The sequence below is a fragment of the Streptosporangium sp. NPDC005286 genome (genome assembly GCF_040607515.1).
In the GTDB taxonomy this organism is placed as follows: domain Bacteria; phylum Actinomycetota; class Actinomycetes; order Streptosporangiales; family Streptosporangiaceae; genus Streptosporangium.
Genome location: NZ_JBEXGU010000023.1, coordinates 1 through 56,155, shown reverse-complemented (window position 1 = coordinate 56,155; position 56,155 = coordinate 1). Strand labels below are relative to the sequence as shown.

At 70.2% G+C, this 56,155-nt stretch carries 51 protein-coding genes, 1 tRNA gene and 3 pseudogenes (1 of these 55 cut by a window edge); 19 read left to right on the top strand and 36 right to left on the bottom strand.

What is annotated here, in order from left to right; all coding sequences use genetic code 11:
* On the top strand, nt 1-1,377 hold the 3' portion of the coding sequence (katG, locus tag ABZU75_RS11815) for a catalase/peroxidase HPI (protein WP_355552390.1). 855 nt of this gene lie to the left of the window's left edge; the window shows 1,377 of its 2,232 coding nt (coding positions 856-2,232); the start codon falls outside the window, past its left edge; the stop codon is at nt 1,375-1,377.
* 213 nt (nt 1,378-1,590) lie between these two features.
* Entirely contained in the window at nt 1,591-2,118 is a 528-nt protein-coding gene (locus tag ABZU75_RS11810) for a GNAT family N-acetyltransferase (RefSeq protein ID WP_355552387.1), read from the top strand.
* Between the two features lie 218 nt (nt 2,119-2,336).
* Here the strand turns inward: ABZU75_RS11810 and ABZU75_RS11805 are convergent, their stop codons facing one another.
* Nucleotides 2,337-3,041, bottom strand: a complete 705-nt coding sequence (locus tag ABZU75_RS11805) for a hypothetical protein (protein ID WP_355552384.1) — start codon at nt 3,039-3,041, stop codon at nt 2,337-2,339.
* 74 nt (nt 3,042-3,115) lie between these two features.
* Nucleotides 3,116-3,691 carry a YceI family protein gene (locus ABZU75_RS11800; protein WP_355552381.1) on the bottom strand — a complete coding sequence of 192 codons (576 nt, stop codon included), beginning with the start codon at nt 3,689-3,691 and terminating at the stop codon, nt 3,116-3,118.
* 138 nt (nt 3,692-3,829) lie between these two features.
* Here ABZU75_RS11800 and ABZU75_RS11795 point away from each other — a divergent pair, with 138 nt between their 5' ends.
* Nucleotides 3,830-4,207 (top strand): helix-turn-helix domain-containing protein, encoded by a 378-nt coding sequence (locus tag ABZU75_RS11795; RefSeq protein ID WP_355552378.1) that lies wholly within the window; start codon nt 3,830-3,832, stop codon nt 4,205-4,207.
* Here ABZU75_RS11795 and ABZU75_RS11790 read toward each other — a convergent pair whose 3' ends face one another.
* The 3 genes and pseudogenes from ABZU75_RS11790 to ABZU75_RS11780 all read right to left on the bottom strand — a co-directional run bounded on the left by ABZU75_RS11790 (nt 4,208) and on the right by ABZU75_RS11780 (nt 5,892).
* The gene (locus ABZU75_RS11790) at nt 4,208-4,666 is read right to left on the bottom strand and encodes a cupin domain-containing protein (protein WP_355552375.1); all 459 of its coding nucleotides are present in this window, start codon (nt 4,664-4,666) and stop codon (nt 4,208-4,210) included.
* 77 nt (nt 4,667-4,743) lie between these two features.
* A pseudogene (locus ABZU75_RS11785) lies at nt 4,744-5,241 on the bottom strand (SDR family oxidoreductase); the annotation flags it as partial.
* Nucleotides 5,242-5,310: 69 nt separating this feature from the next.
* Nucleotides 5,311-5,892, bottom strand: coding sequence for a hypothetical protein (locus ABZU75_RS11780; RefSeq protein ID WP_355552372.1), 582 nt, complete (start codon nt 5,890-5,892; stop codon nt 5,311-5,313).
* Nucleotides 5,893-6,066: 174 nt separating this feature from the next.
* Between ABZU75_RS11780 and ABZU75_RS11775 the strand changes: the two genes are divergently transcribed.
* Nucleotides 6,067-7,353 carry a hydroxyacid-oxoacid transhydrogenase gene (locus ABZU75_RS11775; protein ID WP_355552369.1) on the top strand — a complete coding sequence of 429 codons (1,287 nt, stop codon included), beginning with the start codon at nt 6,067-6,069 and terminating at the stop codon, nt 7,351-7,353.
* Between the two features lie 96 nt (nt 7,354-7,449).
* Here ABZU75_RS11775 and ABZU75_RS11770 read toward each other — a convergent pair whose 3' ends face one another.
* The 3 genes from ABZU75_RS11770 to ABZU75_RS11760 all read right to left on the bottom strand — a co-directional run bounded on the left by ABZU75_RS11770 (nt 7,450) and on the right by ABZU75_RS11760 (nt 9,442).
* A complete protein-coding gene (locus ABZU75_RS11770) occupies nt 7,450-7,782 on the bottom strand; it encodes an STAS domain-containing protein (RefSeq protein WP_355552366.1) in 333 nt (110 codons plus the stop codon).
* Complete coding sequence (locus ABZU75_RS11765) at nt 7,779-8,345, bottom strand: DUF5994 family protein (RefSeq protein ID WP_355552363.1); 567 nt, start codon at nt 8,343-8,345, stop codon at nt 7,779-7,781. Before ABZU75_RS11765 ends, ABZU75_RS11770 begins: the two co-directional genes overlap by 4 nt.
* A gap of 212 nt (nt 8,346-8,557) precedes the next feature.
* Nucleotides 8,558-9,442 carry an NAD(P)-binding domain-containing protein gene (locus tag ABZU75_RS11760; protein WP_355552360.1) on the bottom strand — a complete coding sequence of 295 codons (885 nt, stop codon included), beginning with the start codon at nt 9,440-9,442 and terminating at the stop codon, nt 8,558-8,560.
* Nucleotides 9,443-9,603: 161 nt separating this feature from the next.
* Between ABZU75_RS11760 and ABZU75_RS11755 the strand changes: the two genes are divergently transcribed.
* Both ABZU75_RS11755 and ABZU75_RS11750 read left to right on the top strand, forming a co-directional pair.
* A complete protein-coding gene (locus tag ABZU75_RS11755; protein WP_355552357.1) occupies nt 9,604-9,939 on the top strand; it encodes a helix-turn-helix domain-containing protein in 336 nt (111 codons plus the stop codon).
* Nucleotides 9,940-10,123: 184 nt separating this feature from the next.
* Complete coding sequence (locus ABZU75_RS11750) at nt 10,124-11,098, top strand: M64 family metallopeptidase (RefSeq protein WP_355552354.1); 975 nt, start codon at nt 10,124-10,126, stop codon at nt 11,096-11,098.
* A gap of 124 nt (nt 11,099-11,222) precedes the next feature.
* Here ABZU75_RS11750 and ABZU75_RS11745 read toward each other — a convergent pair whose 3' ends face one another.
* Both ABZU75_RS11745 and ABZU75_RS11740 read right to left on the bottom strand, forming a co-directional pair.
* Nucleotides 11,223-12,533, bottom strand: coding sequence for a M64 family metallopeptidase (locus tag ABZU75_RS11745; protein ID WP_355552351.1), 1,311 nt, complete (start codon nt 12,531-12,533; stop codon nt 11,223-11,225).
* 317 nt (nt 12,534-12,850) lie between these two features.
* On the bottom strand, nt 12,851-14,107 hold the full coding sequence (locus ABZU75_RS11740) for an alpha/beta fold hydrolase (protein ID WP_355552348.1): 1,257 nt from the start codon (nt 14,105-14,107) through the stop codon (nt 12,851-12,853).
* A 110-nt stretch (nt 14,108-14,217) separates the two neighbouring features.
* Between ABZU75_RS11740 and ABZU75_RS11735 the strand changes: the two genes are divergently transcribed.
* A complete protein-coding gene (locus ABZU75_RS11735; protein WP_355552345.1) occupies nt 14,218-15,168 on the top strand; it encodes a LysR family transcriptional regulator in 951 nt (316 codons plus the stop codon).
* Between the two features lie 72 nt (nt 15,169-15,240).
* Here ABZU75_RS11735 and ABZU75_RS11730 read toward each other — a convergent pair whose 3' ends face one another.
* Nucleotides 15,241-16,053 (bottom strand): DUF1684 domain-containing protein, encoded by an 813-nt coding sequence (locus tag ABZU75_RS11730; protein WP_355552342.1) that lies wholly within the window; start codon nt 16,051-16,053, stop codon nt 15,241-15,243.
* 287 nt (nt 16,054-16,340) lie between these two features.
* Here ABZU75_RS11730 and ABZU75_RS11725 point away from each other — a divergent pair, with 287 nt between their 5' ends.
* Nucleotides 16,341-17,903 carry a family 10 glycosylhydrolase gene (locus ABZU75_RS11725; protein WP_355552339.1) on the top strand — a complete coding sequence of 521 codons (1,563 nt, stop codon included), beginning with the start codon at nt 16,341-16,343 and terminating at the stop codon, nt 17,901-17,903.
* Between the two features lie 125 nt (nt 17,904-18,028).
* A pseudogene (locus ABZU75_RS11720) lies at nt 18,029-18,199 on the top strand (IS982 family transposase); the annotation flags it as partial.
* 108 nt (nt 18,200-18,307) lie between these two features.
* Here ABZU75_RS11720 and ABZU75_RS11715 read toward each other — a convergent pair.
* On the bottom strand, nt 18,308-19,210 hold the full coding sequence (locus ABZU75_RS11715) for a nucleoside 2-deoxyribosyltransferase domain-containing protein (protein ID WP_355552336.1): 903 nt from the start codon (nt 19,208-19,210) through the stop codon (nt 18,308-18,310).
* A 126-nt stretch (nt 19,211-19,336) separates the two neighbouring features.
* Between ABZU75_RS11715 and ABZU75_RS11710 the strand changes: the two genes are divergently transcribed.
* Nucleotides 19,337-20,179: an isocitrate lyase/phosphoenolpyruvate mutase family protein gene (locus ABZU75_RS11710; RefSeq protein WP_355552333.1), complete on the top strand. Its 843-nt coding sequence runs from the start codon at nt 19,337-19,339 to the stop codon at nt 20,177-20,179.
* Nucleotides 20,180-20,325: 146 nt separating this feature from the next.
* Here ABZU75_RS11710 and ABZU75_RS11705 read toward each other — a convergent pair.
* Nucleotides 20,326-20,399: transfer RNA gene (locus ABZU75_RS11705), tRNA-Lys, on the bottom strand.
* Nucleotides 20,400-20,500: 101 nt separating this feature from the next.
* Here ABZU75_RS11705 and ABZU75_RS11700 point away from each other — a divergent pair.
* Together ABZU75_RS11700 and ABZU75_RS11695 are read left to right on the top strand one after the other, a co-directional pair.
* Nucleotides 20,501-21,352 carry a MoxR family ATPase gene (locus ABZU75_RS11700; protein ID WP_350912622.1) on the top strand — a complete coding sequence of 284 codons (852 nt, stop codon included), beginning with the start codon at nt 20,501-20,503 and terminating at the stop codon, nt 21,350-21,352.
* 40 nt (nt 21,353-21,392) lie between these two features.
* Complete coding sequence (locus ABZU75_RS11695) at nt 21,393-22,745, top strand: VWA domain-containing protein (RefSeq protein ID WP_355552329.1); 1,353 nt, start codon at nt 21,393-21,395, stop codon at nt 22,743-22,745.
* Nucleotides 22,746-22,825: 80 nt separating this feature from the next.
* Here ABZU75_RS11695 and ABZU75_RS11690 read toward each other — a convergent pair whose 3' ends face one another.
* Nucleotides 22,826-23,584, bottom strand: coding sequence for a nuclease-related domain-containing protein (locus ABZU75_RS11690; RefSeq protein WP_355552325.1), 759 nt, complete (start codon nt 23,582-23,584; stop codon nt 22,826-22,828).
* 205 nt (nt 23,585-23,789) lie between these two features.
* Here ABZU75_RS11690 and ABZU75_RS11685 point away from each other — a divergent pair, with 205 nt between their 5' ends.
* Nucleotides 23,790-24,392: a TetR/AcrR family transcriptional regulator gene (locus ABZU75_RS11685; protein ID WP_355552322.1), complete on the top strand. Its 603-nt coding sequence runs from the start codon at nt 23,790-23,792 to the stop codon at nt 24,390-24,392.
* A gap of 60 nt (nt 24,393-24,452) precedes the next feature.
* Here ABZU75_RS11685 and ABZU75_RS11680 read toward each other — a convergent pair whose 3' ends face one another.
* The 3 genes from ABZU75_RS11680 to ABZU75_RS11670 all read right to left on the bottom strand — a co-directional run bounded on the left by ABZU75_RS11680 (nt 24,453) and on the right by ABZU75_RS11670 (nt 27,001).
* Nucleotides 24,453-25,562, bottom strand: a complete 1,110-nt coding sequence (locus ABZU75_RS11680; protein WP_355552319.1) for an acyl-CoA dehydrogenase family protein — start codon at nt 25,560-25,562, stop codon at nt 24,453-24,455.
* Nucleotides 25,563-25,590: 28 nt separating this feature from the next.
* Nucleotides 25,591-26,760: an acyl-CoA dehydrogenase family protein gene (locus ABZU75_RS11675; protein WP_355552470.1), complete on the bottom strand. Its 1,170-nt coding sequence runs from the start codon at nt 26,758-26,760 to the stop codon at nt 25,591-25,593.
* A 106-nt stretch (nt 26,761-26,866) separates the two neighbouring features.
* Nucleotides 26,867-27,001 carry a hypothetical protein gene (locus ABZU75_RS11670; protein WP_355552316.1) on the bottom strand — a complete coding sequence of 45 codons (135 nt, stop codon included), beginning with the start codon at nt 26,999-27,001 and terminating at the stop codon, nt 26,867-26,869.
* Between the two features lie 196 nt (nt 27,002-27,197).
* On the opposite strand from ABZU75_RS11670, the gene ABZU75_RS11665 reads away from it, so the two are divergent.
* Nucleotides 27,198-27,785, top strand: a complete 588-nt coding sequence (locus ABZU75_RS11665) for a GNAT family protein (RefSeq protein ID WP_355552313.1) — start codon at nt 27,198-27,200, stop codon at nt 27,783-27,785.
* Between the two features lie 101 nt (nt 27,786-27,886).
* Here the strand turns inward: ABZU75_RS11665 and ABZU75_RS11660 are convergent, their stop codons facing one another.
* The gene (locus ABZU75_RS11660; protein WP_355552310.1) at nt 27,887-28,465 is read right to left on the bottom strand and encodes a TetR/AcrR family transcriptional regulator; all 579 of its coding nucleotides are present in this window, start codon (nt 28,463-28,465) and stop codon (nt 27,887-27,889) included.
* A 73-nt stretch (nt 28,466-28,538) separates the two neighbouring features.
* On the opposite strand from ABZU75_RS11660, the gene ABZU75_RS11655 reads away from it, so the two are divergent.
* Nucleotides 28,539-29,702, top strand: coding sequence for an FAD-dependent oxidoreductase (locus tag ABZU75_RS11655; protein WP_355552307.1), 1,164 nt, complete (start codon nt 28,539-28,541; stop codon nt 29,700-29,702).
* Between the two features lie 15 nt (nt 29,703-29,717).
* On the opposite strand, the gene ABZU75_RS11650 is transcribed toward ABZU75_RS11655, so the two are convergent.
* The 3 genes from ABZU75_RS11650 to ABZU75_RS11640 all read right to left on the bottom strand — a co-directional run bounded on the left by ABZU75_RS11650 (nt 29,718) and on the right by ABZU75_RS11640 (nt 33,319).
* Nucleotides 29,718-30,605: a DMT family transporter gene (locus ABZU75_RS11650; RefSeq protein ID WP_355552304.1), complete on the bottom strand. Its 888-nt coding sequence runs from the start codon at nt 30,603-30,605 to the stop codon at nt 29,718-29,720.
* A 157-nt stretch (nt 30,606-30,762) separates the two neighbouring features.
* On the bottom strand, nt 30,763-31,128 hold the full coding sequence (locus ABZU75_RS11645; protein ID WP_355552301.1) for a VOC family protein: 366 nt from the start codon (nt 31,126-31,128) through the stop codon (nt 30,763-30,765).
* A gap of 121 nt (nt 31,129-31,249) precedes the next feature.
* A complete protein-coding gene (locus ABZU75_RS11640; protein WP_355552298.1) occupies nt 31,250-33,319 on the bottom strand; it encodes a prolyl oligopeptidase family serine peptidase in 2,070 nt (689 codons plus the stop codon).
* 331 nt (nt 33,320-33,650) lie between these two features.
* Here ABZU75_RS11640 and ABZU75_RS11635 point away from each other — a divergent pair, with 331 nt between their 5' ends.
* Nucleotides 33,651-34,613 (top strand): EamA family transporter, encoded by a 963-nt coding sequence (locus ABZU75_RS11635; RefSeq protein ID WP_355552295.1) that lies wholly within the window; start codon nt 33,651-33,653, stop codon nt 34,611-34,613.
* Between the two features lie 66 nt (nt 34,614-34,679).
* Here ABZU75_RS11635 and ABZU75_RS11630 read toward each other — a convergent pair whose 3' ends face one another.
* Nucleotides 34,680-35,471, bottom strand: a complete 792-nt coding sequence (locus ABZU75_RS11630; RefSeq protein ID WP_355552292.1) for a class II aldolase/adducin family protein — start codon at nt 35,469-35,471, stop codon at nt 34,680-34,682.
* Nucleotides 35,472-35,837: 366 nt separating this feature from the next.
* Between ABZU75_RS11630 and secA2 the strand changes: the two genes are divergently transcribed.
* Together secA2 and ABZU75_RS11620 are read left to right on the top strand one after the other, a co-directional pair.
* On the top strand, nt 35,838-38,039 hold the full coding sequence (gene secA2 / locus ABZU75_RS11625) for an accessory Sec system translocase SecA2 (RefSeq protein ID WP_355552467.1): 2,202 nt from the start codon (nt 35,838-35,840) through the stop codon (nt 38,037-38,039).
* A 161-nt stretch (nt 38,040-38,200) separates the two neighbouring features.
* Complete coding sequence (locus ABZU75_RS11620; protein WP_350912574.1) at nt 38,201-39,004, top strand: helix-turn-helix transcriptional regulator; 804 nt, start codon at nt 38,201-38,203, stop codon at nt 39,002-39,004.
* Nucleotides 39,005-39,065: 61 nt separating this feature from the next.
* On the opposite strand, the gene ABZU75_RS11615 is transcribed toward ABZU75_RS11620, so the two are convergent.
* The 10 genes from ABZU75_RS11615 to ABZU75_RS11570 all read right to left on the bottom strand — a co-directional run bounded on the left by ABZU75_RS11615 (nt 39,066) and on the right by ABZU75_RS11570 (nt 51,136).
* On the bottom strand, nt 39,066-40,535 hold the full coding sequence (locus ABZU75_RS11615) for a PepSY-associated TM helix domain-containing protein (RefSeq protein WP_355552288.1): 1,470 nt from the start codon (nt 40,533-40,535) through the stop codon (nt 39,066-39,068).
* 354 nt (nt 40,536-40,889) lie between these two features.
* On the bottom strand, nt 40,890-41,432 hold the full coding sequence (locus ABZU75_RS11610; RefSeq protein ID WP_355552285.1) for a hypothetical protein: 543 nt from the start codon (nt 41,430-41,432) through the stop codon (nt 40,890-40,892).
* A gap of 260 nt (nt 41,433-41,692) precedes the next feature.
* A complete protein-coding gene (locus ABZU75_RS11605; protein WP_355552282.1) occupies nt 41,693-42,748 on the bottom strand; it encodes a CU044_5270 family protein in 1,056 nt (351 codons plus the stop codon).
* Entirely contained in the window at nt 42,741-43,379 is a 639-nt protein-coding gene (locus ABZU75_RS11600) for an RNA polymerase sigma factor (protein WP_355552279.1), read from the bottom strand. The genes ABZU75_RS11605 and ABZU75_RS11600 overlap by 8 nt, the downstream gene beginning before the upstream one ends.
* Nucleotides 43,380-43,552: 173 nt before the next feature.
* A complete protein-coding gene (locus tag ABZU75_RS11595; protein ID WP_355552276.1) occupies nt 43,553-45,376 on the bottom strand; it encodes a hypothetical protein in 1,824 nt (607 codons plus the stop codon).
* Between the two features lie 51 nt (nt 45,377-45,427).
* A complete protein-coding gene (locus ABZU75_RS11590) occupies nt 45,428-46,900 on the bottom strand; it encodes a glucoamylase family protein (protein ID WP_355552273.1) in 1,473 nt (490 codons plus the stop codon).
* A gap of 171 nt (nt 46,901-47,071) precedes the next feature.
* Nucleotides 47,072-47,911, bottom strand: coding sequence for a carbohydrate ABC transporter permease (locus ABZU75_RS11585; protein WP_355552270.1), 840 nt, complete (start codon nt 47,909-47,911; stop codon nt 47,072-47,074).
* Entirely contained in the window at nt 47,908-48,855 is a 948-nt protein-coding gene (locus tag ABZU75_RS11580) for a sugar ABC transporter permease (protein WP_355552267.1), read from the bottom strand. The genes ABZU75_RS11585 and ABZU75_RS11580 overlap by 4 nt, the downstream gene beginning before the upstream one ends.
* 2 nt (nt 48,856-48,857) lie before the next feature.
* Entirely contained in the window at nt 48,858-50,108 is a 1,251-nt protein-coding gene (locus ABZU75_RS11575; protein ID WP_355552264.1) for a sugar ABC transporter substrate-binding protein, read from the bottom strand.
* Nucleotides 50,105-51,136, bottom strand: coding sequence for a LacI family DNA-binding transcriptional regulator (locus tag ABZU75_RS11570; RefSeq protein ID WP_350954936.1), 1,032 nt, complete (start codon nt 51,134-51,136; stop codon nt 50,105-50,107). The genes ABZU75_RS11575 and ABZU75_RS11570 overlap by 4 nt, the downstream gene beginning before the upstream one ends.
* 297 nt (nt 51,137-51,433) lie before the next feature.
* On the opposite strand from ABZU75_RS11570, the gene ABZU75_RS11565 reads away from it, so the two are divergent.
* The gene (locus ABZU75_RS11565) at nt 51,434-52,609 is read left to right on the top strand and encodes an ADP-ribosylglycohydrolase family protein (protein ID WP_355552260.1); all 1,176 of its coding nucleotides are present in this window, start codon (nt 51,434-51,436) and stop codon (nt 52,607-52,609) included.
* Nucleotides 52,610-52,744: 135 nt separating this feature from the next.
* On the opposite strand, the gene ABZU75_RS11560 is transcribed toward ABZU75_RS11565, so the two are convergent.
* From ABZU75_RS11560 to fabG, 4 genes and pseudogenes are all read right to left on the bottom strand, one after another.
* Nucleotides 52,745-53,968, bottom strand: coding sequence for an acyl-CoA dehydrogenase family protein (locus ABZU75_RS11560; protein ID WP_355552257.1), 1,224 nt, complete (start codon nt 53,966-53,968; stop codon nt 52,745-52,747).
* A pseudogene (locus tag ABZU75_RS11555) lies at nt 53,968-55,027 on the bottom strand (phosphotransferase family protein). The gene ABZU75_RS11560 and the pseudogene ABZU75_RS11555 overlap by 1 nt, the downstream one beginning before the upstream one ends.
* Before the next feature lies 1 nt (nt 55,028).
* On the bottom strand, nt 55,029-55,178 hold the full coding sequence (locus ABZU75_RS11550) for a hypothetical protein (RefSeq protein ID WP_355552254.1): 150 nt from the start codon (nt 55,176-55,178) through the stop codon (nt 55,029-55,031).
* A 25-nt stretch (nt 55,179-55,203) separates the two neighbouring features.
* The gene (gene fabG, locus ABZU75_RS11545; RefSeq protein ID WP_355552464.1) at nt 55,204-55,938 is read right to left on the bottom strand and encodes a 3-oxoacyl-ACP reductase FabG; all 735 of its coding nucleotides are present in this window, start codon (nt 55,936-55,938) and stop codon (nt 55,204-55,206) included.
* Nucleotides 55,939-56,155: the final 217 nt, after the last annotated feature.

Here is a 56,155-nt window from a genome sequence, read left to right as displayed (position 1 = left end):
GTCGGCGTCGACCCCGAGGCCGCCCCCATCGAGCAGCAGGGTCTCGGCTGGAAGAGCACCTACGGCACCGGCAAGGGCGCGGACACGATCGGTAGCGGTCTGGAGGTCACCTGGACCTCGACACCGACGAAGTGGTCCAACAACTTCTTCTGGAACCTGTTCGGCTACGACTGGGAGCTGACCAAGAGCCCGGCCGGCGCGCACCAGTGGCGGCCGAAGCACGGCGCCGGTCAGGACTCGGTGCCCGACGCCCACGACCCGTCGAAGCGTCACGCGCCGTCCATGCTGACCAGCGACCTCGCGCTCCGGTTCGACCCGATCTACGGCCCGATCTCGCGGCGTTTCTACGAGAACCCCGACGAGTTCGCGGACGCCTTCGCCCGCGCATGGTTCAAGCTGACCCACCGCGACATGGGCCCGGTCGTGCGCTACCTCGGCCCGGAGGTCCCGACCGAGACGCTGCTGTGGCAGGACCCCCTCCCCGAGGTGACGTACGAGCTCGTCGACGCCGCGGACATCGCCTCCCTCAAGGACCGGATCCTCGCCTCGGGCCTGTCGGTGTCCGAGCTGGTGTCCACCGCGTGGGCGTCGGCCTCGACCTTCCGCGGCGGTGACAAGCGCGGCGGCGCCAACGGCGCGCGTATCCGCCTTGAGCCGCAGAACGGGTGGGAGGTCAACGACCCCGACCGGCTCGCGACGGTGCTGAGCACCCTGGAGGGGATCGCCGAGGCGTTCAACGCCGCCCAGACCGGTGGCAAGCAGATCTCGCTCGCCGACCTGATCGTGCTCGCCGGTGGTGTGGGCGTCGAGCGGGCCGCCAAGGAGGCCGGCCTCGACGTCGAGGTCCCGTTCAGGCCGGGCCGGGTGGACGCGTCGCAGGAGCAGACCGACGTGGAGTCGTTCGCCGCGCTTGAGCCGACCGTTGACGGGTTCCGCAACCACCTCGGGAAGGGCAACCGGCTGCCGGCCGAGTTCCTGCTGGTCGACCGGGCGAACCTGCTGACCCTGAGCGCCCCCGAGATGACGGTCCTCGTCGGTGGCCTCCGCGTGCTGGACGCGAACCACCAGCAGTCGCCGCTCGGTGTCCTCACCGCGACCCCCGGGGTGCTGACCAACGACTTCTTCGTCAACCTGCTCGACATGGGCACGGCGTGGAAGGCGACGGCCGAGGACGCGAACACCTTCGAGGGTCGCGACGCCGCCACGGGCGAGGTCAAGTGGACCGGCACCCGCGCCGACCTCGTCTTCGGGTCGAACTCCGAGCTGCGCGCGCTCGCGGAGGTCTACGCGAGTGACGACGCGAAGGAGAAGTTCGTGAACGACTTCGTCGCGGCGTGGGACAAGGTGATGAACCTGGACCGGTTCGACCTCGTCTGATCAGGTGACGTCCAGGCCGGCCCACGCCGGCCGGCCTGGACGTCCCCGGGCGGCTTCGACGGCCTCTCAGGCCGGGACGGCGGTGGCCGATGGCTATCGCGTTCCCGGCCAGGCCGGTCGCCGCGATGACGGTTTCCGGTGACCCGCCGGGCGGCGACGGTCCCCCGGCAAAATCGGTCGCCCCGCCGACCTTGATCACATTAGCTTGGCGGCATGTCCGAACTACGTACCGATCGCCTCCTGCTCCGCCACTGGCGGGACTCCGACCTGGACCCCTGGGCGGCGATGAACGCCGATCCCGAGGTCCGGGAACACTTCCCGGACCTGCTGACCCGTGAGCAGAGTGCCGCTTCGATCGCGCGCTTCCAGGCCGGACTCGACCGCCGGGGTTATGGGTGGTGGGCGGTGGAGGTCCTGGCGACCGGTGAGTTCATCGGCTTCACCGGCCTGGATCCCGCGGACGAGGGCATGCCGTTCACCGGGGTGGAGATCGGCTGGCGGCTGACCCGCTCGGCGTGGGGCCACGGCTACGCCACCGAGGCCGCCCTGGCCTGCCTGGACTTCGGTTTCAAGACCCTGGAGCTGCCGGAGGTCGTCGCCATCACGGCCACCACCAACCTGCGTTCCCAGGCGGTGATGCGCCGGATCGGCATGACCCGTGACCCGGCCGCCGACTTCGACCACCCGAACGTGCCCGACGGGCCGCTACGCCGGCACGTGCTGTACCGGATTCGCCGGTGAACAGTTCGTACGGCACCTCGTAGACACCGTTCCACTTCTCATCTTCCACACCCAGGCGATGGCATCAACGCAGACTTCACCTAACCTGCCGCCGCACGTTACCCAGACACGCCCAGCCCATCCCCGCCTAACCAAGCCCCACTAGTCGTGCTTCGTGTTGTCGTCGCTCCTTCGAACGGCGGGATTCCCTCGTGCGGAGGCTGAGGTTTTCGGGTGGGTCAGAACGGCGACGAGCTGGGGGTCAGCGTCATGTCGACCTGGTAGTCAGAGGTGTCGGTCCTGCCGGCGTTCGGCCGCAGGGTGTAGCGGCTCTCCTGGGTCAGCGGATTGAGGCGGAAGGATTGGATGAAGACGTCATCATCGGAGGCGTATTCGTTGTCGCGGCGGATGTTGATGGTGGCCACGCCGCCTTTGGCGGTGAACACCGGATTGTACGGGGTGGAGGTCAACGTGCCCGACTCGTCGCGGGTACCCGGTGGGCACGGGGTCCCGTCGAAACTGTCGCACCTACCCGAAGCCGTGAACCGGCTACCACCTGCCGCCGGCCAGACACGGTAGGTCACGCCGAGGGGCGGTATTATCCCGGGGCCGGAGATCTTGACGAAGATCACGTCGCCGTTGTTCGACAGCGTTCGCCATGCAATGATCTTGTTTATGGTGATCCGGGTGTAGGGGGCGGCCTCCGCGGAGGCGGCAGAGGCGGGAGTGGAGGCGACGAGCGGTAGCGTGAGAGCCATCCCCGCGGCGATCCGCAACAGGCTTTTCCCAAGGTTCATACGTATGATCATCGCCTCGACCGTTTGAATCTCTCTTGGATTCGTCTTGGTTTCGAGTTCAGGGCACCCATGAGTGGCGGCACCCGCTCCCGCACCAAAGGGATACGGGTCGACGGCAAGCCATCCTCGCCGGCGCGGTGACCACATCCGTTCACCAGGTCATCACCGAACTGCAATTACTCCTGGCCGGCGGGCAGCGGCATGCCCCGCCGGCCTGATCCTTATGCCCCCGTGCGAGCAGCTTCGATCTCCAGGACGATGTCCACCTTCTCCCCCAAGGCCATGCCGCCGCCGGGGATGAGCCCGTTGTAGCTGACGCCGAAGTCCATGCGGTTGATCTCGCCGGTCGCGGTGAACCCGGCGCGGCCGCCCCGGAAGGGCTCGGCGGCGAAGGGGTCCGGGCCGAAGCCGTTGACCTCCAGCCTCAGTGACACCGGCCGGGTCACGTCCTTGAGTGTGAGCTCGCCGTCCATGACGTGGCCGCGGCCGTCCAACCGGATGGCCGTGGAACGGTACGACATGGTGGGGAACTTCTCGACTTCGAGAAAGTCGGCGGAGCGCAGATGCGCGTCGCGCTGGGCGTTGCCGGTGCTCACCGAGGCAAGGTCGATGGCCGCGGTCACGCTGGACCCCAGGGGCTCCGCCGCAGTGGTGATCGTGCCTTCGACACCGGTGAAGTGGCCACGCACCTTGGCGATCATCAGGTGACGTACGACGAATCCCACGTAGGAGTGGGCCGGATCGATGGCCCACGTCGCGGCCAGGTAGCCCGGGATCTCGACAACTTCGGCTTCCATGATGTCTCCTTGGTCTTGATGAGTAACTCGGTTCTTAAAAGTGACCCAATCTCTGTTCGGAACTGGCTCTATGCTCAGTCGCCGCGTCTCATCGCACAAGAAGGCACTTTTTCCTTGCTCGGTTCACCGGAGGTAACCATGGGCGCACCGCTCTCCCGCACACCGGCCGCCTGCCGCGCCCGCGAGATCCTCGACCGGGTGGGAGACAAGTGGTCGCTGTACGTGATCTCGAAGCTAGGTGCGGGGACCAAGCGGTTCACCGAGCTCAAGCGCGAGATCGACGGCATCAGCCAGCGCATGCTGACCGTCACCCTGCGCGAGCTGGAGCGGGACGGCATCGTCTCGCGCACCATGTACCCGGTGATGCCGCCCCGCGTCGATTACGCGCTCACCCCGTTGGGCCACACCCTGGTCGAGGCCGTCCACGGTCTCGTCAGCTGGGCGGAAGAGCATCTCGACGAGATCGACGCCGCGCGCACCACCTACGACACACGCGCCGAGCAGGTATTCGGCTGATCACTCCCCGCCCGCGAGCTCGCGGAAGTCGACGAGGGACGGCGGCGGCAGCGGCAGGTTCTCCGTGCCCGGCGCGGGGCTGCGTTCCAGCAGCCGGGTGCCGACCACCCTCCCGGCGAACACCGCGTGCAGCCTGAGCCCGCTCCCCGAACGGTTGCGGAACCCGTGGGCGATGCCCGGCGGCACCAGGATCACCGCTCCGGGGCCCACCGGCCGCCATTCCTCGTCGTAGAACGCCTCGCCCTCGCCTTCGTCGATGATGAGGACCTCCTCGTTCGTGTGCGTGTGCACCGGGATGACCTCATCCGGCGCGAGCAGCTCGAAGTTGAGCACCAGGTCCTTGACGTAGTCGCCGTCCGGACGGACCGGATCGAGCACGAGGCAGTGGCGGGAGTTCGGTTTGTAGTTGTGCGGGTCCTCGGGAAACGGCCGGTAGTCCAGCCGATTGATTATCGTCACACGACCGAGCCTGCCCGCGAAACGTTATTACTGGTAGATCGCACTTTTTCGGAACCAGGTGAGGTCCGGGTAACCGGTCAGGCCGTTTTGATCGCGCCACCGTCGATCAGGTAGTCGGCTCCCGCGATACTGGCCGCGAGCGGTGAGGCCAGGTAGGCGACCAATGTGGCCACCTCGGCGGGCTCGGCGAACCGGCCGGTCGTCATGCCCATCTGCGCGGGCAGCAGCCGGAGCAGGTCCTCGTGCGGCACCCCTATCGCTTTGGCGAGCTCCGCGCCGTAACTCGCCGGGCCCTCCCACAGCGAGGTCCGCACCGGTCCGGGCGAGACCGTGTTGACCCGCACGCCCCGCGATCCGAACTCGTCGTTCAGCGCCTTTCCGAACGCCGTCAGCGCGGATTTGGCGATCGTGTAGAGGACCGGTCCCGCGCTTGGCTGCCGGGCACTGTTGGAGGAGACGTTGACGATCACGCCGCCCCGCTCGATCAGGCTGGGCAGCGCGGCCCGGGTGGCGCGTACCGCGCTGAGGAAGTTCAGCTGGTATGCCCCCAGCCACCGCTCGTCGTCGAAGTCGAGGAACCCTCCAGCCTGCCCGCGATCGAGGGGCGGGCAGGCCGGTCCGGTTCCAGGTGGCGGGTCTGACGGTCAGTTGTCCCAGACCGCGTTCTTCAGGATGGTGGCCAGGCCCGGGGTGGCCCACTGGTCGACGATGAGGATCTTCGACTGGGGCAGGTACCACTCACGCTGGTTGAACGTCGACTTCTGCTCACCGCCGGTGTACGTCACGCACCGGCCGGGCCACACCCGGTAGTGCGCCTTGTGGGCCACCCCGATGTTGCGGTAGCCGACCGCGATCGCCTTGCCGAGGACCTGGCCGTACTTGGGGTTGGTCGCGCAGGGCACCACGTCGGACGCCGGGTAGAACGGCCCCTGGTCGGGGTTGTAGCGCCCGAAGCCCTCGGCACCGGTCTTGAGGGCCTTCGGCCCGATGACCCAGAAGCTGTCGCACCTGGGCTGGAAGTAACCGCCGTTGGGCCGCGCGCAGGCACCGGTCACCACCCGGACCTGGTCCGCGGTCCCGTACACCCGCCAGGAGTTCGGGATCTCCAGCGTCAAACCGCCGCGCAGCCGGAGCAGCGCGGTGGAGGAGCTCGCGGACGCGGGAAGCTGGGCCGCCAGCACGGCGACTCCGGCGACAGCGGTCACCGCGATCATTCTTTTCATCATGGCGGCGATGGTATTCAGCCCGGTTTGCGGTTGGTTTGCAGGTTTCTTGCCCACGGAAGGCTGCAGACCCAAGATCGGCAGGCGGGTGGACGAACGCGACATACCGCCGGGTATGCTCACGCGGAGGGCTCCCGTCCTATGGCACCGGTAAGAACAGCGAGAGAGGAGCCGGGCGTGTTCGGTACTCCGGGCAATCCCGAGTCCGTCTTCACCTACGGCGCCCCCGCCCTGAAGTTCGGCTCCGGCGCCTCGGCCGAGATCGGCTTCGACCTCGGGCAGTACGGCGTCCGGCGCGTCCTCGTCGTCACCGACCCCGGGGTGGCCGCGACCGGCGCGCCGCGGCGGATCGCCGAGCAGCTCTCCGGGTTCGGCATGGAGGCGAGCGTGTACGAGGGCGTGCGCGTCGAGCCGACGGACGAGAGCCTGCTGGCGGCCATCGAACACGCCCGCGCCTCCGGGCCGTGGGACGCATTCGTCGCCGTCGGGGGCGGCTCCAGCATCGACACCGCCAAGGCGGTCAACCTGCTCACCACCAACCCGGGCGAGCTGATGGACTACGTCAACGCGCCGGTGGGCGGCGGCCTGGCCCCGTCCCGGCCGCTCAAGCCGCTGGTCGCGGTGCCCACGACCACCGGAACGGGGTCCGAGAGCACCACGATCTGCGTGCTCGACGTGCTCGACCTGAAGGTGAAGACCGGGATCAGCCACGCCCGGCTCCGCCCGGTGCTGGCCGTCGTCGACCCCGACCTGACGATGACCCAGCCCGCCGGGGTCACCGCGGCCGCCGGGATGGACATCCTCTGCCACGCCCTGGAGAGCTACACCGCCCGGCCGTACACCTCATACGAGCGCAAACGCCCCGAGGAGCGGGTGCCCTACTGCGGTTCGAACCCGGTGGCCGACATGTGGTCCGAGCGCGCCATCGCGCTGCTCGCGCAGTCCTTCCGCACCGCCGTACGCGACGGGGACGACGTCGAAGCCAGGGGGCGGATGGCGCTGGCGGCGACGTTCGCCGGACTGGGGTTCGGCAACGCGGGCGTGCACATCCCGCACGCCAACGCCTACCCGATCGCCGGGCGGGTCAGGGACTTCCACCCCGAGGGCTACCCGGCGGGCGAGCCGATGGTGCCACACGGCATGGCCGTCGCGCTGACCGCTCCCGAGGCGTTCAGGTTCACCTTCGAGGCGCAGCCGGAGCGGCACCTGCGCGCGGCCGAGCTGCTCGACCCGTCCGCCGCCAGGCCCGACGACCTTTCCGAATATCTGCCCGGCGTGCTGACCAGGCTGATGCGCGACATCGGCCTCCCCGGCGGGATCGGCGGCGTCGGTTACACCGAGGCGGACGTCCCCGCGCTGGCGGAGGGCGCGATGAAGCAGCAGCGCCTGCTCAGCACCGCCCCCCGGCCGGTCACCGAGGGCGACCTCACCAAGATCCTGACCCGCTCCATCGCCCTCTGGTGAAGGGGCGCCGTAGGTCCGGACCCTCGTACGTCACACGCGCGAACGTCCCCCGGTTCCTCATCTCTCCGGGGGACGGGGAATCCACTCCACTGACGCTCAGCGAATGGTGAAAGTGCGGTCCAGGCCGGTGACCCGTAGCAGGGCCGCCGTCTGGTGACGAGGCGCGGACAGCTCGAAGGTGACTCCGAGCGATCTGGCGCGGCGCTGGATGCCGACCAGTACGGCCAGCCCTGAGGTGTCGAAGAACGACACCCCGGACAGGTCGAGGATGAGCGGATTCGCTCCGCGCCGCAACGCGCGGAGCAGCCGTTCGCGCAGCGCCGCGCTGCTGAAGACGTCGATCTCGCCGTGCAGATGGATGACTGTGGCGGCGGGACCGACGGCCTGGGGCCCCACTCCGTGAAAAGTCTGAGATTGCAGAACGGTCATGAGGTCTCCTCTCGGAGAGGATCCGGGCCCTGGTGACCGGCGGCCGGTGCGCAGCCGGCGACCTGTCCGCCCTCGTCCTCCCAGACGGCCCGGCTGTCATCCTGGGCGATCGAGCTGACGTCCGAGGAGGCCGCGGCGGTGAGGATGTCGGTCGGGCGGGTGGCGCCCGCGCACCTGGTGGCCAGGGTGAGCGCGTGCGCGGCCGTGCCGCTCTCGGTGCCGGGTGGAATGACCAGCAGGTTGACGGGTTCCATGGCCTCGCAGATCAGGGTGACCACGTGTGGGTCCATGTTGCGGAACCAGCCCACCTTGACCTGGCGGCCGGGGGCCGCGACACGGTGCGGGATGTCGTCCCAGGATCCCAGGGGCAGACCCACCCGCCTGACGGGCCGGTCCAGCCGCCGGTCGACGGCGGCGATGAGGTCGGGCAGTTCCACCGCCGCGTCCTGGGAGTGTGGCCACCAGGCCCCGTCCACGGCGCCCCTGCGGCCGAGGGTGGGATCCAGACTCAGACGTTCCTCGTCGGTGAGCGGTGTGCTGTGGGAAAGAAGCGCCTGCGTCATGATCGCCCGGCCCGTCTCGGCCCGTAGGAGGACCGGATTCGCCTATCGCCTTGGGCGACGTCGACCTGAATGCCAACGTACGAAATGTCCTCGGTACTTCCTACTCTACGCCTGCTTTCCACTCCGGCCGGGCCTGGACGGTGATCGTTCCGGTGGGGGCGGCGCCACCATCAGAGCCGGTCGTGGCGGGCCGCCCCCTCTTCGAGTGCGTTTTACGGTGTCGGCCTCCCGAGCACCTCGGCCAGGCGCGAGAAGCTGTCGTCGCCGTGACCGGCGTCGATCGCGCGTCGCGTGACGGCCCTGGCGGCGCTCAGCACGCCGGTGTCGATGCCCCTGGTCTGGGCCGCGTGGATGATGTGTGCCATCCCCGCGTCGGCCGACAGGATGTTGGACTGGTCGCCCGGGTGGTGGCCGTCGTCGACGTAGCGGGCGAACTCGTCGATGAGGTCGGGGAGCAGGGCGCCGATCCCCTTGGCGAACGGGGCGAGGTCCCTGGCCGAGATGCCTTCCGCGCCGGCCAGGGCGAAGGCGTGGACGAGGCCGCTCATGGACGTCCAGAAGAGGTCGAGCAGGCTCACATCGTGGGCCGCCGCCCGCCCGGGATCCGCGCCGAGGTAGGTGGCGGTGCCGCCCAGGCTCGCCAGCGCGGGCCGATGGGCCTGGTAGAGCGCTTCAGGCCCGCTGTACAGGACGACCGCCGCCGGCCCGCCGATGGTCGGTGTCGGGGTCATGATGGCGCCGTCGAGGTAGTCGACGCCGTGACCGGCGGCCCAGTCGGCCATCCGGCGTGCGCGTTCCGGCGTGTCGGCCGTGAGGTTGACCAGGGTCCGGGCCTTCAGCGCGTCTACCGAGGGGTCGATGATCGCGCTCACCGCGTCGTAGTCGATCACGCAGGCGATCACCAGCGGGCTCGCCGCGATCGCGTCGGCGACCGTGTCCGCGCGGACCGCGCCCCGGGCGACGAGAGCGTCGGCCTTGGCGGCCGTACGGTTCCACACGGTCGTGGGGTGGCCGTTCCCGAGGAACGCGCCCGCCAGCGCCTGCCCCATCGGGCCCAGTCCCAGGACCGTCACCGGCGATCGGTTGTCGGCCGTCATTGTTTCCCCCGCTTTCATCAGATGTCGGCATGCGAACGTCCCAGTCCCGGGCCCTTCGTGACCCCGGCTGGGACGTTTCGATGCTGGCGCTCTGCTGAATTTTCCTCAAGTACCTACTATTTTGTCAGGTACTAACCTTTTTGTAAGTATGGAGAACGCGAATGAAGAAGCGGACCTATTCGTGCGGGCTCGATGCCGCCGTCGACGTCGTGGGCGGTAAGTGGAAGGCACTGATCCTGTGGGCGCTCCACAGCAAGCCGCTGCGGTTCGGGGAGTTGAACCGGTCGGTGTCCGGCATCAGCGAGAAGATGCTCATCCAGCAGCTCCGCGAGATGGAGTCGTACGGCCTGGTGCACCGCGAGGTCTACCACCAGGTTCCGCCGAAGGTGGAGTACTCGCTGACCGAGTTCGGCCACTCGCTCAACACCGCGCTTCTCCCCCTCGGCGACTGGGGCGAGAGGCATCTGGAGACCATCGAGGCTCTCCCCCGCGACTGAGAGTTGCCGCCGCCCTCACATTCCAGGCCGTCACCGGAGGCGGAGTCCCCGACATGGAGGGGGTGAGGGCCCAGGATTCACCACTATAACGGGAGGGTTATCTCAAAAAGGGATTATCTGGGCGTATGGCGATAACTCACGATGTGGGCACTAGATCCACTGCGCTCACCCCCAAGGAGACGCCGTGCCCCGCCCCCTCCGCCTGGCGCTGCTCGTACCGGTCGTCATCGCCTCCCTCGCCACACCGACGTCCGCCGCCGCCGAACCGTCCCCGCCGGGATCCACCGAGCGGGTGGAGGTCTTCTCCCCCGACGGCACGATCCAGCAGGTCGAGATCCCGAAGCGGCAGGTGCCTCCCGCCCCGCGCGCCGCGCCGACCGCCACGGTCACCGCCCTGCAGCAGACGGGCCCCTCCTCCCAGCGCTTCGACCTGGTCTTCGTGGGCGACGGTTACACCTCCGCCGAGATCGCCACCTTCCAGGCCCACGCCGCGAGCAAGTGGGCCGAGATGACCGCCGTCGAACCGTTCAGCACCTACAAGAACTCCTTCAACGTGTGGATGGTCAACGTCGTCTCCAGCCAGTCGGGCGTCGACAACGACCCCACCCAGGGCGTCAGCAGGAACACCGCGCTCGGGATGGGGTTCTGGTGCTCGGGAATCGAGCGCCTGCTCTGCGTGAACACCGCCACCGCCAAGTCCTACGCCGCACTGGCACCCGGTGTCGACCAGGTGGTGGCGCTGGGCAACAGCACCAAGTACGGCGGTGCGGGGTACGGCGCGGGCGGCGGCGTCGCCACCGCCTCGGGCGGCAACGCGAGCTCCGGCCAGGTCGTGGTGCACGAGCTCGGACATTCAATGGGTAACCTCGCGGACGAGTACTCCACCCTCAACACCACTTACAACGGCGGCGAGCCGTCGGCGGCGAACGTCTCGAAGTACACCGCCGCGCAGCTCACCTCGGGCAGGCGCAAGTGGTACCAGTACCTGGGTCAGGCCACTCCCGACGGTGGCGTGATCGGCGCCTACCAGGGGGGCGCCGACTACGCGTACGGCATCTACCGCCCGTCGGAGAACTCGATCATGCGCACCCTCGGGAAGAAGTTCAACCTGATCGGTCTCGACGCGATGACCAAGGCGATTCTCGCCAAGACGGGATGACGACCCGGCGCTGAACGCACGCGATCGCCGAAGGACGCCCGCTTCCGCGGAACATCCTTCGGCGATCGCCGTTCTTTCGCCATCCGGTCCTGCCGCGTCCCGAGCGGGGCGTGGCAGGATCCGGTCAGTGCTTGCCGACCGTCCAGGTGATCGACTGGGTGAGGGTGTCCGCCTTGTAGGCGGAGTTCCTCACGAAGTCGGTGGAGTCACTGACCTGCACCGAGTAGGTGCAGTCGCCCTTCTTGGCCTTCAGGTCCTTGCGCCCGCACCACGGCGCCTCGGGCTTTCCGTGGTCCTTGGGCTTCTTGGTCAGAGCCACCGCCGAGGTCCTGCCCGCCCACTCGGTGATCTCGTGGCCGTTGATGAACCAGCGGGTGGACACGGTCGGGAGCCCCACGGGGGTGACCGTCAGGGTGCTGCCCGCCCTGACCTTGCCGCTCGGGGTGGAGTCGTCGATCAGGCCGGTCGTCTCGACGAACGTGCGGACCATCTCCTCACGGCCGACCAGGTTGAACGGCTTGAGCAGGGAGCGCATCAGCGAGTTGTCGCTGGGCCGGTAGATGCCGAGGTTGTAGTAGGCGGCACCCTCGAAGGTGTCGATCACGCCGCCGTCGGGGGTCTCGGCGCCCAGCCAGTACCACCACTTGGCCCGCCGCGCGGTCTGCTGCTCGGCGTTGTGGATCGAGACGTTGGTGTCGGGCGGCTCGTCGCCGGTGTAGGTGCTGCCGTCGTCCGGGTAGGCCCAGTAGGGGTACTCGTCGGCCAGGTCGCCGATGGAGTGGCCGAACTCGTGCGGCAGGATCTCCGGGCCGCTCCGGTGCCCGCCGGAGAAGGTGACCAGGTTCTCCTCGATGTAGCCGGCACCGCCGTAGGTGGGGCTGTTGACCACGACGGCGATCTGGTCGAAGGCGGGGGCCAGCCCGGCGTAGGACTGGGCGGTGGGGATGTCCACGCAGACCAGGCGCTCCAGGTCCTCACACCAGTACTCACCGCCCAGCGCGGTGTCCTTCCGCACCCCCTTGACCGGGTCGTTGTCGACCCCGGACTCGTTGGAGACGACGTTCACCTGCCAGACGTTGAACAGCTTGCGATAGCTCTTGAACGGCTCGCGCTGGGCCAGGATGTTCCAGCTGTTGGCCACCTGGGCGGTGTAGGCGTCCTGCTCGGCCTCGGTGAAACCGTCACCGAGGTAGACCAGGTCGATGCGTTTGTCGCTGGGGCCGTTGACCTCGATCGGCGTCACCGTGGCGGACGGCACGGCCAGGCCCCTCGCCTTGTCGCCGCTCTCCACCGGAACTTCGGTGTAGCCCTGGGGGGCGTGCTCGCCGAAGACCTCGACCTTTCGCGTCTGGCCCGGATCCTCGGCGTGAGCCGGGCCGGTCGACAGACACGCCATGACCATGAGCGTGGCGACGACCACGGACGATCTGCGCACGGGTTCTCCTTGCTTGGGGAATGCCGCAGATTGTCACCGGTGTCGGATAACGGGGTGATCACACGAGAGTGTCGAGCTTGTCGGCCCGTTCGCGCCTGCCGGGGAGCCGCAGGTCAAGGCCGCCCATAACCGGTGGGTTATGGGCAGTTGAGATGGACACGATGAGCCCTTTCCCATAATTCACGGGTTATGGAAAAGGGGCGCTACTCCGCGAAAGGCGATCGACGCTCGTACACCACCGGCCGGACACCGGGCCGCCGGTTCCGTACGCGCCGCCGGAAGGCACGGGAAGCCGAGCGCCCGTCGTTTCCCCAGGCTCACCGGCGGACCATCGCGATGAGCCGGTCCAGCACGGTCTCGCCCGAGACCCTCAACCCGTCGTGGACGTACTCGTTGGTGATCCAGGAAGTCAGGTCACGCACCGTGCTCGCGGTGCGAAGGGAACTGTCGCGGTCCACGTACAGGTCGTCGTGATAGATCACCGCCGCCACCGGAACGGTGTTGCCGCTCAGCCGGTCCGGGTCGTAGAGGCGTGGCCAGGACTCGCAGGCGGCCAGTGCCTCGGCGCAGGCCCGCAGCGGGACCAGCGCCGGGTCCTCGTCGAAGAACCACGGGAAGATCATCTCGCCGAAGAACCGGACGGGGCCGCCCTGCTCCACATCGAACTCGGGGAACTCGCCCAGCGCGCGGTGCGCGGCCCAGTTGGAGGCCCCGCCCTGGCAGTAGGACGCCTCGTGCAGCAGCGCGTACAGCGGGTGCTCGGCGTAGGAGACCAGCGCGTCCACCCGGCGCAGGAGGACGTCGGACAGCTCCTTCTCACCGGCGAACGCCTCCTCCAGCAGATGGTGCAGCGTGTCGAACCTGCTCTCCGTGCCGAACGTGATCCCGAGGGTCTGGAAGCGCCGCGGGGTCAGCCGCTCCCCGCCGGGCAGGAACACCTCCTGCCGTTGCAGGTGGTCGGCCACCTGACGGGCGATCGCCAGGTCACCGGGATAGCGGGCGAAGAACCGCTCGTTGTGCGCCAGGACGCGGGGGTAGGCCGCCCGGTACACGTCCTCGGGCCGGTCGGCCAGCGGCGGCAGCCCACCCGCGATCATCACCTCGCGCAGCCCCTCGGGGGCCAGCGACAGGTAGGTCAGCGCGCAGAACCCGCCGAAACTCTGCCCCAGCAGGCTCCACGGCCGGTCCCCGAGAAGGCGCGCGCGAAGCAGTTCGGCGTCCCTGACGATGGCATCGGCCCGGAAATGGCGCAGGTAGGCGGCGGGGTCGTCGAGGCCGGCCAGGGTCTGCCGGTTGGCGGGAGTGCTGCGCCCGGTGCCGCGCTGGTCCAGCAGCAGCACCCGGTACTCCCTGGTGGCCCGGTGCAGCCACCCGACCGGCGAGCGGGGGGCACTGTGGCCGGGGCCGCCCTCCAGGTACAGCAGCCACGGCAGGTCGTCCCCCTGCCGCCCCGCCGCGACCACCTCCCGCGCGAACACCTCGATCGTCGCCCCGTCCGGGCTGGAGTGGTCCAGCGGGACGGTGATCGTGTGATCGGTGAAGACGAGGTCGGAACGGCGGTAGGTCACTGGCATAGGGGTTCCTTCGGAAGTAGGGATCACCGTCAACTGTGCGCCAAACGAGGGAACCGCGTCTTATCCCAGAGACATATAAATCCAGCGTTATGCCGCACTATATTTGGCCCATGCAGCTGGAGCTACGGCACCTTCGAGCGTTATGCACCATCGCCGGCGCGGGGAGTCTCAGCAAGGCGGCGGCCTCCCTGGGCGTCTCCCAGCCCGCCCTGACCGCCCAGCTGCACCGGATCGAGTCCACGCTCGGCGGCCAGGTCTTCCGGCGCAGCCGGTTGGGCGTGACACCGACCCCGTTCGGCCAGTTCGTGCTCACCCGGGCCAGGTCCGCGCTGCACACCGTGGACGAGCTGATGACAGGCACCCTGCCGCCCAGCGGCCAGACGAGCGTCGCCCGCATCGGCGGCTATGCCAACCCCCTGTTCAGCGGCCTGCTGCGGCGGCTGTTCGAGGTCCCGGGGGCCTCGATCACCGTGCACACCGAGCACTCGCCCCGCCTGCTGCTGGATCTGCTGACCTCCCGGCGGCTGGATGCCGCGACCCTCATCGACTACCCCGGCCACGAGCTGGTCATCCCACCCTCGGTGGGCGTGCGTCCCATCGCCGTGGAACCCGTCTTCGTGGCGATGGCCGAGGCCCATCCCCTCGCGGTGCTGGAGGAGGTGCCGCTGGCGGAGCTGGCGGGCGACGACTGGGTGCTCTCGCCGCCGGACGGCGTCGGCTGGCCGGAGTGTTTCGTGACCGCCTGCCAGAACGAGGGCTTCGTCCCGAAGATGCCGTACATCATGATCGAGCCGATGATGATCCGTAATCTCATCGCCGAGAAGCACGCGATCTCGCCCTGCCAGGCCAGCTTCCCCGCAGGACCTGGGCTCGTGGTCCGCCCGCTCGCCGGATCACCGTTGTGGATCAGGCACCTGGCGGCCTGGCGCCGCGACGGCGCCCTCGCCCACCGGGCCGAGGAGCTGACGCGCCTCGCCACCGAGGCCCACCGCGAATCCCTCGAAAGTCAGCCGCACTACACCGCCTGGCGCGCCCGCCACCCGGCGGACCTCCGGCCGTGATCCCGGTTGAACCGGCCGATGCTCTCCCCCGGGGAACGGATGAGCGGGGTCACGGGCGTGCTCATCCGGACGTCAGCCGCGCTCGTAGGGGATCTTCTCGCCTGCCTCGATCGCGACCGGCAGTCGGTTCTCCGCCGGCGGCAGCGGGCAGGTGGCGAAGTCGGTGTAGGCGCACGGCAGGTTCGTGGCCCGGTTGAAGTCCACGGTCACCTGGTTGCCGGCGTCGGGCACCCCCAGTTGCAGGACGCGGTTGGCGGCGTAGGTGGTCACGCCGGAGGTCGCGTCGGTGAACAGGGCGATCAGGCTGCCCGGCGCGTGGCCGTTGAACACCGTCAGGCTCAGCGTCTGCCCGTCGAGCTCGAACTCGACCCGCCCCGGCGCGTCGTAGACGTGCCGCAGCCCTTCCACCGCCGCCCCGACGTCCGTCGGCCGGGGCTCGTCGAACGGCACGTAGCGGCCGGCGACCAGCCATCGCGGGTCCGGCGGGAAGGTCGGCGTGCCGGCGAACGCGACACGCAGCGGGTGGTCCGGGTGTCTCGGCCTGACGATGTCATGCCCGCCCCGCCTGGCCACCTCGATCACCGCGTCACCCCAGGTGGCATTGATCGCGCCGCGTTCGGGGATGAGGCCGAACACGTACCGGCCACGCACCGGTGTGCCGTCCACCACCAGTTCCTCCGCGTCTCCGAGGGTCACGACGACGCCCTCGCCGCCGGTCGACCATTCCCCCGGAGCATCCGGCAGGCGCTGCGGTTCAGAGGTCAGCCAGTGCAGGTTCGTGACGGCGAGGAACCCGTGGGGATCGGCCAGCACCACCTCGTGCCGGTGGTGCCAGTCCTGCCACTCCTGGACGTACGCGGCCGCGTCGATCACTTTGACTGCCATGGCTGCTCCTCGGATGTCATGGAATTTTTCATACTATCCCTACCTCTTATATGGGTTTATGTCCAGTGCCGATCTCCAGGAGACCGACACGCACCCACCACCGGATCACCACCGATCCACCCGAGGCGACCACGGCGCATCCAGGTTTCCCCACCGGGCCGCCTGCCCGAACGCCTTGGAGCGGATCGCATCTCAACGATATTTTCCTTCATTGTCATTGATTTGAAAGTAAGTTTCTGCCAATGTCACGCTCGGCGCCTTCTTCTTCAGCCCCCCCGGAGGTCCGCATGAGCGCACCCACCCGACGTTCCGTCCTGCGCGGCCTGGCCCTGGCCGCGGGCGCGACGACTCTCCCCCTGTCGGCTCTCACCTCGACGCCCGCCTTCGCCGCCGGCAACGCCGACGGCCACATCCCGCCGCTGCGGCAGATGCGCGGGATGTGGATCGCCTCGGTGCTCAACATCAACTGGCCGTCGAAGCCCGGCCTGACCGTCGAGGCGCAGCAGGCCGAGTACCTGGCCTGGCTGGACCTCGCGCGGACCCGTCGGCTCAACTCGGTCTTCGTCCAGATCCGGCCGACCGCCGACGCCTTCTGGCCCTCGCCACACGAACCGTGGTCGGAGTACCTGACCGGCGTTCAGGGCCAGGACCCGGGCTACGACCCGCTGGCCTTCCTGGTCGAGGAGACGCACCGGCGCGGCCTGGCCTTCCACGCCTGGTTCAACCCGTACCGCGTGTCGATGCAGCCGGACCCGGCCAAACTGCACCCCGAGCACCCGGGCCGCAGGAATCCGGACTGGATCGTCTCCTACGGCGGCAAGCTGTACTACAACCCGGGCATCCCCGCGGTGCGGGCGTTCGTGCAGGACGCGATGATGGACGCGGTCACCAGGTACGACATCGACGGCCTGCACTTCGACGACTACTTCTACCCGGTCAACACCACGGCCTTCGACGACGCCGCGGCCTTCGCGCGCTACGGCGCGGGCTTCCCCGATCTCGCCTCCTGGCGGCGCGACAACGTGGACCTGCTCGTCCGGGAGATGCAGCAGCGGGTACGGCAGGCCAAGCCGGAGGTCGCCTGGGGCATCAGCCCCTCGGGCATCTGGCGGAACAGGTCCACCGACCCCCTCGGCTCGGACACCGCCGGCAGCCAGTCGTACGACAACCTGCACGCCGACACGCGGGGCTGGGTCAGGAAGGGCTGGCTGGACTACATCGCACCGCAGATCTACTGGTACATCGGCCAGTCGAACGCCGACTACGCCAAGCTGATCCCCTGGTGGTCCGGCGTGGCGGCGGGCACCGACGTCCAGCTCTGGATCGGCCAGGCCGCCTACAAGGCCGGTGCCGCCGGGCAGCCCGCCCAGTGGTTCCAGCCGGACGAGCTTTCCCGGCACCTCACTCTCAACCGGGACAACCCCCAGGTCGGCGGCGACATCTGGTACAACTCCGGCGATGTACGTGAGGACCGGCTGGGCAGCGTCAGCACCGCCGTGACCGACCACTACACCCGCCCGGCCCTCGCCCCGCTGCTGCCGCGCCTCGCGGACGGCCGGCCACCGCGCCGCCCGGTCCTGGCCACCGCGCACAAGGTGGCCGGTGGCGCCGAGTTGCACATCGTCGCCCCCGGTAGGGACGTCCCGTTCCAGTTCGCGGTCTTCCGGTTCGACCGGCAGGCCGGTCCCGGTGACTTCACCGACGCCCGCAACCTGGTCGCGGTCATCCCCGCAGGCCGCGACGTGCGCTGGGTGGACCCCGAGGGAGCCAGGGGCGCGCACTACCACGTGACGGCCGTGGACCGGGCGAACCGCCAGAGCGAGCCCAGCCACGGCCGCCGGGTCCGCTGACCCGGGTCACCGAGAATCCGCGAGCGGGACCGGAGGTCCAACGCCCCCACCAAGGTGATCGCTCAATGAAGAAAGCCCAGGTCGGCGATGCCGACCTGGGCTTCTCGCAAGTGCGCCGCCAGGGATTCGAACTACTGATCAAAGGGCAGCTCGACCTGGAACAACACGGAGGACGGACCTTCCAGGGCGTCGCGATCCGGGTCGCCCGGCGCATCCTCGCACTGGCCGCCGGAGTCTGGCACAACAACAAGACCGGCGCGCCGATCACCCGTTCGCTGATCGCATTCGATCACTGATCACATCGGGCACGCTCCTCTGCCCTCGTCCGGCGGATAGGTGTGCTCGCGTACTCGGAGGGAGAGGCGACCAGTAGCCACACCATCCTTTCCGGACTACGGTTGTGATCATGAGTGCCGCCTTTTTGCGATCATGAGGGCCGCGGTGACGGTGGCAGTGAGGGTCTCCTCGACAGGCGCGCCGTACCGGTGGGCGACGTAGATCAGGTACCGGTTACGTTCGGGAGAGGGGCAGTCGCTCGGCGCACCGAGCACGGCCCGGCCGGTGCGAACGTCCAGACCCCATTCGACGTTCGTGGTCATGCCTGGGAGGACCCTCATGTCCCTCGGAATCCAGAACAGGATCGCGTCGGAGGCGTCCCGGGCCGCAGACTCCCAGCCGACTTGATGCTCGTAGCGCTCAGCGCGCCGGCGCCCCCGGGACTCGGGGCACAGGACGGTGAGCGGCTGGTCTCCATCCCACTGCGCGGACAGCTCATTGATCGCGTCGGGTCGCCAGGACGGCACGGGGACGGCCTCGTCGGGGGTGGGACCGGCAAGGAACACCGTCGGACTCCCGGGAATGGGCTCCCTGGCGCACACGAGACGGATGTTGGCCGGGACTGCTCCGAGGGTCCAATGCGGCTGAGCCGCGGCTGCCTCAGCGGCGGCCTTGCGTGCGGCGGCCTCGTGCTGCGGCGTCCAGGGGAGCGGCAGTCCGTCGCCCGGACGGCGGGGGACGACATGAACGTGCAGGTGGAACACAGTCTGCGTCGCCGACACGCCTTTGGACGTGATCACATTCGCGGCGTCCATTCGAGCGGCGAGTTCGGCAGCCCGCGCCATCACGGCGCCGGTGACGGCGGGGTCGACGCCGACGTCGGTGACGTGACGGCGGGGGATAACGATGACGTGCCCGGTGGTGGCGCCACCGGAGCGGGGGGTGAAGGCGATCGCGTCGTCCCATTCGGCGACGACACGTGCTGAGGCCCGGCCCCCAGCGATCTCACAGAAGATGCACTTGGCAGTCATGATCAGGCCCCTCTAGTCCGGTCAATGGCGCGATGTGAAGGAGCGGCACTCCCCGTTCGATACTCTGCGGTGCCTTCGCGAAATAGATTTGATCTGGATTCAGTTCCGTCTGATGGAATAACCGGCATGACAACACTTCGTGGCAAGGCCCTGTTGTTCCGCTCGATGCATGTCCCCGGTCGGCCGCTGGTACTGCCCAATGCCTGGGACGTCGCCTCCGCGCGTATCGTGGCGAATGCCGGCGCTGCCGCGGTCGCCACCACCAGCGCCGGTGTCTCGTGGGCCCTGGGCTATGGAGACGGCGACCACCTGGACCGGGACCGCGGCCTCGACCTGATCGCTCGGGTCGCCGCAGCGGTCGACGTTCCGGTGACAGCCGATGTCGAAAGCGGCTACGCGCCCGACCCCGCGGGTGTGGCTGAGACAGTGCGGGGCGTGCTCGCGGCCGGAGCCGTCGGCATCAATCTGGAGGACTCACTCCGCTCAGGCCCGGCCCTACTGCGTCCCATCCTGGAGCAGTCCGAGCGCATCGCGGCTGCCCGTAGTGCTGCGGACACCGCTGGTGTGCCGCTGTTCATCAACACCCGAATCGACACGCACCGTCTGCCGACCGGGGATCTCACGGTATGGCTGAAGGAAACCCTGGCCCGGGCCGAGGCCTACGTGGCAGCCGGCGCTGACGGGGTGTTCGTTCTGGGGGCTCTGAACGCGGAGACCATCACGGCGCTCGTGCGTGCGGTGTCCGTGCCAGTGAACGTCCTGGCGGGTCCTGGGACTCTCACCGTGCCCGCGCTCGCGGCGTTGGGCGTGGCTCGTGTGAGTGCTGGGTCCTCGATCGCCGAGGCGGCCTACGGGCTGGTCGCACGTGCCGCCCGGGAACTGCTCACCGACGGCACCTGTGGAGCCCTTGAGGGCGGTCTTGAGTACGGCACCCTCAATTCATTGCTGCTGGCAGAACCTGGCCGCTGATCCGTGAATAGAACGACGTCGGCGCTGACGAGGCTCGGGGGCCGGGCGCCCCCAGGCCCAGGGGCGAACCCGGGCGACGAACCCGGGCATAAAAGCAACCAGCGCACCCATGATCGAAATCACAGATGCGCTGGTCATATCCACTGTGCGCCGCCAGGGACTCGAACCCCGGACCCGCTGATTAAGAGTCAGCTGCTCTAACCAACTGAGCTAGCGGCGCTTGAAGCTCTTGAAGGATAGCGCACATCGGGCAGGGCTTCGAAATCCGCGACGATCAGCGGCTAAGCTAGAACAACATTCGGTCCTGTACTGGGAGCACACATGTGGTTCGCCTCGCCCGCCGACGCCAGCGAGCGGCTCAGCGCCGTCGACTACCTCTCCGACGACTCCATCGCGACCTCGGTCTTCCTGGCGGGAGCGCTCGGCAAACCACTCCTCGCCGAGGGGCCGGCCGGTGTGGGCAAGACCCAGCTCGCCAAGGCCGTGGCGGCGGCGACCGGGGCGGAACTGGTCAGGTTGCAGTGCTACGAGGGGCTGGACGAGGCCAGGGCGCTGTACGAGTGGAACTACAAGAAGCAGCTGCTGCGCATCCAGGCCGGACAGGACGAGAGCTGGGACGCCACCCACGACGACATCTTCACCGAGGAGTTCCTGCTGGAGCGGCCACTGCTCGCGGCGATCCGCTCCCGGACGCCCACGGTCCTGCTGATCGACGAGACCGACAAGGCGGACGTCGAGGTGGAGGGGCTGCTGCTGGAGATCCTGTCCGACTACCAGGTCACCATCCCCGAGCTCGGCACGATCACCGCCGTGCGCAGGCCCTACGTGGTGCTGACCTCCAACGCGACCCGCGAGCTCTCCGAGGCGCTGAAGCGGCGCTGCCTCTACCTGCACCTGGAGTACCCGACGCCGGAGCGCGAGCGCGACATCGTGCTGGCCCAGGTGCCCACGATCACGACCGCCCTGGCCGAGCAACTCGCCCGTACGGTGGCCACCATGCGCGCCCTGGAGCTGAAGAAGGCGCCCTCGATCGCCGAGACGATCGACTGGGCCAACACCCTGATCGCGCTGGGCAGGACCGAGCTGGACGAGGCGGCGATCGGGGCCACCCTCGGCGTCGTGCTCAAGCACGCCTCCGACCAGACCCGGGCACGCAAGGAGCTGGCCCTGTGACCGGCGCGGAGCGCTCGGCCCACGGGGCGGGAGGCGGAAGGTGAGCCTGCTCGACCGGCACGTGGGGTTCGTGCACGCGCTACGCGAGGCGGGGCTGCCGGTGTCGCTGGCCGAGGGGCTGGACGCGGCCAGGGCACTGGAGGTGATCGACCTGACCGAGCGGGAGTCGCTGCGGGCCGCGTACGCCGCGACGCTGGTCAAGCGGCCCTCGCACCGGCCGGGCTTCGACACGCTGTTCGACCTGTGGTTCCCCGCCTCCACGACCGGCCTGCGGCCCTCGCACGAGACCGAACCGGACCTGGAGACCGCCGAACTCCCCGAGCTGCGCGACAGGCTGGCCGAGCTGTTGCTGGGCGCCGAGGGGATGAACGAGTTCGCGCGGGCCATGGTGGAGCGCTTCGGCCGCCAGGTGGCGAGTCCCGGCAGGCAGAACTGGTTCTCCTACTCGGTGATGCGGGCGCTCTCCCCCGAGACGCTCATGGCGCGCCTGCTCGCCGAGGTCCTCGCCGGCCAGGAGCGCGGCGGGCTGGCCGAGAAGGTCGCCCGGCAGCGGATCGGCGAGAACACCAGGCGCTTCGAGGACGCCGTCTCCCGCGACGTGCGCCGCCGGATCGCGGAGGACTCCGGAATCGAGCGGATCGCCCGATCCTCGGTACGCCCGCCGCTGGAGCAGCTCGACTTCCTGCGGATCACCAAGGCCGACCTGGCCAGGCTCCGCAGGGAGGTGCACCCGCTCGCCCGGCGCCTCGCCGCCAGGCTGACCGTCAAGCACCGGCTCGGCCACCGCGGCCGCCTCGACTTCCGCAGGACCGTACGGGCCTCGCTGTCCAGCGGCGGGGTGCCGCTGACCACCTTCAACAGGCCGCGCCGCCCGCACAAGCCCGAACTGGTCGTGCTCTGCGACACCAGCGACTCGGTCGCCGCCTTCGCCCACTTCACCCTGCTGCTGACCTACGCGCTGCGCGAGCAGTTCACCAAGGTCCGCGCGTTCGGGTTCGTGGACACGGTGGACGAGATCACCCGGTTCTTCGTGCCCGGCGCCGACGTGGCGGAGGCGATGACCCGGCTGGTGAGGGAGGCCGACATGGTGCGGTTCGGCCGGACCAACTACGGCCACGCGCTGGAGACGTTCGCCGAGCGGTACGGCGACGCCATCGGACCGAAGACGTCACTGCTGATCCTGGGCGACGCCCGGTCCAACTACCAGCCGCCCGCGCTGGAGACGCTGAAGCGGCTGACCAGGGACGCCCGGCACAGCTACTGGCTCAACCCGGAGCCGACCGCCCAGTGGGACACCGGCGACTCGGTGGCGACGGCGTACGGGGGGATCGTGCCCATGTACGAGTGCCGGAACGTCGCGCAGCTGGCGGCCTTCATCGAGGAACTCGCCTGAGCGGATTCCACCGGGCGGCGTTCGCGTTCACCGGTCCTCCCACCCATGGTGAGCGGGCCGGGCGCGGTCGGCTCGTACGGTCAGCTCATCCGGCGCAGCACCCGGGCCGCGGTCCTGGCGAGCACCTCCACCTGGGCGTCGTCGAAGTCCGCCCGCGGACCGTCCTTGATCCAGCGCGCGACCAGGCGTGGCTTGAGGAGGGTGAGCCCCTCCGCGGTGACCGACCGCCTGAGCTGCCCGCCGTGCACGGCGAGCAACGGCTCGATGGTGACCGGGATGCCCGTCTCGCGGGAGAGCACCTCGGCCAGTGACTCGGAGACCTCGACGAGCGCCTTCGCCGTTTTCGTGCCGTACTTCTCGCCGAGGAACAGCCGGTCGCCGTACCGGGCGATCTCGGTCTCCGGGTGCCAGGCCTCGTTGTCGACCACCCAGACGCCGCCGGGCCCGATGACGAGGTGGTCGATCGAGGCCTTGCCCGGGATGGCCCGGCCGTCGAGGACGTGGTAGCCGGCCCTGCGCAGCCTGCGGCGGAGCAGCCTGCCGGTGATGGTCTCGCCCCTGCGCTTACCTCGCCAGACGGCGGTGGAGTCGTACTCGCGCCAGGTCCAGAACGCGTCCGCGGCACCGACGAGCAGGCCGCACAGCAGCCCGAGGATCGGCGGGGACAGGTTGAACCGGTAGGCCAGCGCGACGCCCACCGCCAGGCCGACCGCCGCCTTGACCCCGCGCATCTTCCTGCGATGGGCGACTTCCTTGAGCCAGAACTGCTCGTACATGACCTGGGGCGACAGGCCGTGAACCTGGTCGACTGGCGTCACGTAGATAGATCCGCCGGGCATGACGAACCCCCCTGGCTCGATGCGGTCGTGAAGGAAAGTGGGGGGACCTGCCACACTGAAGATCCTTGGACTATGAAATACCCAATTGGGGGCTCCAGCTATCGTCCAATCACGAAGGTGACGCAAGTAACACGTCTCCGTCAATCGGCCGCTGCTTGACCAACCAGTCGGTACGCTTTCCTCCACCACACCATGGGGGACACGCATGACTCAGGACCAGGAGCCGGTGCGGCAGCGCCTGCTCAGCGAGGCCACCCGCCTCTTCGCCGAGCGGGGCTTCGAGGGCACGTCGGTGCAGGGGATCGTCTCGGCGGCCGGTGTCACCAAGGGCGCCATGTACCACTACTTCGATTCCAAGGACGACCTGCTCCGCGAGATCTACGGCCGGGTGCTGCGCATGCAGATGGAGCGGCTGACCCACTTCGCCGAGAGCTCGGGGCCGGTGGCCGAGCGCCTGCACACCGCCGCCGCGGACGTCGTGGCGACCACCGTGGAGAACCTGGACGACTCCAAGATCTTCTTCCGGTCGATGCACCTGCTCACGCCCGACGTCCGCAAGGTCGTCCGCGCCGAGCGGCGCCGCTACCACGAGCGCTTCCGTGACCTGGTCATCGAGGGCCAGCAGGAGGGCACCTTCAGGAAGGACGTGCCCGCCGACATCGTCGTCGACTTCTTCTTCGGCTCCGTGCACCACCTGGGCACCTGGTACAGCACGGAGGGCCCGCTCTCGGGCGCGGAACTGGGGGCGCACTTCGCCGACCTGCTCCTCACCTCGCTCCGCCCGGAGCAGACCCCCTTTACCAAGTAAGCCTTCCAGTTCCCACCCGCTCACGGGCCGGGTGGGGCAGGCCCGCGAGCGGGGAGAAGGTCAGACGGGGGCGGGCAGATCCGCGAGAGCCGCCACGGCCTCCCGGTGGGCGCCGGGGGTGCCGAGCGCGATCTCGGTCGCCTTGGCGCGCTTGAGATACAGGTGCACCGGGTGCTCCCAGGTCATCCCGATCCCGCCGTGGAGCTGGACGCTCTCCTCGGCGACGTGCAGCGCCACCTCGGAACACCACGACTTGGCCACCGCCGCCGCCAGCTCGCGCTCACCGGCCGCCTCCACACCGTCGGGAGGCGAGAGCGGGTGCGGGGCCGTGGCCAGCAGGTCCGCGGCGTTCCTCGCGGCGGCGCGGGCGCGCACCACGTCCAGCCACAGATCGGCCATCCGGTGCTTGATCGCCTGGAAGGACCCCACCGGGCGGGCGAACTGGTGACGCTCCTTGATGTAGGCGAGCGTCGTGCCCAGGCACCACTCGGCGACACCCAGCTGCTCGGAGGCGAGCAGCCCCGCGCCGAAGCTCAGCACGCTCCGCACGTCGAGCCCGCCGAGCGCCAGCCCGGGAGTGTCCGAGAACGTGACGGTGGCGATCGGCCGGGTCAGGTCCAGCGAGGGCAGCACGTCGATCCGGACGTTCTCCGCGTCCACCCGGTAGAGCGCCGTTCCGACGGGCACCAGCAGCACGTCCGCCACGTCCGCGCCGGCCACCGCCCTGATCTCCCCGTTCAGGAGCCCCTCGTCCGTGATGGTGACGGTCTCCGGCAGCGGCCGGTACGGCGAGGCCGCCAGCGACACCGCCAGCGCCGCCGTCGTCTCGCCCGAGGCGAGCTCCTGGATCAGGTCCTCCTCGCCGACGTTCAGCAGGGCCTTCGTGGCGAGCACCGAGCTGGTGAAGAACGGCAGCGGCGCCACCGCCCGCCCCAGCTCCTCCAGCACCACCGCGACCTCGCGCGCCGACGCCCCCGCCCCGCCGTAGTCCTCCGGCACGAGCAGGCCCGCCACCCCGATCTCCCGCGACAGCGTCTTCCACAGGTCCATGTCGTACGGCGCCTCGGACTCGCCCCGCTTCAGCACGGCGTCGGCCGGGCAGCGGTCCGCGAGGAGGCCCCGTACGGAGGCGCGGAGCTCCTCCTCGACCTCGGTGTAAAGCAGTGTCACCGGTCGCTCACCACTTTCGCGTCGTACGTCATCGGGGCAGGTCCTTCCAGGGCACGTCCTTGTCGACGCGGGGCTCCGAGGGCAGGCCGAGCACGCGCTCGGCGACGATGTTGCGCAGGATCTCCGAGGTGCCGCCCTCGATGGAGTTTCCCTTGGCGCGCAGGTAGCGGTATCCGGAACCCCGGCCGACGAAGTCGACGCCTTCGGAGCGGCGGAAGGTCCAGTCGTCGTAGGCCAGGCCCTCCTCGCCGCGCAGCTCGACGTCCAGCCCGGACAGGGCCTGGTTGAGCGAGGCGAAGGCGAGCTTCATACCGGAACCCTCGGGGCCCGGCTGCCCGGCGGACAGCTGCTCGCGCAGCCGCGTCCCGGCCAGGCGGGTCACCTCCGCCTCCACCCACAGGCGCAGCAACCGCTGGTGCAGGTCGTGGGTGCGCAGCTCGGGCCGGGTGCGCCAGGCTTCGGCGACCAGGCCGACCATGCCGCCGCCCCGTTTGACCGGCGCGCCGCCGATGGCGACCCGCTCGTTCATGAGCGTGGTCTGCGCGACCCGCCAGCCGTCGCCGATCTCTCCCAGCCGCAGGTCGTCGCCGAGCCGTACCCCGGTGAGGAAGACCTCGTTGAACTCGGCCTCGCCGGTGATCTGCCGCAGCGGCCTGACCTCGACCCCGGGGGCGTGCATGTCGCACACGAAGTAGGTGAGCCCCCGGTGCTTGGGCAGGTCCACGTCGGTCCTGGCGACCAGGATCGCCCACCGGGAGTGGTGGGCACCGGAGGTCCACACCTTCTGCCCGTCGACGACCCACTCGTCCCCGTCCCTGACCGCGCGGGTGCCGAGCGTGGCCAGGTCGGAGCCGGCGCCGGGCTCGCTGAAGAGCTGGCACCAGATCTCCTCGCCCGTCCACAGCGGGCGCAGGAACCGGCTGCGCTGCTCGTCGGTGCCGAACGCCAGAATCGTGGGTGCGGCCATCCCCAACCCGATCGTCTGCAGCCCGGGGTTGATCTGCGGCGTCCCCGCGAGCTCGTGCTCCACCACGTGCTGCAGCTCGCGGGCGGCCCCGAGCCCGCCGAGCCCCTCGGGGAAGTGCACCCAGGCCAGCCCGGCGTCGAACCTGGCCCGCAGGAACTCCAGCCGATCCCCCGCGGGGTCGTGCGCGGCCAGGAACGCGACAGCGCGCTCCCTGACCGCCTCTTCGTCCAGCGCCACGAACGCTCCCTTCGTCGATCTTCATCGATTCGGGGGCCGGTGACCCCGGGCCCCCTGGCACCGCCCGCAGTCCCGGCACGCGGGAGGGAGAACGGCGAGGTCAGGTCATGTGCTTTTCAAAAGATCCCCAGCGCCCGGCGACCCGGGCCGCGAGCACCGGACGGGCGAGCTCGTCCACGACGTCGAGCGGCCGCCCCCGCGACTGCCCGGTCCCGGCGTGGAACGCGAAATCCATGGGATCTCCTCACGGTCTCCCGAGAGTGTACCGACCAGACGGTACGCCTGTCGACACGCCTGGCCATGCCGAAATTCACGGGATCCCCGTTCCCCGACGGGACGCGGCGGGACGCGACGGGCCCCCGAGTGGTCCCCGGGAAGAGCTGCCGAGTGGACCTTCGGACAGGTCCACCCGGAGCCCTAAAGTCCCTTCCATGACCGCGCAGATGCCCGCTCCCCTCACCCTCGAAGACGACACCGTACGACTGGAACCGCTGACCGGCGGCCACATCCCCGACCTGTTCCTGGCCGGTGGCGGCGACGACGAGGTGTGGCGCTGGATGCCCGCCCCCACCCCGCGCACCGAGGCCGAGCTGGCCCGGATCGCGGCACGGCTGGTCGAGGCACCGAACTACGTGCCGTTCGCGGTGGTGCCGAGGGAGACCGGCCGCGCGGTCGGCTGGACCACCTACATCGACACGCCCGGGTACGCCGACAGCATCGAGATCGGCTGGACCTGGTACGGCAGAACCGTGTGGCGCTCCGCGGTGAACACCGCGTGCAAGATCCTGCTGATCGACCACGCCTTCGACAAGCTGGGCGTGAACCGGGTGCAGCTCAAGACCGACAACCTGAACATCCGCTCACAGGACGCGATCAGGCGCATCGGCGGTGTTCCCGAGGGCACCCTGCGCCGCCAGCGCCGGCGCCCCGACGGCACCTGGCGCGACACCGCCTATTTCAGCATCCTGGACGACGAGTGGCCCGCCCACCGCACCCGCCTCACCGGTCCGGCCCGCTGAACGCCTCTCGAACCGGCCCATCCGGTCTTCCGGATTTCCCCTGGCCCTCGAACCTTTCGAGCTCCGGACCTTCCCGGCCTCCGCGATGCTCCGGCCGAGCCCTACGGGTCTTCCCGGCCGAGCATGCCGCGCAGCAGTTCCCCGACCCCCAGGCGGAGGTCGCCCAGGGTCGGTTCGGCTCCGGCGCCGACCATGGCGTCGAACATGACGCCCTCGCCGAAGGCGACGAGCTGACGCCCGTGCCGTACCGGATCGGCCGACCCGGCGGCGGCGAGCATCGCGACCGCCGGGTCACGGAAGCGCTCGCCGGCCCTGTCATAGATCGTGCGCAGCTCGGGACGGCGGGTGGCCTCAAGCGCCAGTTCGTAGCGGGCGACCGTCCGGCGGCGGCCGACGGTCAACTGCGACCAGAGCAGCTGTGCCGTCATCTCGGTGAGCTCGTCGACCGCGTCCAGCCCCGGTTCGTCGAGGATCGGCGCGAACATGGCGGACTCCAGCCGGGTGAGCCGGTCGAGGGTCAGCTCCAGCAGTGCGGACCGGGTGCGGGCCAGGTTGGAGGTGGACCCCGGCGGCAGCCCCGCCGCCTCGTCCACGGCCCGGTGGGTCAGCCCGCGCATCCCCCGCTCCACGAGCAGGTCGATGGCGGTGTCGGCGATGAGCTCGGCGCGCTGGGACTTCACCCTCGAATACTACATTTGTAGTTTAACTACGGGCGTAGTAACTTCCACTACATCCGTAGTGAAGGAGAGGGTCATGGCACACGCGGCGGTCATCGGAGCGGGCATCGGCGGGCTGACGGCGGCGGTGGCGTTACAGCGGCGGGGCTGGCAGGTGACGCTCTTCGAGCGGGCCGCGTCCCTGGAGCCGGTCGGCTCCGGTCTGGCCGTGGCCGCCAACGCGCTCAGGGCGCTCGACACGATCGGGGCCGGCGACGAGATTCGCGGGCTGTCGGCGATCCAGGGCACGGGCGGCCTCCGGCGCTCCGACGGCAGGTGGCTGGTGAGGACCAGCGCGGAGGCCGCCTCCGCGCGCAACAGCGGCGACTCCGTGGTGCTGCTGCGCCGCGCGGATCTGGTCGACGCGCTCTCCTCACGCCTCGAAACCGGTACGGTCCGGCTGAACACCGAGGTCACCAGGATCGACCCGGACAGCGGCCTGGTGACCTTCGCCGGCGGGCGGACGGAGGCGGACCTGGTGGTCGGAGCCGACGGCATCCACTCCCCCGTCAGGTCCACGCTGTTTCCGGCTCACCCCGCCCCGAGCTACTCGGGCGTCACCGCCTGGCGGCTGCTCGTCCCCGCCTCGGGCGTACCCGGCCAGGCCTACGAGAGCTGGGGGCGCGGAAAGGTCTTCGGGGTCATGCCGCTGGCCGGAGACACGGCCTACTGCTACGCCACCGACACCGTCCCCGCGGGCGGTGGCGGCGGGGACCAGCCGGCCGAGCTGCGCCGGTTGTTCGGAGACTGGCACTCCCCGATCCCGGAGCTGCTCGCCGCCGCCACGCCGGAGCGGGTGCTGCGGAACGACGTCCACCACCTCACCACCCCGCTGCCCGCCATGCACCGCGGCAGGGTCGCACTGCTGGGCGACGCCGCGCACGCCATGACCCCCAACCTGGGCCAGGGCGCCTGCCAGGCGATCGAGGACGCGGTGGTGCTGGCCCACGTGGTCGGCGACGGCACGGGTGCCGTGTCCTTTGGCGGGAACGACGTGCTGGCCGGCTACACCGCCGCCCGGCTGGAGCGCACCTCCAGGATCGTGGCCAGGTCCGCCGCGATCTGCCGCGTCACCCGGATGCGCAACCCGCTGGCCGTGCGGCTGCGCGACACGATGACGGCGCTCAGCTGGCGGCTCGCCCCCTCGCGCGTGAACGGCGCGATGGACGAGGTGCTCGGCTGGACACCGCCCTCCGGGTGACCCGGCGCGGGACGGCTACGGCGAGACCGTCGCCTGTTCGCGCACCGAGGCCGGAACCCCTTGGTCCGGGGAGAGTTTCCCCAGGGTGACCGTCCCCCAGACGAGCAGCGCGCCCGCGAAGAGCGCGGGGACCACGTTCAGCCAGCCGGTGGGCACCGCCTCGTCGAGCAGGAGCACACCGGCGAGGATCGAGGTGATCGGGTCGACCACCTGCACCGCCGCGTAGGAGATGCCGAAGTAACCCACCTCGTAGGTCTTCTGCAGCAACACGACCGCGCAGACGAGCAGCACCGGGATGGCGACCGTGAACCAGCTGAGCAGCGTGCCGAAGTCGCCGCCGAAGTTGCCGCCCACCACCCGGACGAAGGTGGAGACGCTGGCGGTCATCGCTCCCGCGGCGACCGACAGCATGAGTGCCTTGGCCGAGCCGCCCATCTTCCGCCCCAGCAGATGGGTCGCCACGATGACCAGTCCGACGCAGCCGAGGAAGCCCAGCGCCTCCTGGTTCGTCATGTGCGGTTTCACCGGGTGCACGGGAACCAGTAGCAGCAGGCCGAGCAGCCCGACGGCCACCGCGATCGAACCACTGATCTCCGCCCGGTGCGGGCGTCTGCCGTGCAGTATCGCCGCCAGCGGCACCGCGAACACCAGTGTCGCCACGCTGATCGGCTGCACCGCTATCAGCGGCGCGAAGCTGAGGGCGACGGCGTGCAGGGACGCCCCGGTGAACCCGATGACACCGCCGATCCACCAGCGGGGCCGCCTCATCAGCTTCAGCGAGGCGCCCTCGGAGACCGCCTCGAACTGCTGGAGCGCGGCCCCCAGGGCGTAGCCCAGCGCACCGACCAACGCGATCGATATCCCGACCCAGGTCATCGCCACCCCGCGGAGCGAACAGGGCATCTGGGAGGAAGCGCTTCTTGGGTCACCCCGCAAGCTTAGAGCGCGAGACGAACGGGTAGAGACTTGAGCCGCCTCTTATCCCACCCGGCGGCGGGCCGCCCGGTGCGATGACCGTCCACGCTCGCCGGGTTCGGCAGCGGAGGGCTTCGGGGACGACCTACTGGTCGCCCATCGGGCAGACACAGAACAGGTGGCCCTCGGGGTCGGCGAGCACCACCCACTTTCCCTCGCCTGACTGGAAGGCGGGCCTGGTGGCCCCGATCTCCAGGTAGTCCCGGACCGCCGTCTCCACGTCGGCGACGCGGACGTCCAGGTGGAACTGCTTGTCGGGGCCGGGCCAGGCGGCGGGCTTGCGGTCGAGGTTCTGCTGGAAGTAGATGGTCATCGTGCCGTCGCCGATACCGGCGTAGGTGTCCTCCGCGTACTGCACCTGGTAGCCGAAGACGGCCGCGTAGAACTCGGCCAGTCGCCTGGGCTCGGCGCAGTCTATGTTCACGGCGAGGAATTTCGCTGTCATGGTCATGGCACGATCGTCCCGCCCGTACCTGTCAGCTGCTGTCAGGTTTACCGATCGATTCCCGGCGAGAACCCGCAGGCCCTCGTTCTCCGCGCCCCACAGTGAGCGTCCCCGGTCCGGCTCCGACTCACCGCGCGTCCCGCGAGGTCGCACCGGGCACCGCGACGTCGAGCGCCCAGCAGCAGAAGCTCAGCTCGTCGACGTCCTGTTCGACGAGCGCCGTCAGCGTGGTGCCGCCGCCGTGTCCCGAGGCCCGGAGCGGCAGCAGGAGATAGGGGCCGCCGCCCTTACCCTCGGACTGGAGCATGGCGACCATCTTGAGCGGATCGTGCGGCGGTGCGACCCGATCGTTCAACGCCGACACGAACGCCATCACGGGATAGCGGCGATCGGCTCGGACGTTGTGATACGGCGAGTACCCGGCGAGATAGGCACCCTCGACGGGATCGTCGGGCGAGCCGTACTCGACGGTCGCCGAGCTCAGGTGGCCGAATCTCGGAAAGTTCAGCATGTCGAGGACGGGCGCGCGGCAGTAGACGGCTCCGAACGCCTCGGGTGCCTGCATGGCGGTGACGGCGACGAGCAGACCGCCGTTGCTGTTGCCTCGCGAGAGGAGCCTGGAGGGTGTGGTGTAGCCCGCCGACTCCAGCCGGCGCGCCGCCGCGATGTAGTCGTCAAAGGCGTTCTGCCGCCGCGTCTTGACCGCCCCCTCGTGCCAGGCGCGGCCGTACTCGCCGCCGCCTCGCACGTTGGCGAAGGCGAGCACGCCGCCCAGTCTCAGCCAGGCGGCGTTCAGCGCGGAGAAGCGCGGCTCCAGCGGGATGTTGAAGCCGCCGTAGCCGCTCAGCCGCACGGGCCGGCGACCGTCGCGAGGCAGATCCCTGTGATGAACGATGAACATCGACACCCGGGTACCGTCCGGCGACTCGTACCAGTCCTGGTCTGTCACGTACGCGGAGGCGTCCAGCCCGACGTCGGGTAGGTGGTACGGCGACAGGCGATCGGCCGCGTAGTCGTACCGGTAGACCGATGGCGGCTGCACGTACGAGGTGAAGTTCACCCACACCTCGTCGCCACTCCAGGAGCCGCCGACACCGCTGACGATGCCCTCGCCCTCGTTGCGATTCACCGAGCCGAGCCCCGGCAGCACCAGGTCGCGCAGGTAGGCGCCGTCTTCGGCGTGGATGCGCACGCGGTGCGACGCCGCGTGCGAGTAGACGGCGTAGAGCCGGCCGCCGACGCCCGCGACCGTCTGCAGGGTGTCCGAGTTCTCCGGGATGAGCGTCCGCCACTCCGTCGGGGCGGTGAGCGACGCGACGCAGAGGCGGCCACGCGGCGCGTCGAGGTCGGTGTGGACGAGCAGGGAGTCGCCGATCACCTGCACCTGGTTGAGAGAGCGCATGGCTGGAGCGACCGGCAGGAACGTGTCATCGGCGAGGCGCAGCAGGTAGACGACGTTGGCGTGTACGTAGTCCCACTTGTGGAGCACGGCGAAGCGCCCGCACTCACTGACCTTGACGGAGCACCAGTACTCCTTCTCCTGGTCGTCGCCGAAGATCCGGCGGGCCGGCTCGTCCGACCCGAGCCGGTGCTCGTAGACGGCGTTCCAGTGCGCCTCGTCGCCCGCGGGCACCTCACCCGGCTCGGGACAGGCCGCGTAGAAGAACCCCGATCCGTCGGGCCGCCAGGCCGGTGCCGTGTGGCCCGTGCCGCGGGGCCGGTCGGGAAGGAGCCGCCCCGTCTCGACGTCGAGCACCTGGATCACCGCGTCGTGGGTGCCGCCGACGGCCTTCCCGAACGCGACCAGCGCGCCGTCGGGCGACGGCACGGCGAACACCAGCGCCTCGTCGCTCGGCCAGGTGTTGGGGTCGAGCACCGCCTCCAGCGGTGCGCCCCCGCGGCGCCGGAACATGAGGGAGAGCTTCTCGTCGTCGGCGTCCGCCCGCCAGACGAACTCGCGTCCGGGCGGCCCGGCGGGAATCGGCGGCGACAGCCGCGCGTGACGCGCCGATCGGGAGACCGCCGCCCGCAGCCAGTCGCGTCCGGGCTCCGCGCGCAGCACGGAGTGCGTGACGGCCTCCTGCGCCGCGATCCACGCCTGGGTCTCCGCGTCGCCGAGCCGCTCCAGCCAGGCGTAGGGATCGTCGAACCACCTGCCGTGCAGCGTGTGGCCACTGTCCGGATCACGTCGTGTCACGGGAATCCTCAGACCCCGGACCGGTCTCTGCGTCATGTGATCCTCCGCCGGTGCGACCGGCTTGTTGTCGTGAGAGGGGCCCATGCCCATCGGTGAAACGGCCGCCCATACGGCAGGTCATCCGGTTGCCGGGGGCATGCGCATTGAGAATCTGCATTGAGAATCTACAGAATGCCTGGCTAGTGTGGGTCCGTGTTTCTGATCACTGCCCCGCCGACCGCCCGCTAGCGGGCGGCCTCTCTCCTGACGACCGGACCCGAGCGGTCCGGTGGGTGCTTGCCGTCCGCATACGTGCGACCTGACGACGATCACCTCATCTGGAGAGACCTCCATGACGCATGTCTCCGTGCGGCGGGGCCTGCTGTACGTGTCCATCGCGGCGACCGCCTGGGGCACCGGCGGTGCCGCGGGCGCGCTGCTCTACCAGGCGGGCGGGCTCGGCCCCGTCGCCGTCTCCTTCTGGCGGTTCGCCGCCGGAGCCGCCATGCTCCTGCTGGCCGGCTGTCTCTTCGGCCTCGGGGAAACCCGGCCCGCCGGAGACGACCCCGCCCTCGGCGGAACCCGGTCCGCCGAACCACTCACCATCCGAAGGCCCCGGCGCGGGGCCGCCCTCGGGCGGATCCTGGTCACGGGCGTGGCGATGGCCGTCTACCAGACCGCCTACTTCGCGGCGATCGCCGGATCGGGGCTGGCCGTGGCGACGGTGGTCACCATAGGCGCCACTCCCGTCCTCGTCGCCGCGGGCGGGCGGCTGCTCCTGGGTGAGCGGCTGGGCGCGGCCGGGCTGGGCGCGGTCACGATCGCCCTGACCGGTCTGGCGATGCTGACCCTCGACGACGGCTCCGCGACCTTCTCCGCGGCCGGCATCGGGTGGGCGCTGCTGTCGGCGGCCGGGTACGCGGGCGTGACACTGCTCAACCGGGCCTCCTCCGGCGAGCCGTACCGCACCGCCATGGGCGGCTTCGTCGTCGGCGGGCTCTGTCTGCTGCCCGTCGCGCTGGCCCAGGGCCTGCTGCCCTCCGGCGACCCGTTCGCCTCCTGGGCGATCATCGCCTTTCTCGGCACGGTTCCGACGGCGCTGGCCTACGGCCTCTTCTTCACCGGTCTCGCCGCGGTGCGTGCCACGACGGCCTCGGTGATCTCCCTGGTGGAGCCGGTCGGCGCTGCGCTCCTCGGCATCCTGCTGCTCGGCGAGCGGCTCACCGTGCCGGCGGCGTGCGGCGGTGTCCTGCTGCTCGGCGCGGTCGCCCTGCTCGCCGCGGGCGAGAGGGGAGGCGAGAGGGGCACGACCTGAGCCGTACGGGGTCCCCGCGAGCCGCACGACCGTCCCCGGAAAGGAGGGCGTGCGGCTCGCGGGCCGTCAGTCGAACAGGTCGGGTTCGGTGGCGACGATCTGGTCGTGCAGCGGCTGGAAGTTGATCCAGCCGACCGTGTCGTTGCCGATCTGGCCGTGGGTGAGCTTGGCGTTCTCGTGGCTGATCTGAACGGTGGGCCCCGCGGCCTTGGCCAGCAGCTGCGCCTGGCACGAGCGCTCCATCGTGATGAACCACCAGGCGGCGGCGTCCACGCTGTCGCCGACCGTGAGCAGGCCGTGATTGCGCAGGATGACTGCCTTGTGCGAGCCGAGGGCCTGCGCGATGCGGCGGCCCTCCTCGGTCTCCACCACCACGCCGGTGTAGTCGTCGAACAGGCCGTGGTCCTCGTAGAACGCGCAGGCGTCCTGGGTGAGCGGTTCCACGAGCGTGCCGAGCGAGGACAGCGCCTTGCCGTACACCGAGTGGCTGTGCGCGGCGGCGACCACGTCCGGCCTGGCCTGGTGGACCATCGAGTGGATCGCGAACGCGGCCTGGTTGACGTGGTAGCGGCCCTCGACCACCTGGCCGTCGTGGTTGACCAGGATCAGGTCGCTGACCTTGATGTGCTTGAACGACATGCCGAACGGGTTCACCCAGAAGTGGTCCAGGTGCTCGGGGTCGCGGACCGTGATGTGTCCGGCCACCCCCTCCTCGAAGCCGAACCTGCCGAACAGCCGCAGCGCGGCGGCCAGCCGCTCCTGGCGGTGGCGGCGCTCCTCGGCGACGGTCTCGAACTTCTGCGGCAGCCGGAAGGCGAGCTGGTCTGTGGGAACGGGCTGCAGGTCGGACAGGCTCATCGTGCCTCCAGGGCGGTCGTCGTTTCCGCGGCGGTCATCGTATGTTCGGTGGTCGTCGTACGTTCGGCGGTCTCACAACCTTCGTGCCGATCATCGGGGATGTCCACGCCTCCCCGGCAGAGAATAAGTCCGATTTATTACGCTATGACATAACAAACCGCAGATAAATCCGTATCTTGCGTCATCCGCCGGGCCGGTGACCTGGCGCCTCGGCGTCCCACCGGCCCGATGTCCACGGCGAGCCGCCTGCCGCTTCCGAGGCCTCGCGAACCCGCTCCGATCCATGAACAATCGATCTTTGCATCACAATGTGCGAAGAGACGGAACGCGAGCCCGTAAACGGGCGTTGGAGGAGACGTGGCCTCGATAACTCAGCTCTTCAGGCGCTTCCTCGAACGCCCCGGCACCATCGACCTGTCGAAGTTCGAGCGGGTCGTGGCGGATGCCGGGACCCGCGAGGAGCGGATCCGCGCGCTCGACGAGGTGCCCACGCCCTCGGTCGACGACCTGGCGGAGTTCTGCGCGATCGTCAGGGAGGCCGCGCGCCGCACGCTCGACCTGCGGCCGTACGACGTGCAGCTGGTCGGCATGCTGGCGATGCTGTCGGGAAACGTCGCGGAGATGGCGACCGGCGAGGGCAAGACCCTGTCCGGTGCGATGGCCGCCGCCGGATACGCCCTGCAGGGCAAGCGGGTCCACGTCATCTCGGTCAACGACTACCTGGCCCGGCGTGACGCCGAGTGGATGGGCCCGCTGTACGAGGCGCTCGGCGTCTCCTGCGGCTGGATCGGGCAGAACTCCACGCCCGAGGAGCGCAGGGCGGCGTACGCGGCGGACGTGACGTACGGCTCGGTCAGCGAGATCGGCTTCGACGTGCTGCGCGACCGGCTGAGCACCCGGGTGGAGGACCTGATCGTGCCCGCGCCGGCCGTGGCGGTGGTCGACGAGGCCGACTCCGTGCTGGTCGACGAGGCCAGGGTGCCGCTGGTGCTGGCCGGGGCCGCCGACCCCGGTGACGCGGTGCCGGAGATGGCGGCGCTGGTCAGGCAGCTGGTCAAGGGCTACCACTACGAGCTCGACGATCAGGCGCGCAACGTCCACCTGACGACCAAGGGCATCGACACCGTCGAGCAGGCGCTCGGCCTCGACCTCTACGACACCCCCGCCACGTTGACGGAGGTCAACCTCGCCCTGCACGCGCACGCCCTGCTGACCAAGGACGTCGACTACATCGTCCGGGACGGCAAGGTGCACCTGATCAACCCGTCGCGGGGCCGGGTGGCGCTGCTGCAGCGCTGGCCGGACGGCCTGCAGGCGGCGGTGGAGGCCAAGGAGGCGCTGTCGCCCTCGGAGACCGGCGAGATCCTCGACTCGATCACCGTCCAGGCGCTGATCACCCGCTACCCGGAGAAGTGCGGCATGACCGGCACCGCGGTCGCGGTCGGCGACCAGCTGCGGGAGTTCTACGACCTCAAGGTGGCCGTGGTCTCCTCCAACCGGCCGTGCGTGCGGACCGACGAGCCCGACCGGCTCTTCGAGTACCGGATGGAGAAGGACCTCGCGCTGGTCGAGGAGATCGCCGAGGTGCACGCCACCGGCCGGCCGATCCTGATCGGCACCATGGACGTGGCCGAGTCCGAGCGCCTGGCGCTGACCCTGAGCGGCCGGGGGCTGGAGTGCGTGGTCCTCAACGCCAAGAACGACGCCGAGGAGGCGGCCATCATCTCCCGGGCCGGGGAGCGCGGCGCGCTCACCGTCTCCACCCAGATGGCCGGGCGCGGCACCGACATCCGCCTCGGCGAGGGCGTCGACGAGCTCGGCGGCCTGTACGTCATCGGCTCGGGCCGGCACACCAGCAGCCGCCTGGACGACCAGCTCCGCGGGCGCGCGGGCCGTCAGGGCGACCCCGGCGGCTCGGTCTTCTACGTCAGCGGCGAGGACGAGCTGATCGCCCACTACGTCGCCGACGAGTACGCCAAGGGCGTGCCCGAGCACTCCCTGGTGGGCCACGCCCAGCGGGTCGCCGAGGGCGTCAACATGGAGATCCACCGCAACACCTGGCGCTACACCCGGCTGCTCGAACGCCAGCGCGGCCAGTTGCTGGAGCGCCGCGACCGGGTCCTGCGCGAGCGGGTGGCCGGCGAGGCCCTGGCCTCGGCCGCTCCCGAGCGATGGTCGGAGCTCGCGGAGAGCGTCGGCGAGGAGGTGCTCCACGAGGCCGCCCGCCAGATCGTGCTGTTCCACCTCGACCGCGGCTGGGCCGACCACCTGGCCTACCTGGGGGAACTGCGCGAGGGCATCCACCTGCGGGTTCTCGGGCGGCTCAACCCGATCGACGAGTTCCACAAGGACGCGGTCCCGGCCTACCAGCGCCTGCTGGCCGAGATCGAGTCACGCTCGGTCGAGACCTTCGAGACCGCCACGGTGACCGCGGACGGCCTCGACCTCGACGGCGCGGGGCTCAAGCGCCCCACCGCCACCTGGACCTACCTCGTCCAGGACAATCCCTTCGGCACCGAGTGGGACCGCATCCTCAACCGCCTCACCACCAAGGTCCGCCACCGCTGACCACCCGGCCGAGCTCGCCCATATGACGCATTTCCAACCGGCCGTTCACCGGCGGCCGGTCCGGCGAAGCTCGGCCTCCACCTCCTTCCGCCTCCGCATCATGAAAAGCGTTACGTACACAGTAATGCTTTTGCTGATCATCACCGGTTATCGTGAGCTGCATGACCACCACCAGCACGTCCCGGCCGGTAGGTGAGCTTCTGCGCCAGTGGCGGGAGCGCCGGCGAATGAGCCAGATGGACCTGGCGATCCAGGCGGACATCTCCACCCGGCATCTGAGCTTCGTGGAGACCGGAAGGTCCAAACCGAGCAGGCAGATGATCCTGCACCTCGCCGAAGAGCTGGAACTCCCCCTCCGCGAGCGCAACCACCTGCTGCTCTCCGGCGGTTTCGCACCGCTCTACTCGGAGACACCGCTCAACTCCCCGCACATGGCGTCCGTACGCGAGGCGCTGGGGCAGGTGCTCAGCGGGCACGAGCCGTACCCGGCGGTGGTCGTCGACCAGCGCTGGAACCTCATCGACCGCAACCCCGCCACCGGGCTGCTGCTGCGCGGGGTCGCGCCCGAGTTGCTGGTCCCCCCGGTCAACGTGCTCCGGCTGAGCCTGCACCCCAAGGGCATGGCGCAGCGGATCATCAACCTGGGCGAGTGGCGGGCCCACCTCCTGCACCGGCTCCGCCGCCAGATGAGCCTCACCGCCGACCCCGACCTGGCCGCGCTCTGGCGGGAACTCGACGACTACCCCTGCGACCAGCCGGAACCCGAGATAGACCGGCCCGGCCCCGGTCACATCGTGATCCCCCTCAGGCTCCGCCGAGGCTACCGGGAGCTGGCCTTCTTCAGCACCATGGCCACCTTCGGCACCCCGCTGGACATCACCGTCGCCGAGCTGGCCATCGAGGCGTACTTCCCCGCCAACCCCGAGACCGCCGCCTACCTGCAACACCAGCACCACCCGGACTGACCCGGGTGGTGGAAGGCGTACGCGGGGGTGCGGCACGCGCCCGCACCGCACCCCCGCGACCTCAGCCGGAGACCCCGGCTCCGGACCTGTCGGCACCGGACTCGTCGGTGCTGGACTCGTCGGTGCTGGACCTCCCCGCGCGCGACGCCGCGATCCTGGCGAGGACGACGTCGATCACGAGGAAGGCCAGCAGCGAGATGCCCAGCAGCGGGAGGAACACGCCCACGGTGATCGCCACGGCCGCCAGGGGAAGGATCACGACCAGGGGCAGCCTCCGCAGGCCGCCGCGCCGGTAGGGGGCGCCGAAGCCCCGGGTCGGGCGGCGCAGCCACCACATGCGGTAGCCCCACACGATGACCGAGATCAGTGCCACTGCCAGCACGGCCAGCAGGATCTGGTTGGCCAGGCCGAACAGCACGCCCATGTGCCCGTCGATGCCCCACCGGATCAGCTTGGCCACCACGGGGAAGTCGTCGAAGCGCAGCTCGGCGGTCACCTGGCCGGTGGTGGGATCGACCGCCACCTGGTCGTTGCGCTGCGGCCAGAGGCGGTCCATCTCCTTGACCACGTACGAGCTCCCCGGCTCGGACGACGGCCAGACGACCTCCAGGGGCCCGGACAGGCCGCTGCCCGCCGCCGCCCGGACCACCTGGTCGGCGTCGACGCCCTGGGTGCCGCCTCCCCCGTGACCCCCGGCGGCGTGGTCACCGTGGCCGCCGGAGGAGGGCATCGACGGGGTGGACCAGCCGAACGAGGTCTGCAGCACGTCGACGTTGGCTCCGGCGTACTTCGACCAGGTCAGGCCGGTGGCCGACAGGGCGAGCAGGCCGATCAGCGCCCACAGGCCGACCGAGCCGTGCCAGGAGAGGGTCCTGCGCAGGCCGCGGGCGCCGCGCTCGGGCGCGACGACGCGGCGCAGCCGCTGCCCTGCCCGGCGGCGACGGGTCAGCCAGAGCACCAGCCCGCCGAGTCCGACCAGCCAGAGCCAGCTGGCGGCCATCTCGCTGTAGACGCGTCCCGGCTCGCCCAGGTGCAGGTGACGGTGGAGCTGGGAGATCCAGGTCCGCACCGGCAGTGCGCCCGAGCTGCCGTAGCTCTCCAGGGCGCCCCGGACCTGACCGGTGTACGGGTCGACGAAGACCGCCAGGCGGGTGCTCTCCGCGAGGCCGGGCACGTCGAGCAGTACCCGGGTCGTCTGGCCCGGCTCGTCGAAGGTCCGTACGGCTCCGAGGGTTCCCTCGGGGTGCGCGGCGGTGGCGGCGGTGATCTGTTGTGCCAGCGGCACCTTCTGCTGCCCCTCCGGGACGGGGACGGTCAGCTCGTGGGAGTGGACCACCTTCTCCAGCTGGAAGGAGGCCGCGTACAGCAGGCCGGTCACCGCCGCCACCAGCAGGAAGGGCGCGACGAGGATGCCGGCGTAGAAGTGCAGGCGAAGCAGGAGCGAGCGCAGCGTCGCCCAGGTGGAGGGCGTGCGGGGGGTGGACGGTGTGGACGGCCCAGCCTCGGGCTGGAGCTCGACGTTCGACGTCATGGAGGTTCTCCGTTCGCAGGGAACGCGCGCACCGACAGGTACGCGTCACCGCGGTGTGGGGTTCGGTTCGACGGTGCGGATCCGGTTCGCCGGGACGGCCGCCGCGAGAGCGTGACGGCATCGGAGCAGGAGACCGGGAGGGCACTGCGAGAGCCGGGCTCGCCACCCCGGGCGGGGTGGCGGGACGCCGGCTCACCGCCCGGGAAGGGCGCGAGGGAGTTCGGGCCGATCGGCCATGGTGGGACCCGGGTTCACCGTCCGGGAAAGGCGCGACGGCTCACGGTCCGGGAACACGCGGCGTCCGGAGTCGCGTGCCCGGCGGGCACGACGGCGTCCGGGCGCGCGGGCCCGATGTCAGATGGCGAGCGGAAGCGCGGGCGGCCCGCGACGTGACACCGCGGCGGCGAGCAGCCGGGTGCGGAGCGGCACCCGGTCGTCGGGCGCGGCGGGCGGAGCGACGCGGCAGGTGACGGGCGCGCGCCACACCAGCAGGGTGAGGACCGATGCGAAGAGCAGGAACAGGAGCATGGCCAGGCCACACTCCCCCCGCTCCAGCCAGTGGGCGGACAGCAGCGCCATCACGGCGTGCACCAGCAGCATGAACACACCCGCGTACAGGCCACCGGTACCGTGCTCGTGCCCGGTCACCGGCGCGGCCTCACCGGAGGTGAACCACAGGTGCATGCCGTACTGCGCGGCGAAGCTCGCCCCGAGCAGCATGCCGAAGCCACGCTGCCGCCGGGCGAGGAGGAAGGCGCCCGCCGCGGTCGGCGGCACCGCCCAGACCAGCACGCCCGGACCGACCGGGCTGCCTCCGGCCAGCACGTGCATGGCCAGCGACGCCGTCACGCACACGACCGCGAACACCGCGGCGCGCAGGAGGCGGAAGGCGTGCATGGGGTAATGGTGACAGAAACCAGTGCCTTCGCCATACCCCCGATTCGCAGTAAAAGTGTGGATTTGTACCACTCGGTGGGCGCGTCACGATCGTGTGGTCCGGTGCCGCTCACCTGCGGGGCCCCGGATGCCCTCGGTGCTCGCGTACGGGACACCCGCGGGAGCGCGAGTGCCTGTGCCTGTGCCGTCATGGTCTCCGGAGCCCCGCACTCTCGGCTACCGGAAGCGCGGGGCCGCCGGAGCGGGCGGCACGGCCCCGGCTATCGGGCGACCTTGGGCGCGTGGTCGGCCACCTCGACCTTCAACAGCGCCGTCGAGGTCAGCACGCTGCCCACCGGGGCCCCGGCCCTGGCCGCGTCCACCACGACGACCCGCTCGCCCAGGTACAGGTAGGTGACGGGGTCGAAGATGTACTCGTGCCGCACCCCGCCCTCCCGGTTGGCCATGGCCGCCGCGACCCCCGTGCGTCCCGCCGCGTCCTTGACCCCGTCGACGGTCTCGACCCCGGGGATCGTGCCGGTCGCCGCGAAGAGCGCGGCCCGCTGGGCGGCCGGCAGGTACGCCTGCGTGATCATCGAACCGACCCGCCCCCAGGCCTCGTAGTGATCGAGGGGTCCCCCGGACAGACCGGTGTAGAGGTGCTCGCGCATCCCCGCGGGGTCGGTGGGCAACCGGCTCAGGTGGGCGTAGTCGGTGCGCAGGTGGTCGGGACGGATGTCGATGCCGTCAAGTCTCGACGGCTCGCCCCCGCCCCCCGCCCGTCGCCTGGCCTCGGCGGGCAGCGGCTCTCCCGGGTAGGGCTCCGGTTCCAGGTGCTTGACCGACATGACCCCCTCATCCAGGGGAGAACCCTCGACCGGCAGCCAGAGCTTGATCATGCTGCGGTCGAGGTAGCGGCCCTCCTCCAGCTTGACCGGAAACATGGCCTGCGACTCGTAGACGAGGAACTGGCCGGGCCTCGGGTGCAGCTCGTCCTGCCGGCTCGCGGTGTCGGCGGCGCGCCGGAGGACCTCCACCACCGCCACGGGCGCCACCCGGACCGCCGATTCCGACGAGGGGAGCGAACGGGCGCCGACAAACGCGACCCCGGTGACCGCCATGGCCGCGGCTCCCAGTGCGAGGCTGGTACGGAGGTTCGCCCGAAGGCTCACCGGACGGCCCGGCAGGCGGCCCGTCCGGCGACCGGGACGGGCGGGCGGCGCCGTGCCGAGAGCGGCGATCTCCGACAGCAGCCGCCGCTCCTCGGCACGCAGCTCCGGCGCTCCCGGCCGGGGCACTTCCGAGCGCAGCCGGTTCAACTGGGTCATCTCATTCATGGACGGATTCCTCGCTGACAGACGTGGGATCGACTCCGCCGAGTTGCCTGCGTACCTTGCTCCGGGCGCGGTTGACGCGCGAGCGGACCGTGCCCACCGGGATGCCCAGCGACTGGGCGGCCTCCGAGTAGGTCAGGCCACCCCACGTCACCAGCAGCAACACGTCCCGGTGGCCCGAGGGCAACCCCGCCAGGGCGGCCGCCAGGCTCCGCCGTACCGCACAGGCGCTCAACCGCTCGTCGCTGCGCTCGGTGAACGGGACGGTCACCGGATCGACGCCGGTCCGTTCGAGAACGCGCAGCTGCCGCACCTCGACGCGCCGGTGCCGCCTGATCAGGTTGGTCGCGATGCCGTACAACCACGGGCGCGCGCTGGGCTGGGACGGGTCGTAGCCCTCCCGCCCGCGGAACGCCACCAGAAAGGTGTCCGCCACCACGTCCTCCGCCGCGTCGACCCCCAGCCGCCGGGTGACGTAGCGCTTGATCTCCGGCGCGTGCCGGTGGAAGACCTCGGCGAACGCCTCGGGCTCCCGCCGGGACCGCTCGATGAGGGAGGCGTCGTCGATCCCCGCCCCCTCGTCGGGGACAAGGACCGCGCCGACCTCCGTCCCGGTCCGGCTCGTCTCGCTCATATCCGGCCTCTCGGCTCTCGGTCAGGACACCCGTTGTTGCCTTCCCGCGTGCCCGCGGTTCCCGAAAGCGGCACGGCGATCCCGCCGGGAGTGAGATGACCGGGCCCCGCCCCGGCACACGCCCCTCGGAACGCGCGGAACCTCACCGGCGGCCGGATGTACTCGCGCCCCCGTCACGCCGGGGTGAACTCCAGGTAGGAGACGGCGGGCATGGGCAGCGTGAACTCCAGCCGCAAGGTCCCGTCCTCCGCGTGGACGGTACGGGCGGGTTCCAGCTCGTCCAGGCTGTTCGCGGTGTGGAGCCGTTCCCACTGCTCGCCCTCGGGCCAGTCCGCGCCCCCGCCGATCTCCGCCCAGACCGCCCGTATGTTGGAGTGCCTCTCGTCGATCCGGTGGTGGCTGACCGCGTACTTCCCCGTGGCCAGTCCCTCGACGGTGAGGGTGACCTCGCGCGACAAGATCTCCTCGCCGTCGGCTCTGTCCTGGTCGAGGGTGCCGTTCCACACCAGCACCCCGACGACGCCGGTGGCCGAGCGCGCCGCCCACGCCTCGACTCCCGCGACGTCGCCGGTGGCCGAGCAGGCGAGCTCGTCCGCGCCCAGCCGGTCGGCCAGGGTGAGCGCGAGATAACGGGGCTTGCGCAGGTTGCCGACCGTGAGCAGGCCGAACCCGCCGTGGAAGAGTGCCGGTGGGCGGCCCAGCTCCTCGAAGTGGTCCGAGGCCACCCAGTGGGCCAGCGCGTCCACCCGTCCGGCCGCCGACCTCATCCCGTGCAGCAGGAACGCCGCCCCGAACGGCCCGTCGCCGATGCCGTGGAAGTGGGTGGGGGTCGGACCCCACTCCGTCCACCAGATCGGCGTGCCCTCGCGGCCGTGCCGTTCCAGGACGGGCCGCCAGTCGAGCGGGGCGTTGCCGTAGGTGTGGGTGGAGACGAAGTCGAGCGCCGCGCCCGAGGCGTCCACGTGGTCGATCAGCTCCTGGACCCAGCCGTTGGCCGCCGACGACGGGCCGCCGACGCGGATGTCCGGGTGGACGTCCTTGACCGCCGCCGCCGACACGTCGTACAGCCGGAAGAACTCCTGTGGCGTACCGCTCCAGAAGACCTCCAGGTTGGCCTCGTTCCACACCTCGAAGGCCCAGTTGTCGACCACCTCCCGCAGGCCGTACCGGTCGACGAGGTGCCGGGTGAGGTCGCGGACCAGGTCGCCCCACCGGTCGTAGTCCCTGGGCGGTGAGATGATCGCCCCGTAGCCGAAGACCGTCTTCGACGGGTCGGAGGCCAGGTCGCGCGGCATGAACGACAGCTCCACGATCGGCCGCATGCCGAACGCGGTGATCGTGTCGTAGACCTCGTCCACCCGGGTGAAGTCGTGCACGGGCTTCCCGCCGTCCTCCCGGTAGACGCCGAGGTCGTCGCAGAGGATCGCGTGGGCGCGCACGGTCTCGACGCCGAGCTCCTCCCGCATCGTCCGCAGGGCCTCGGTCAGCTCGGGGCCGATCGGGCGCCCGCCCACGGTGTCGGCGGACAGCATGTACGACAGGTGCTCGGAGCCGATCATGTACTTCCACGGCCTGGGCAGGGGCCGCGTGCTCGCTGAGGCGTCGACCCGCAGGGCCGCCGCGCCCGGCTCGGCGAGCGGCGCGGCGAACACCGGTCCGGCGAAGGGACCGGTCCGCTCCACGGTGGTGATGGCGGCGACCCTGTACCAGGCGGGTTCCCCGAGCGTGTCGACGTAGCGCGGATCCGGCACGGCCGGTACGTCGACGTCGCGCTGCTTGGTCGAGGTGTACGGCCCCTCCTCGGCGGGCGCGCGGTGGACGATGTAGCCGATGGCCCCGGCCACCGGTTCCCAGGTCAGCGTGACGTGCCCGCCTCCGCTGTCGGCGCGCAGGTCGCGGGGGGCGGCGACCTCGACCCATCCGGCCGCGGTCACCTCCCCCGACGCCTTGTGGATGCGGGCCTGCCAGTCTCGGCGTGCGGCATCGGCCGTGCTCATGGATACGTCTCCCCGATGGTCGGTTGGTGGATGTGCACGTTGGAGTACGGCTCACTTGGGGGGCACGACGGCCCATTCCTCCTGGCGCAGCACGGGGGCGAGTTTGGCCGTGACGTCGCGGGTCGCGAAGTGGCGGCGCAGGCTGTCGCCCGCGAGCGCGTTGCCGAGCGCGATCATGATCATTCCCTGGTCGAGGGCGAGATACTGCTTGGCGACCTTGCCGCTGCGCACGGCCACCGCGTCGTAGAAACCGCCGGGTCCGTAGGAGTCGAAGTTCGCCCTGAGCCTGGCGAGGTTGCCGAGGGCCGCGTCCGGCGCGTGGCGCAGCGCGAGGAACGACGCGTGCGGGGTGACCACGCCGTCCCCGTAGGACTCGGGTTCCGGCTCGCCCTCGCGGCACCCCTCGAACCCGTAGTCGACGGAGGTGCGCTCCTGGTCGGAGGTGTAGCCGGGGGTGTCCATGCCGATCGCGTCCACGCCGTACTCGCGGTAGCCCCCGGCGGGGTCGTTGGACGGGGAGAAGCCCCAGTATCCGTACTTCGCGTCGTTCATGCCGTGCTCGATCTGGGCGGCCACGTAGACCGGCTGGTTGCGGCCCCAGCTCCTGGCGCCCCAGACGTCCTCCGGCACGAGCTGGGTCACCATCAGCTCCTCGAACATGCTGCCGCCCCAGGTGGGCACCAGGCGCATGCCGCGGTAGCCGTACGTGCCCTCGAAGACGTTGACGCCCATGTACGTGCGCCAGGCGCCGACCGGCTTCTGCTCGGCCCACGACCAGTCGCAGGTGTCGGGGAAGGTCCGCCACATGCCGTAGTAGTGCTCGGGCGGGAGCTGGTCGAGGACGATGCCGACGTAGCTGGCGATCCTGGCCTCGGTGAGCGCGCCGTAGTGGTGGCAGGTGGAGTAAACCGTGGTTCCCGAGTCGTTGTAGTCGCTCTCGACCGAGCAGCCGGTGGGCTTCTCCGGCCAGAACCCGCCGCGCAGCAGGCCGGTGCCCGCGTCGGGCCGCGCCTGCGGGTCGTAGTAGGACTCGAAGTCCATGCCGCTCAGCAGCGCCTCGGCCTGCTTGGAGACCTCGGGCACGGCACTGCGGATCATCATGAGGGCGGCCGCGAGCCAGCCGTTGTCGACGCTGGACAGGAACGGCTGGACGGCGGAGCCGTTCTCCGGCCAGGTGCGCACGATCCGCAGCGTGTGCGGGTCGTACCAGTTGTAGAACTGGCCGGTCGGGGCGTGACGCTCCAGCTTGGCCGTCGAGCCGAGCGTTCTGGCGACGCGCCGCTGGGCCTCACCCCGGGAGATGAGGTGGGTGTCGCGGGCGGCCACCGTACTCCACAGGTAGGTGGCGATGTTGGTCGGCGAGGTCACCTTGGCGCGGGTGCCGGGGTCGAGCGAGCCGTCGATCTTGTCGGAGGGCAGCCCGGTCGCCGGGTCGGCCATCGCGTCCATGGATTTCCAGGTGTCCGCGGCGTAGCGGCGCAGCAGTTCCCGCTGCCGCGCCGCTGTCAGGGGGGTCGCTGTCAAGGGGGTCGCTGTCAAGGGGACAGAGGGGGAGACGAGGGGAGACGCGGAAGGGGAGAGCGAGGGGGCGGGGGAAGGGGCGGCCGAGGCGGGAGAGGGGGCGGCCGTGATCAGGGCGAGACAGGCCGCCAGGGCGGCCGCGTGACGACGACGCACGGGGGCTCCTTACGTGGGTTACTTGAGTCCGGTGGAGGCGATGCCCTGGGTGAAGAAGCGCTGCAGGAAGACGAAGAGGACCAGGACCGGCAGCACGACGACCACCGCCCCGGCGATGAGCAGGCCGTACTGGGTTCCCTGGTAGCCGTTGAAGATCGCCAACGCGACGGGCAGCGTGTACCTGTCCTCGCTCTGGGCCACCACCGCGGGCCAGAGGAAGTTGTTCCACGAGCCGAGGAACGTGATCAGGCCGAGCGTGGCCAGGGCGGGCTTGCAGAGCGGCATGACGATCTGGAAGAAGATCCGGAACTCCCTGGCGCCGTCGACCCGCGCGGCGTGGATCAGCTCGTCGGGGATGTCCGCGATGAACTGGCGCATCAGGAAGATGCCCAGCGGGGTGACCAGGCCGGGCAGGATGATCCCGAGGAAGGTGTTGACCAGGCCGAGCTTCGCGATGAGCACGAACTGCGGGATCATCACCACGATGGCGGGCAGCGCCATCTGGGTCAGGACCAGCGCGAAGAGCACGTTCTTGCCGCGGAAGGCCAGCTTGGCGAAGGCGTACCCGACCATCGAGCAGAACAGCAGGTTGCCCGCGACGGTGGCGAGGGCCACCACCGCGCTGTTGACGAACACCTGCGTGATGTTCATCTTCTCCAGCAGCTCGCCGTAGTTGCCGAGCGTCCACCGCACCGGCAGCAGGTCCGGCGGGTCCCGCCTGATCTCGGTCTCCGGCTTGAACGAGGTGAGCAGCGTCCAGACGAACGGGAGCACGACGAGCGTGAGTCCGGCGCTGAGCAGCGCGTACGTGGAGAAGCGGTGTTTCACCCGGGCCTCCCGGCCCGGAACCGGTCTCACCTAGACCTCCCGACCCGGAACTGCAGGACCGCCAGGGCCACGATCACGGTGAACAGGACGCTCGCGGCGGCCGCGGCGTAGCCGTAGTTGCCGGAGCCGAACTGGTTGTAGATGGCGAGCGACGCCGAGGTGGTCGCTCCCGCCGGACCTCCCCGGGTCATCACCAGCGGCTCCTCCATGAACTGGGCGAACCCGATGGAGCTGTAGACGGTGCAGAACAGCAGCGCCGGGCGGAGCATCGGCAGCGTGACGGAGCGGAAACGCTCCCAGCGTCCGGCGCCGTCGACCTCCGCCGCCTCGTACAGCTCCCTGGGGATGCCCTGCAGGGCGGCCAGCAGGACGACCATGTCGAAGCCGAAGCTCCGCCAGGCGGTCATGACGATGATCACGGGAAGCGCCAGGTTCTCGTCGGCGAGCCAGCGGGGGCCGTCCACGCCCACCGCCGCGAGCACCTGGTTGACCAGTCCAGCGTCGGGTTCGAGCAGGAACCTCCAGGCCACCGCGACGCCGATGATGCTGGTGACGTACGGCAGGTAGTAACCGAGCCTGAAGAACGCGGCGGGCAGCCGGGCGATCCCCGAGTTCAGCGCCACGGCCGCGCCCAGGCCGAGGGCGATGGTGAGCGGGAGCGCGGTCACCACGAAGATCAGCGTGTTGACCGCCGCCTTGCGCATGAGCTCGTCGTCGAACAGCCGCAGGTAGTTGTCGAGCCCGACGAGGTTCACCCCGAGGGGATCGCGCACGTCGGTACTGCGCATGTCGGTGAAGCTCATGCCGAGTTCGACGAGGAGCGGTCCCGCCCAGAACACCGCGAACATCACGACGAAGGGCGTCACGAAGACCCAGGCCAGACCGGTACGGCGGAATCCTCCCCCGGATCGCCGCTCCTTGACGGGGGCGGGTCCGGTGGACTCGCGCGCGCCCACCCGCTCGCTGACCACCATGGTCAGACCCCGGTCCCGATGGTCTCGGCCTGCTCCTGGACGGTCTTGGCCGTCTCCTCGGCCGTCTGCTTGCCCAGGGCCATCTTCTCGATCTCGGTCTCCATCACCTTGGCCACCTGCTCCCATGTCGGGACGGCGGGGACGGCCTTGGCGTCCTTGAGCTGCTCGCCGAAGACGGTGACGCGCTCGTCGGCGGTCAGCGCCGGGTCCTGCCAGGCGGCCTCGACGCTGGGCAGCGCGTTGACCTTGGTGTACCAGGCGGCCTGGACCTTGGGGTCGACGAGCCAGCGCAGGAACTTCCAGGCGGCGTCGCGGTTCTTCGCGTCCTTGAAGACCGCCATGTCGCTACCGCCGACCAGGCTGGTGCCTCCCGCGCTCCCCTTCGGGTAGGGCGCGACGGCGAACTTCTCACCGAAGCCGTCGCCGCCCTCCTTCTCCAGGCCCGCGATCATCCATGGCCCCGAGTAGAAGGCGCCGACCTTCCCCTTGACGAACGTCTGCGGGAAGGCGCCGGTGGGCTGGTCGGTGCTGGAGAGCCCGCCCTCGAAGAACGAGCCGTACTGCTTGAGCGCCTGGACCATCTGGGGCGTGTCCAGCGTCCACTTCCCGCCCGAGACGATCTCGCCCCCCGCCTGCCACACCAGCGGCAGCACCTCCTGCCAGGAGCCCTGCCGGAAGTTCTGCTCGACGCCGAGCGAGGCGCCCCCCTTCTCCTTGAGCGCCCTGACGAAGGCGGTGGTCTCCTCCCAGGTGACGGGCGGCTTCACCGCCGCCCTCGAAGCGAGGTCCTTGCGGTAGTACAGGGCGCGGGTCTCGACGTACCAGGGCACTCCGTACGCGGTCCCGTCCACCTCGACCGTGCCCCACGCGCCGGGGAAGAACGTCGACTTGTCGATCAAGCCGGCCGGGGTGGGGTCGAGGGCGCCGGTCTTGGCCATCTCGCCCATCCAAGTGCTGCCCAGCATGGTGATGTCGGGGGTGGCGTTCCCCGCGATGGCCGCGGTGATCTTGTCGTGGGCCACGTCCCAGCCGAGCGGGGTCACCTTGATCGTGATGCCGGGGTTGGCCGTCTCGAAGTCCTTGGCGAAGGCGCCCAGCGCCTCCCCCTCGGCCCCGATCGCCCAGACCGTGACCTCGCCGGTGGCCTTGCCGGTGTCGACGTCCCTCGCCTGCTCCGCGGCCCCTCCACCACTCCGGCCGCACCCGGCGAGCACCAGTCCCAACGCGAGGATCCCGACGGCGTACTTCTTCACTTTTCCTCCAGGGGGTGAGGACCGCAGCTGGATCGAACGATCAGCTGGGTGGGGAGAATCTCGGAGTTCGGGACGGTACGAGCACCCTTGATGAGCTCGTCCAGCGCGCGAGCGGCGCGGGCGCCGAGCAGGCGCATGGGCTGGCGCACCGTGGTGAGGGCGGGCCTGGCGTGGCGGGCGGCCATGATGTCGTCCCAGCCGGTGACCGCCACGTCGCCCGGCACGTCGAGGCCGAGTTCCTCGGCCGCCAGGATGACGCCGAGAGCCACCTGGTCGTCGGCGCAGATCACCGCCTCCGGCCGGCGCGCTCCACCGGGTTTCCCGCCGAGTAGCGTCCGCCCCGCCGCGTACCCGCCCTCCACGGTGAGCTCGCAGGGCAGCGGCTCCGGGGGCCGGATCCCGTGGTCGGACAGGACCCGCCTGACACCCGTCCAGCGCTGGGTGACGTCGCCCCGGTCGTCGTCCCCGGCCAGGGCGAAGGTGGAGTAACCGTGGCCGAGCAGGTGGGTGGTGAGCGCCTCGGCCGACGCGGTGTTCTCGCTGCAGACCGCGTCCGCCCGCTCGACGGGATCACGCGCGAGCAGGACCAGCGGCGTCCTGCTCCTGATGATCTCGTCCACCACGGCGTCCTCGACGGTCCTGCCGAAGATCACCATGCCGTCCACCCGGCCGACAAGGTCCCTGACCAGGTCCTGCACGGCGGCCCGCCCGCGCGTGGACAGGATGAGCACGGAGCGGCCGAGCTCGGAGGCCACCTCCTCGTACCCGAGGAGGACCTCGGCGAAATAGGGGCCCGACAGGTCGGGGAAGACGATCCCGTTGGCCGCGTGGCGGCCCTGGGCGAGAGAGACGCCGAGGCGACTCGGGGTGAAGCCGAGCTCCTCGACCGCCCTCAGCACCTTCTCGCGCGTTCCGGCCGCGACGGGGCCGGTGTTGCGCAGAGCCCGGGAGACGGTGGCGATGGAGACGCCCGCCCGCTGCGCGACCTCGTAGATGGTCGCCCCCTGACCTTCGTAACTGTTTGACACCTATCGTCCGATCTCCCAGCGAGTGGAAGCGCTTACACTCGACGGCGGCAGAAGGTGGAAGCGCTTACAGTGAATGATCGGAGTCAACCACCGGGCGGAATCATCAGTAAAGACCTGTTACGTCACCGTTACCAAACGAGCACAGCGCCACCCGGGCTCCGTGATACTCCATCGGCTCCGGCGCCCGGTCCACCACCGGCACCCCTGGCCCCCCGGCCCCGGTTACCTGGACAATGCGCATATCGATCACTCTCCCTCGACGCCTTCGCGCGCAGCCTCAAACCTCAAGCTTTGTTGATGTCAACCGACAACGAAAGGATCATGCCCGTGCACCCTCCCGCCCATGACCCGCAGGGCTACCGCGACCGTGTGAGAGGTTGCCTGCTGGGCGGCGCGCTGGGCGACGCGCTGGGGGCGCCCATCGAGTTCGAATCGATCGGGAGGATCCGCAGGCAGCACGGGCCCGCGGGAGTGACCGGGCTGGTTCCGGACTGGCGCGGCACGGTGGGCCTGATCACCGATGACACACAGATGACGCTGTTCACCGTGGAGGGGTTGATCCGCGGCGGCGACGTCGGCGCGCTCCACCACGCCTACCTGCGCTGGCTGGACACCCAGCGGCATCCCTCCCCGCCGCCCGGCTCTCCTGGGAACGACCCGATCCGCACCGGCCTGCTCCGCGAGCAGAGGTGGCTCTACTCCCGGCGGGCCCCCGGGAACGCCTGCCTGTCGGGCCTGCGACACCGGGGCGCGGTCGCCCCCGCGCCGTTCGGTGAGCCGGGGCCGGTCAACCCCGATTCCAAGGGCTGCGGAACGGTGATGCGCTCGGCCCCGTTCGGCCTGCGCGCACGGAGCCCCCGGAGTCCCCGGCACGCCTTCGAGCTGGCCGCCGAGTGCGCCCAGCTCACCCATGGCCACCCCACCGGCTACCTCGCCGCCGGCGCCTTCGCGGCCATCGTGCACTTCCTGGTCACACCCGCCGAGCAGACCTCGCCGGACATGACGGAGGACATGACGGAGGACGAGCCGCTCGCGCGGGCCGTACGGCAGGCGACGGACCTGCTGGAGACGTACCCCTCGCACGAGGAGACCAGCCGGGCGCTGCACACCGCCGTGTCCCTGGCGGCGAAGGGGGATCCGAGCCCGGAGCGGGTCGAGTCACTCGGCGGGGCATGGGTCGCCGAGGAGGCGCTGGCCATCGCGGTCTACTGCGCGCTGACCTATCCCGCGCCCGGCGACGTCGGGCGGGCACTGCTGCTCGCGGTCAACCACTCCGGCGACAGCGACTCCACCGGGGCCGTCTGCGGCAACCTGCTGGGAGCCCGGCACGGCGAGGCCGCGCTTCCCACCGGCTGGCTCGCCCACCTGGAGGGCCGCGACGCCGTCACCGAGCTGGCGGACGACTTCGCGGCCTGGTCCGCCGGAGATCACGAGATCACCGGCGCCTGGCTCAGGAAGTATCCCGGCGCCTGACGCCGATGCCGGCCGGGACTCCGGTTGCTCACCCACCTCCTGGCGACCTGTCGGAGCGACCATCACCATCCGGAGCATGTCGCCATCCGCCCGCGAACCCGCCCGGTTGGGCTGAACGCCGAACCGGGCGGCTCGTCACGCGGTTCCCGTCTGCCGCCTGAGTTCGTGGCGGGCCAGGGAGTTCTTGTGCACCTCGTCCGGGCCGTCGGCGAAGCGAAGCGTGCGGATCATGGCGAACGCGGCGGCGAGGGGGAAGTCCTGGCTGAGGCCGCCGGCCCCGTGCACCTGGATCGCCTTGTCCAGGATCCATTCCACGGTCTTGGGTGTGGCGATCTTGATGGCCTGGATCTCGGTGTGGGCGCCCTTGGCGCCGACGCCGTCCATCAACCAGGCGGTCTTGAGTACCAGCAGCCGCAGCTGCTCGACCCGGACCCGGGACTCGGCGATCCAGTCGCGGACGACTCCCTGCTCGGAGAGCGGCTTGCCGAAGGCGACCCGCTCGGAGGCGCGCCGGCACATCAGCTCGATCGCCCGCTCCGCGACACCGATCGACCGCATGCAGTGATGGATCCGGCCGCCCCCGAGGCGCGCCTGCGCGATCGCGAACCCGTCGCCCTCTCCGCCGATCAGGTTCTCGGCGGGCACGCGGACGTCGTCGAACGTGATCTCCGCATGCCCGCCGTGGTCGTGGTCGTCGTACCCCAGTACGTGCATACCGCGCCTGACCGTCACTCCGGGGGTGTCGCGCGGGACCAGGATCATCGACTGCTGCCTGTGCCGGTCCGCCGCCGGGTCCGTTTTCCCCATCACGATGAAGATCTCGGCATTGGGGTTCATGGCGCCGGTGATCCACCACTTGTGTCCGTTGACGACGTAGGAATCGCCGTCCCGCTCGATGCGGGTGCTGATGTTGGTCGCGTCGGAGGAGGCGACGTCGGGCTCGGTCATCGCGAAGGAGGACCGGATCTCACCGGCCAGCAGCGGGTGCAGCCACCGCCTCTGCTGCTCCTCGGTGCCGAACATGGCCAGCACCTCCATGTTGCCGGTGTCCGGCGCGGCGCAGTTGAGTGCCGCGGGAGCGATCCGGAGGCTACGTCCGGTGATCTCGGCCAGCGGCGCGTACTGCAGGTTCGTCAGTCCGGCACCGAGCTCTCCCGGGAGGAAGAGGTTCCACAGTCCGCGTTGCCGTGCCTCGGCGCGCAGCTCCCGCAGCACCGGGACGGTGGACCAGGCCCAGGGGTTCTCAAGCGCGGCGAGCTGCTCGTCGAACACCGCCTCGGCGGGGTGGACGCTCTCGTCCATGAAGGCGAGCAGCCGTTCGCGCAGTTCCTCGGTCCTGGCGTCGAAGGTGAAATCCATCAGCGGTGCTCCTTCAGTGCGTCGAGTCCTGCCTTGATCAGGGGCTCCACGGCGGCGCCGACCGTGTCGAATCCGGCTCCGACGGTCTGCCCCCGGGTGTGGCGGCAGTGGATGCCCTCGAGGATCACGGCCAGCTTGAAGTAGGCCAGCCCAAGGTAGAAGCCCATATCCGACAGGTTCCGGCCACTCGCGACGGAGTAGCGGTCCAGGATCTCGCCGTCGGCGAGGTAGCCGGGTGCGGTCGAGACGTCGGGCAGGGGGTGATCGATCCCGAACGTCGCCAGACGCTGGTAGACCAGCAGCAGGGCGAGGTCGGTCAACGGGTCCCCGAGTGTCGCCATCTCCCAGTCCAGCACCGCGACGACGTCGCCCGAGCCGTCGACGAGCAGGTTGTCGAGCCGGAAGTCCCCGTGCACGATCGCGGGGGCCGGCGATTCGGGCACGCTCAGCCGGAGCCTGCGGTGCAGCTCCTCCGCACCGGTGAGGTCCCGGCTGTACGACGCGTCGAGCTGCCTCTTCCAGCGCCGTACCTGCCGTTGCAGAAACCCGTCCGGCCGCCCGAAGTCGGACAGCGCGACGTCCGCCGGATCCACGGCGTGCAGAACGGCGAGGGTGTCGACCATCCGCTCACAGATCGCCCGGGTCCGGTCCCGGCCCAGCGGCTCGACCTGGGAGGCCGTCCGGTACGGCGTCCCCTCGACCTTCTCCATCAGGTAGAACGGCGCACCGATCACGCCGGGGTCCTCGCAGAGCGCGTACGTCCGGGGAACCGGGACGTCGGTGGGGCCGAGCGCGGTGATCACGCGATGCTCCCCGGGCCATGTCGTGCGCCGTGGCGAGCACGTGCCCCAGCGGGGGCCGGCGCAGGACCCACTCACCGGTGCCGTCACTCACCAGGTAGGTGAGATTCGACTTGCCGCCGGCGATCACCTCCGCTCGGAGCGGACCGCCGACCAGCCCGGGCGCGGCATCGGCAAGGTAGGCCGAGACCCGGGCCGGATCCACCCCGGGAGGGTCGTCATGGCCCGGGGCGACGTCGCGCACCTCCTGGTCGGACATGTCAGGCCACCACCGTCGGGACAGTGCCGGCGACGCGGGCGGGCCTGTCACCGCCCTCCCGCTCGACGGTCGCCCGGCCGCAGGTGACGCCGGTGATCGTGTGCCGGTCGCGGTGGCCCAGGTGGGTGCCGACACCGTTGAACGTCCTCATTCGCGTCTCCTCGTCGTCTCCGCCGTCAGGCGCGGGGCCCGCCGGCGACATAGATCACCTGACCGGACACGAACGAGGCCTCCTCCCGTACGAAGAACGACACGGTCGCGGCGATGTCCTCGGGCCGGCCGACCCGGCCGACCGGGATCTCCTTGGCCGCCGCCGCCTTGAAGTGCTCGAACGGCACCCCGACCCGCTCGGCGGTGGCGGCGGTCATCTCGGTCTCGATGAACCCCGGCGCGATCGCGTTCACGGTGACCCCGAACCTGCCCAGCTCGATCGCCAGCGTCTTGGTGAAACCCTGCAGGCCGGCCTTGGCCGCGGCGTAGTTGGCCTGCCCCCGGTTGCCGAGCGCGGAGGTGCTGGACAGGTTCACGACGCGCCCCCATCCCGCCTCGGTCATGTGCTTCTGCGCGGCCCTGCTCATCAGGAAAGCCCCGCGCAGGTGCACGCCCATCACCGCGTCCCAGTCGGTCGCGGTCATCTTGAACAGCAGGTTGTCGCGGATGATGCCGGCGTTGTTCACCAGCACCGTCGGAGCGCCGAGCTCCCCGGCGACCCTGGCCACCGCGGCCTCCACCGCCTGCTCGTCGGCCACGTCCACACCGACCGCCAGCGCCCGGCCACCGGCGGCCTCGATCTCGTCCACCACCGGCTTGCACGCCGCCTCGTCCAGGTCCAGGACCGCCACGGCGAATCCGTCCTCGCCGAGCCGTTTCGCGACCGCGGCGCCGATGCCACGTGCGGCCCCGGTGACCATCGCGACGCGGCCCGGCCGCCGGTTCTGCTGCTCGTTCACTTGATCTCCTCTGATTGGTATGTCCGAGTCTTGACGTACTGAGAATGGATCGCCCGGTGATCCCGCGACGGCCGTGGGGGCCGGCGGCTGCCTGCCTGGCCGGCCGGTCACCGACGCGGTGACCACGGACCGCCCTCCGGCCTCCGGCGACCGCGGGGCCCGGGCTCCGCAGAGCACA

Coding starts and splice junctions, on each gene's coding strand:
- ABZU75_RS11810 (WP_355552387.1), top strand. CDS start 1,591: ATGTCCGAACTACGTACCGATCGCCTCCTGCTCCGCCACTGGCGGGAC.
- ABZU75_RS11805 (WP_355552384.1), bottom strand. CDS start 3,041: ATGTGGTCACCGCGCCGGCGAGGATGGCTTGCCGTCGACCCGTATCCC.
- ABZU75_RS11800 (WP_355552381.1), bottom strand. CDS start 3,691: ATGGAAGCCGAAGTTGTCGAGATCCCGGGCTACCTGGCCGCGACGTGG.
- ABZU75_RS11795 (WP_355552378.1), top strand. CDS start 3,830: ATGGGCGCACCGCTCTCCCGCACACCGGCCGCCTGCCGCGCCCGCGAG.
- ABZU75_RS11780 (WP_355552372.1), bottom strand. CDS start 5,892: ATGATGAAAAGAATGATCGCGGTGACCGCTGTCGCCGGAGTCGCCGTG.
- ABZU75_RS11770 (WP_355552366.1), bottom strand. CDS start 7,782: ATGACCGTTCTGCAATCTCAGACTTTTCACGGAGTGGGGCCCCAGGCC.
- ABZU75_RS11765 (WP_355552363.1), bottom strand. CDS start 8,345: ATGACGCAGGCGCTTCTTTCCCACAGCACACCGCTCACCGACGAGGAA.
- ABZU75_RS11760 (WP_355552360.1), bottom strand. CDS start 9,442: ATGACGGCCGACAACCGATCGCCGGTGACGGTCCTGGGACTGGGCCCG.
- ABZU75_RS11755 (WP_355552357.1), top strand. CDS start 9,604: ATGAAGAAGCGGACCTATTCGTGCGGGCTCGATGCCGCCGTCGACGTC.
- ABZU75_RS11740 (WP_355552348.1), bottom strand. CDS start 14,107: ATGCCAGTGACCTACCGCCGTTCCGACCTCGTCTTCACCGATCACACG.
- ABZU75_RS11735 (WP_355552345.1), top strand. CDS start 14,218: ATGCAGCTGGAGCTACGGCACCTTCGAGCGTTATGCACCATCGCCGGC.
- ABZU75_RS11730 (WP_355552342.1), bottom strand. CDS start 16,053: ATGGCAGTCAAAGTGATCGACGCGGCCGCGTACGTCCAGGAGTGGCAG.
- ABZU75_RS11725 (WP_355552339.1), top strand. CDS start 16,341: ATGAGCGCACCCACCCGACGTTCCGTCCTGCGCGGCCTGGCCCTGGCC.
- ABZU75_RS11715 (WP_355552336.1), bottom strand. CDS start 19,210: ATGACTGCCAAGTGCATCTTCTGTGAGATCGCTGGGGGCCGGGCCTCA.
- ABZU75_RS11710 (WP_355552333.1), top strand. CDS start 19,337: ATGACAACACTTCGTGGCAAGGCCCTGTTGTTCCGCTCGATGCATGTC.
- ABZU75_RS11700 (WP_350912622.1), top strand. CDS start 20,501: ATGTGGTTCGCCTCGCCCGCCGACGCCAGCGAGCGGCTCAGCGCCGTC.
- ABZU75_RS11690 (WP_355552325.1), bottom strand. CDS start 23,584: ATGCCCGGCGGATCTATCTACGTGACGCCAGTCGACCAGGTTCACGGC.
- ABZU75_RS11685 (WP_355552322.1), top strand. CDS start 23,790: ATGACTCAGGACCAGGAGCCGGTGCGGCAGCGCCTGCTCAGCGAGGCC.
- ABZU75_RS11670 (WP_355552316.1), bottom strand. CDS start 27,001: ATGGATTTCGCGTTCCACGCCGGGACCGGGCAGTCGCGGGGGCGGCCG.
- ABZU75_RS11665 (WP_355552313.1), top strand. CDS start 27,198: ATGACCGCGCAGATGCCCGCTCCCCTCACCCTCGAAGACGACACCGTA.
- ABZU75_RS11655 (WP_355552307.1), top strand. CDS start 28,539: ATGGCACACGCGGCGGTCATCGGAGCGGGCATCGGCGGGCTGACGGCG.
- ABZU75_RS11650 (WP_355552304.1), bottom strand. CDS start 30,605: ATGCCCTGTTCGCTCCGCGGGGTGGCGATGACCTGGGTCGGGATATCG.
- ABZU75_RS11645 (WP_355552301.1), bottom strand. CDS start 31,128: ATGACCATGACAGCGAAATTCCTCGCCGTGAACATAGACTGCGCCGAG.
- ABZU75_RS11635 (WP_355552295.1), top strand. CDS start 33,651: ATGACGCATGTCTCCGTGCGGCGGGGCCTGCTGTACGTGTCCATCGCG.
- ABZU75_RS11630 (WP_355552292.1), bottom strand. CDS start 35,471: ATGAGCCTGTCCGACCTGCAGCCCGTTCCCACAGACCAGCTCGCCTTC.
- ABZU75_RS11620 (WP_350912574.1), top strand. CDS start 38,201: ATGACCACCACCAGCACGTCCCGGCCGGTAGGTGAGCTTCTGCGCCAG.
- ABZU75_RS11615 (WP_355552288.1), bottom strand. CDS start 40,535: ATGACGTCGAACGTCGAGCTCCAGCCCGAGGCTGGGCCGTCCACACCG.
- ABZU75_RS11610 (WP_355552285.1), bottom strand. CDS start 41,432: ATGCACGCCTTCCGCCTCCTGCGCGCCGCGGTGTTCGCGGTCGTGTGC.
- ABZU75_RS11605 (WP_355552282.1), bottom strand. CDS start 42,748: ATGAATGAGATGACCCAGTTGAACCGGCTGCGCTCGGAAGTGCCCCGG.
- ABZU75_RS11600 (WP_355552279.1), bottom strand. CDS start 43,379: ATGAGCGAGACGAGCCGGACCGGGACGGAGGTCGGCGCGGTCCTTGTC.
- ABZU75_RS11595 (WP_355552276.1), bottom strand. CDS start 45,376: ATGAGCACGGCCGATGCCGCACGCCGAGACTGGCAGGCCCGCATCCAC.
- ABZU75_RS11580 (WP_355552267.1), bottom strand. CDS start 48,855: ATGGTGGTCAGCGAGCGGGTGGGCGCGCGCGAGTCCACCGGACCCGCC.
- ABZU75_RS11565 (WP_355552260.1), top strand. CDS start 51,434: ATGTCAACCGACAACGAAAGGATCATGCCCGTGCACCCTCCCGCCCAT.
- ABZU75_RS11560 (WP_355552257.1), bottom strand. CDS start 53,968: ATGGATTTCACCTTCGACGCCAGGACCGAGGAACTGCGCGAACGGCTG.
- ABZU75_RS11550 (WP_355552254.1), bottom strand. CDS start 55,178: ATGAGGACGTTCAACGGTGTCGGCACCCACCTGGGCCACCGCGACCGG.
- fabG (WP_355552464.1), bottom strand. CDS start 55,938: ATGGTCACCGGGGCCGCACGTGGCATCGGCGCCGCGGTCGCGAAACGG.